Origin of the sequence: Candidatus Amarolinea dominans (assembly GCA_016719785.1) — a bacterium.
GTDB lineage: Bacteria > Chloroflexota > Anaerolineae > SSC4 > Amarolineaceae > Amarolinea > Amarolinea dominans.
Map to the genome: position 1 here is coordinate 230685 of JADJYJ010000001.1, position 55278 is coordinate 285962.

Genomic DNA, 55278 nt, shown 5'->3' on the forward strand with positions numbered 1-55278 from the left:
TGTTTTTGTGTCATTCGTGGTGAGAGAATCCGTGTGGATCCGTGTGGATCCGTGACCTACGCTCGATGGCGGGGGGCGGCAGCGCTTGCTCGACCCGGAAGCGGTCGTCGTGCTGCCACGATGTCCAGATGACGGCTTTGACGATGCGGCCCAGGTAGTAGAGGGGGAGCAGGCCGCGCCAGGGGATGTGGTAGCGGGGGAGCATGTACGCGGCCGGCGGGAAGAGCATGGCGCGCCAGTAGGCCAGACGCGCCGGCCGGCTGCTCAGGGCTTGCGCACGGCCCCGCGCCAGCCCCAGGCTGTTGTGGCGCTGACGGTCGAGGTCGCGAAACGCGGCCGCTTCTTCAGGCGCGGGAGACAGGGCCGCCAACGCGGCCAGCGCGCCGTCTGGCAGCGGGGTGTCGAACCAGGTGTGCGCCAGGCGCAGGCTCGCCTGCAGCGGCAAGAGGGTGCGCAGGGCCTGGGCGCGGGCAGCCAGGGCGGTCCAATCCCAGGCCGCGCCGTGGTTGCGCAGCAGCAGGTCCACATCGCTCAGCCAGCCCAGGTGCCAGGTGCCCAGGTGGTGCCAGAAGAGATGAATGGCGGCATGGAGCAGGGCATCTGCAGGACAGAGCACGCGCACCGGCACGCCGGCAATGCGCGCGGGCACGCTGCGCGGCAGCCAATCTTCGGCCGCCAGGTGGAACATGACGGCCGGATGCTGCGCCAGCCGCCAATGCACATCCACGCCAAAACGCAGCTCGCCGGCCAGCAGGGACGCATGCAACGCCACTTCACCGCGCAGGTGCGGCTGCTCCTCCGCGGCCAGCCCCTGGTCTTCGAAGCCCAGGGCCAGCAGAGCCGCCTTCACCTTGCTCACGTCCGCGTGCGGCACCAGCAGATCAAGATCGGTGGTGGGCCGCAGCGCCAGGTTGTGATAGTGTACCTCGCCCATGGCCATGCCCTTGAGCACCGCCGGCTCGATGCCGGCCGCGGTTAGCGTGCTCAACACCTGCCCGGCCGCGGTGGCCAGGGCGACACCCCACAACGCGTGCTGGCGGTACTCTGCCTGCAGCGCATCGGTCAGCGTCGCGGGCAGCGCCGCCGCCACTGGCGCCAGGCGCACGTGCAGCAGCGGCCCCACGCGGTGCCAGCGCGCGGCCGCGATGAACGCCGCCCACGCGGCCGGGCTGATGCCCGCCGGCGGCGGCGCCGGGCGCTGCGCCAGGGCCTGGCGCAAGAAATCGAGCAGTTCGTCAGGAAAATTCATACTCTCCTCCGAATGAATTCGGGGCGAAGGGGCGTTCCGCCGCGAGGTCGGCCTGCGCCGACCCGGATTGCGTCCACGCAGGTGGACGCCCGGCGGTACGCCCGTCAGGCGCGATTTCAATCGCTCTCCTCTCTCCGCCGGAATTCGGGGCGAAGGGGCTGCGCCTGACCGACCCGGATTGCGTCCACGCAGGTGGACGCCCGGCGGTACGCCCTTTAGGCGCGATTTCAATCGCTCTCTCTCGGTCGTCGCAGGCTGATTCGATTATGGTATCCCGATGCGCCGCACCCATTGATAGCCGCCGGCGTACAGGAAATCTACCCATTGGACTTCGGGCGGCGGCGCGGTGAAAAAGAGCGCGCCGCTGACGCTGCTGCCTGGCGCCACCGGGTGTTCGCCGCCAAAGGTGATGGTCAGATCACGGCGCAGGGGATAGGCGCGGCCGTTTTCATCCAGCAGCATGGGGTCGGCGGCAAAGGAGACGCCCTCCCGGGCGGTGTTGTTGTGGATGCTGATATTCAGGCGCAGCAGGCCGTCTGCGGTGATCTCGATGCTGTTGACCCAGGCGGCCCAGGAGGCGCAGCAGTAGGGCGCCTGCTGGTTGACCGGCCGCCGGCGGCCAGCAGCGCCGATCATGGCGGTGGGGCCAGGGGTAGGGGTCAGGGGGGCTGAGGGGAGCGGTGTTGCCAGCAGCAGCGGCGCGGCGATGGTGGGCGTGGGGCTGGCCGTGACCGGAGGCGTGACCGATCCGCGTTCATAGACCGGCGGCGCGGGCATGGGCAAGAGGAGAAAAATCAGCGCGCCGAGGGCTGTGCCCACCAGCAGCAGCCAGACGATGCGGCGCAGCATGTCGGCGAGGTCAGGTCTCATGATGAATCAATCCCTCAGACGACCGGCTTGATGCGCCACCACAGGCGGCGGCGCGCAGGCGAGGTCAGCGCAGGCGCAGCCGCCTCCGCGTAGACTGGCGAGTCATAGCCGCGCTGCGACGTGTCACGGTTCAGCACCGCGCCCAGCAGGCGTGCCCGCACCGCAACCAGGCGCGCGAGCGCCTGCTGCGCGAGCACCCGCCGCGTGCGTCCCTGATCGGTGACCAAAATCGTGCCGTCCATCTGCGCGGCCAGGATCAGGGCATCGGCCGCGACCAGGGTCGGCGGCGTGTCGAAGATCACCACGTCGGCCGCGGCGGCCAGGTCGGCGACGATCTGCTGCATGCGCCGGGAAGCGAGCAGTTCGGCCGGGTTGGGCGGCAGCGGCCCGGCGAGCAGCAGACCCAGGCCGCTGACCCCGCTTTCGCACACGAAGTCCGGCAGCGGCCGCGTGGGATGCAGCAGGGCCGCGCTCAAGCCCAGGTTGTTCGGCTTGCCGAACAGGCGATGCTGGCTGGGCCGGCGCAGGTCCGCGTCCACCAGGATGACGCGGCGCCCGGCCTGCGCCAGCGCCAGCGCCAGGTTGGCCGCGGTCGTGCTCTTGCCTTCGGCCGGCCCCGCGCTGGTGATCAGCAGGGTGTGCAGCGGCCGCACGACCGTCGCGAACTGCAGATTGGTGCGCAGCACTCGGTAACCCTCGGCGGCCGGCGACAACGGCGCGTGAAGCATCACCACTCGCTGCGCGGGCGACTCCCCATCCAGCGCGGCCAGCGCGGCCAGCGCCGGGACATCCAACGCGGCCTGCAGGTCATCGAGCCGGCGAATGGTGTCATCCAGTTGGTGCAGCAGGAGAACCACGGCCAGCGCCAGGAGCAGGCCGGCGGTCATGCCGATCAGGCCGGCGAGCGCCGGGCTGAGCGTGGGCAGCGGCGCGTGCGGCCGCCGCGGCGGGGAGATCACCATCAGGCCGGCGGGCGTCAGCAGGGCGACCCGCGCCTGCTCCCGGCTGCGCAGCAGGAGATCGAAGGTCAGCCGGTCGCGCTGCAATGCCTGCTGCAGACGCCGCGCCTCGGCGCTGTCCGCGGCGCTTGGGGCGACCTGCGCCAGGCTGCGCTGAGTCGCGGCCACATCGTCGGCCGCGGCCTGCATCTGCGCGTCGAAGCTGCGCTGCAGGGCCGCACTGCGCTGCGCCTGCGCCTGCGCCTGCAATCGGGCAAACGCCTCCGGCAGGGTGCGGGCAATGTCCCAGGCCAGGTTGGGATCGTAGCTGTCCACGCTCAGGCGCAGCAGGGAGGTGTCGCGTACCGGCTCCACACGGATGCGCACGCCGAAATCGGCCCAGGCGTCGCGGCCGGCCAGCCCCAGGCTGTGCGCGGCGTCCTCGGCGGTCGGCCAGTCGCTGAGCAGTTGCGCGTAGGTGGCCGCCAGGTGCTGGCGCTGTAACAGCATGGCGTAATCCTCACTCAGCGCCGCGCCCGCGCCGGACTGCAGCAGCAGCGTCGCCTCAGCCCGGTAGCGCGGCCATTGCCGCTGCTGCCAGGCCAGTCCAAGCAACGCGCCGGCCAGCAGGGCCGCGACCAACAACCAACGCTGTGCGGCCAGGGTGCGGAGGTAATCACGTAGATGGGGCAAGGGAGAGTCTCCTGATTAGTGCAAAGGGCAAAGTGCAAAGTGCAGAACGACCGTGAATGAGAATGCCAGTGGACCGGGAGTCCCGAACTTGTTCGGGGCGTTGGCAAAAATCCTGTACATCCTGTTCATCCTGAACAAATCGGCCTGCCTGGCTGAGCAGTTACAGTTAATCACAAGTTGCCAGCGGCGACGGTAACAACAGCCCCCATTGCGCGGCGCGGGGTGGGGGGGGCGTTTCTGGCGGCACGGTCAACGGCTGCAGGCGGCGCTGATAGCGATACTCGCCGATCCCCAACGCCACCTGTGCGGCTTGCAGCTCATAGTCCTGTCCGAAGGCCAGCGGCAGCAGCGCGACCAGGTTGCGGTAACGGCTCTGCGCGCTGATGATCCAGAGCGCGGCGCCCGGCGCGGGCTGCATGGACGGCAGCGCGGGCAGGTCGCGTCCCCGCAGGGGGGTCCAGGCCGGCACGTCCGCGGCGGCTCGGCGGGTGTAATAGGCCCACGCGGGCGCGGCCAGTTCGTCCACCCACACCACCGGCGGGCCGGCTGCGGCCACCTGCGCGGCGGTTTCCCGCCAGGGTTCGCCGTGCGGATGCTGGCCGGCCGCCCAGAGGGTGACGATCAGGCCGAGCAGCGCCCATGCCGCGGGCCAGGCGCGGCGGGGCGCGGCGACCGGCTGCCAGGCGGCCGCCATCCCCAGGGCGATCAGCGGCAGGAGCACCACCAACTGGCGCTTGACGGTGAGCAGGCCGGGGGTCAGGCAGAGCGCCAGCAGGGCCAGCCAGGTCAGGCGACAGGTCCGGCGACTGAAGTCGCTGCAACGGCTGCGAAGCCCACCTTCGTGGGCTATGCTCCGGGATCGAGATGCACTCCGGCGCAGTCCGAAGGCTGCGGCCAGGCTGAGGAGCAGGGCCGCGAGCAGGGCCGCGGTGAGCAGGCGGCCGGCCAGGGTTGGGGTCAGCGCCAGGCCGAGGCGCTGCGCCTGCACGGCGATGAACACGCTGTGGTAGCTGGTCGCCAGCGCCGCGGCCTGCGGTGTGGCGATCCACCAGGCCAGCCAGGGCAGACCGACCCCGGCCTGGGCGGCCCACCAGCGTCGCGGCTGTGGGCTGCCGGCGTGCAGCCAGGCCAGTTGCAGCAGCCACCAGACCGGCAGGGCCGCGTAGTCGGTGAAGAGCGCGGCCAGGGCGCTCAGCAGCCAGGGCAGCCAGACCCGCCAGCCGGGCGGTTGGCCGTCGCCGCGGCGCAGGCGCTGCAAGAGACGCCAGCCGGCCGCGGCCATGAGCAGGCTCAGGAGCTGCACCAGGCTGTACATGCGCACCTCGCCCGCGTACCAGGTCTGCAAGGGGAAGGTCGCCAGGAGCAGGCCGGTCCAGCCCGCGGCGCGGGCGCCGGCCGCGGCCCGCGTCAGGCGGATGAGCAGGGCCACGCTGAGTACGCTGGCGAGCAGGCTGGGGAAACGCAGCCAGAACTCGGCGTCGCCGCCGACCTGCCAGGCGCTCAGCAGGAGGTAATAGGCGGGCGGATGCGGGTCGCACAGGCGCAGCAGCACAGTCATCGGCGGCAGGCGGCTGAACCAGACGCTGCTGGCCTCGTCGCTGCCCAGGGAGCGCGTCAGGGTGAGCAGGGGGAGGGCGAAGGCGGCGAGGAACGCGAGCAGGGGCAGGGCAGAGCGTGGTGCGCGGAGGGTCATGGAGTCCTCACCTCATCCCCCGGCCCCTTCTCCTCTCCGCGGTGCGGAGAGGAGAAGGGGGGGAGAGGAGGGGGAGGAGAAGGGGGGGAGAGGAGAAGGGGGGGAGAGCGGGGTGGCGGCGGCGACGATGAGGCCGAAGAAGGCCCAGACGACGATGGCGGCGCGGGTGGCGTAGGTGATGACTTCGAAACAGCCATGCAGCAGGAAGATGAGCAGGGCGCCGAGCAGGCCGAGCAGGAGGGCCTGGCGCTGGGGGTCGTCTGCGGTGCGGCGAATGGCGGCCAGGAGCAGCGCCAGGAGGGTGAGGTAAAGGGCCAGGTGGGCGATCAGGCCGGGGAAGCCCATCTCCGCGCCGGTTTGCAGGTAGATGTTGTGGGCATGCAGGAATTGGGCGTCCGGCCCGATGGTGAAGAGCGGATAGAGCAGGTTGACGACCGGCTGCACCATGCCCAGGCCGACGCCGGTGAAGGCGAAGTCCTGCAGGATGTAGAGGGCGCGGCTCCAGAGTTCGATGCGGCCCTGCAGGCTGGACGCGCCGAGCACGGCGCTCTGGCCGAGCAGCGTGTCCGGTGAAAGGCTGATGCCGGCGCGCCAGGCCCAGGTCAGGCCGACGGCCAGCAGCAGCAGCCAGACCCACAGCCAGCGCCGCCGGTAGAGCACGGTCATCACCGGCAGGGCGATGGCCGCGCCCAGCAGCGCGCCGCGCGATTGCGCCAGCAGCAGCAGCGCGGTCAAGAGCAGGGTGGTGAACGCGGCCAGCAGGCGCAGGGGCCAGCGCGTGGGCGCCAGGGTCAGCATGACCGCGGGCGCCCAGAAGAGCGCCAGCAGCCCGCCGCTCAGGTTAGGATTGAAGCCGGCCGGGTTCCAGAAGGGCCGCCAGCCGCCGGGCAGCAGGCTGTAGAAGTCGGCCTGGATGAAGGGGAGCTTGTTGCCGCCGAAGTTGGTGCCGAGCAACAAGGCGGCCGCCAATCCCAGGCCGGCCAGCAGCAGCCCCCAGGGCGCGTGACGCAGCCAGCGGCTGTGGGCCTGGGCGGCCAGCGCCCAGAAGAGGGCCAGATTCGCCACGAAGGCCCAGACGCGGGGCAGGCTGACCCCGCGGTCCGCGCTGGCCCACAGGCCCACCGGCAGGGTCAGCGCCAGGAGGAGCAGCGCGGCGTCGGCCGGCGTGTGGCCGTGCCAGCGGCGCAGCGCCAGCGAGCGGCCCAAAAAGAGCAAAAAAAGCCCGCCCAGCGCGATCCAGGGCGCTGGGCGGGGCAGGTAAGTCGAAAAGAGCCAGAGGGGGGTCAGCAGGCCGACCAGGGCCAGCAGCAGTTCCGCATGGCGCAGGGGGTTGCCGCGCCAGAAAGGCGCGGGCGAGAGGCGCGTGGGCAGTTCAACGGCAGGCATGGGGCGTGCGCCGGCTCAACTCTTTGGCTCGGCCGCGGGTCGTGGGCGTTCGAGCCAGGCGGAAACCCGGCGCACCAGCCGCCGCGGCAGCCAGCGCGGGTAGGCGCTCCGTGAGCGGCGCTCGCTCTTGCCATCACGGCTGTAATAATAGTAGTAGTACGAGTAGTAACCGCTGCTGCGCTCGCCCAGCTTGTTGAGAACCACGCCCAGCAGGCGGCCGCCCACCTTGGCCAACGTCTCCTGCGCGCGCAGCGCCTCCGCGCGCCGCGTGCTATCGGCGTCAATCACCAGCAGGGTGCCGTCCACCAGGGTCGAAAGAATGGCGGCGTCGGCCGCAGCCATCACCGGCGGCGAGTCGAAGATCAGCACATCGCACTGGCTGCGCAGCCGCTCCACCAGGTGACGCATGCGCTCGCTGCCCAACAGCTCCGACGGGTTGGGCGGCAGCGGGCCGGAGGTCAACACACGCAGCCCGCTGACCGCTGTGTCTTGCAGCACCGCGTCCGCCGCCTCGTCCGCGCGCTGCATCAGCGCGCTGGTGATGCCCACATTGTTGCTCAAATTGAACAGCTTGTGCGCGGTGGGCCGACGCAGGTCGGTGTCCACCAGGATGACGCGCTGATCGGCCTGCGCCAGGGTGACGGCCAGGTTAGCGGTCGTGGTGCTCTTGCCCTCCTGCGGGCTGGCCGAGGTGATCAACAGCGCGCGCACCGGCTCATCCACACCGCTGAACTGAATGTTGGTGCGCAGGACGCGGTAGCCCTCCGCGATGGGCGAATGTTTCTTGTCGAGCGTGACCAGCGCGGCCTCGGGGTTGTCCCGCGGCCGCACACGCAGAATGGCGCCCAGGGTGGCCAGGCCCAGCAGATCGCGCACCTGCTCCGAGTCATGGATGGTATCGTCCAGGTACTCGACCAGGAAGGCCAGGCCGAGCGCCAGCATGGCGCCGACGATGGCCGCCAGCAGGGTGTTGGTGAGCGTGCGCGGGCGAATCGGGGCAATGGGCGTCAGCGCCGGCGTGGTGACCGCGATGTTGTCCACGGTCTGCGCTTCGGTCAGGCGCAGCTGCTCCAGGGAGTTGAGCAAGGAGGCGTAGGTCGTCTCGAACTGGCGCAACATCGTCTGCTGGCGCGAGAGATCCAGGCGCTGTTCATCGGTCAGCGTCTGCTGACCCTGCAGGCTGTTGATGCGCTCCTGCGTCTGCTGGATGTCGGTCTCTACTTTGGCGCGCTCCGTCTGCAAATCGGCGCGGGTCTGGGCATAGCGGCCCTTCTGATAGGTCTGCGTTTGTTCGATGAAGATCAACGGCAGGTTGTTGGCAATCTCCCTGGCCAGGACCGGGTCGTAACTCTCGACCTTCAACTGGATGAGCTGCGTATCACGCACCGGCGACGCGCTGATCTTCACGCCCAGGCGTTTGAGTCCATCCAGGTCTTGCAGGCCCAGGCGGCGGGCGGTCTCCTCACGCACCGGATATTCGGTGAGTAACTGCGAATAGGTGCGCGCCACCTGCTGGCTGTAGAGCAGGTCGCTGTAGCTCAAGCCGCTGGTCGGTGAGTTGGCCTGGCTGACCAGCAGGGTGGAACCGGCCTCATAGACCGGCGTGGTGCGCCGACTGACGACAAAGGAGGTCAGGGCAGCCACCAGGGTGCAGAGGGCGACCAACCAAAACCATTTGAGAGCCAGGTTGGCGTACTGACGTAATTCCATGATGAATCAAAATCCTTCTATATCGTTGGCGGTAAAGGCCATGGTCAATCCCTGTTCTGGCTCGCCAGGTGGAGACAGTCTTATTGTACCTGAATGGGGGGATTTAGACAAGAGACCGTGGGCCTCACCTCACCTCATCCCCCGGCCCCTTCTCCTCTCCGCGGGGCGGAGAGGAGAAGGGGGGGAGAGGGGAAGAGAGTGCGGAGAGGAGAAGGGGGGAGAAGGGGGGAAGAGGACGGCTGTCGTGGGCCTCACCTCATCCCCCGGCCCCTTCTCCTCTCCGCGGGGCGGAGAGGAGAAGGGGGGGAAGAGGGGAAGAGGGAAGAGAGTGCGGAGAGGAGCAGGGGGGAAGAGGAGAAGGGGGGAAGAGAGTCGGCTGTCGTGGGCCTCACCTCATCCCCCGGCCCCTTCTCCTCTCCGCGGGGCGGAGAGGAGAAGGGGGGAAGAGAGTCGGCGGCCAGAGCTGTGTTCGGCGGGCGGGGGGTGCAGCGGCGGCGCGACGGCAGGGGGCGCATCGTCCTGGTTGTCTGTGGGGGTGTACTCCGGCACCAGGTGCAGCAGGCCGACCCGGATGGCATTGGCATCGTTGGCGCGCGCCGCGGCGACCAGGGCGTCTACAGCGGCGGACAGGCGCGGCGCGCGGCGCTGACTGGCCCGGGCCGCGATCATGATTTTTTCGTGCGCAGTGGGCTGATAGGTTTCGCCGGGCACGAACAGCTCCTCGAACAGCTTCTCGCCCGGGCGCATGCCGGTGACGACGATGTCTATGTCGCGCCCCTCCTGCAGGCCCGACAGTTCGATCAGGTCGCGCGCCAGGTCAAGGATTCTGACCGGCTCGCCCATGTCGAGCATGAAGACTTCGCCCCCATTCCCCAGCACCGCGGCCTGCAAGACCAACTGCACCGCCTCCGGAATGGTCATGAAGAAGCGGGTCATCTCCGGATCGGTGATGGTGACCGGGCCGCCGGCCGCAATCTGCTGCTTGAAGGTGAGCACCACGCTGCCCCGGCTGCCCAGCACGTTGCCAAAGCGGACCGCGACGTAGGGTCGTCCGCTGACTGCGGCCGCCTCGCGCACCTGCAGCTCGGCCGCCCGTTTGGACGCGCCCATGATGCTGGTGGGGTTGACGGCCTTGTCGGTGGAGATCATGACGAAGCGTTCGACGCCCACGGCCTGCGCCGCGGCCAGGACGTTGCGTGTACCCAGGACATTGTTGGTGATGGCTTCAGCCGGATTGGCCTCCATCAGTGGGACATGCTTGTGCGCCGCGGCATGAAAGACGATCTGCGGCTTGACCTCGTCGAAGATGGCCTGCAGGCGCTCTGGAAAACGGACGTCGGCGATCACGCTGCGCACCAGAGGCCGCGGCGCGACGGCGCGCGGCGTTTTCGCCAGGGTGCGCTGCAGTTCGTTGCCGATCTCGAAGACGGAGTTTTCACCGTGGCCCAGAATGACCAGTTCGGCCGGGTTGCAGCGCAAGATCTGGCGGCACAGTTCGGAACCGATGGAGCCGCCGCCGCCGGTGACGAGCACGCGCTTGCCACGCAGGAGGGCCTGCACCGCCGCGCCATCAATCTGCACCGACTCCCGCCGCAGCAGGTCTTCGATCTGCACGGTGCGCAGTTGGTTGACGCTGACGGTGCCATCGAGCAGTTCGTACAGGCCGGGGATGATCTTGACCGGCGCCTGGGCCTGCTCGCAGGTGGCGATGATCTCACGAATCACCTTGCCGGGCGCGGTGGGCATGGCGATGACCACGAGGCCAACGCTCGTCTCTTTGAGCAACTGACGCAGTTCGGTGCGCGCGCCCAGGACGCGCACGCCGCGGATGACGGCGCCGAGCTTGTCTGGCTCGTCATCCACGAAGCCGACCGGCAGCAGGTTGGCAAGCGGGTTGCTCTGAATCTCGCGCACGATCATCAGGCCGGCCGCGCCCGCGCCCACGATCAAGGTGCGCGTGGCGTTGGCGCGACCGTGATAGACCTGGTCAAGGCGCTCGGCGATCCGCGTGCTGTAGCGCGTAACGCCCACCAGCGCCAGGGTCAGCAGGCCGTCGAGCAGCGGCAGCGAGCGCGGAAAGCCAGGGCCGATCAAGCCCAGAGGGCGCAGGATGACGAAGAAGATCAGAGTCTGCAGCAGCGTGGACTGAATGACGCCCGCGGCGATCAACGTCAGCTCGTCAATGCTGGCGTAGCGCCAGTAGCGCCGGTAGAAGCCGTTGGGGAAGAAGACGGCCAGCTTGACGCAGAGGAAGGCCGCGGTGATGATTATTAGGGGGAGGGCGTCGGCCGTGAGGGAGAGTCTGTCGGTGCGCAGGCAGAGGAGCGCCAGGGTCGGCGTCAGCAGCGCGATCAGGATGTCGAGGGCGAGGAAGTGACGATTACGCAGTTTCAACAACAGACGCAGCAGTCTGTTCATCCAGGGATGGCCTGGGGTTACGGGTGTTGGCATGGCGATGAACCTCGTGGGAATTTCAGATTGGACATTACGACGACGGGGCTTGTCTTCTGGATGCTCCCAAATCTAAGCCTGAACGATTACCATCACCCGTCCGATCATAACGCACGCGTATCAATTGTCTGAAGTCCGGATCGCTGGCCATAGCTGTGCTCCTCTTGCGTAGACCGTCCGGCTCAAGTGTGTGGGGAGTGTTCTGCAACTCAAGAAACGCGCCGCGCCCAGATACGCACGCGCAACTCCTCGCCAATCATCTCAAACTCCGGCTCCCGACCGGCCAACTGGCGAGACAGGCGGACGATCAACCGCGGCACCCCGGTGCCGATCGCACTCATGTAGCCCAATTGCGTGAGCAGGGTCGCGATCGCCCGGTTGCGCTCGGCATGGACCCCCAACTTGATGTTGTCCAGCGTAACCGAATTGGGCAGCCGACCAGGGCTGCGCACTTCGATACGATCGCTGAACAGAAAGACCCGGATTTGCGACCCACTCAGGCTATAATCACGATGGGCGACCGCATTGACCACTGCCTCGCCCAACGCCTTGCGATCATACAGCACGATGTCCTCGCGGCCGAAGCCGTGTTCGCGCGCGGGCATCCGAATGTTGCGCTCCAAGAAGACGCGGGTATCCTCGATGATGTTCGGCAGCCGGCCCATGATCTCGCGCCGATCCAGGATGTCCGCATCCTCATCGCTGCCGGCAAAAGCCACGGCCGACAGGCGGCTTTGCGGCAGCCAACGCTGCGGCGTCTGGCCGAAGATCAACAGCGCGGCGATGCTGAGCATCTGCTCGCCGTCGAGGTCGTGCAACAGCCGCAGGTTGCGCAACAACTGCGGGAGATCCAGGCCGCTCTGCGCCAGTTGTTCCTCCAACGTCAGGCCGAACTGGACGCGGTGATAGGCCTCGAAGGCCGGCAGGGAAAGCTCGGCCAACGTGGCGCCGAGCACCGGGCTTTCATCGTAGTGCAACTCGCCGGCTGCCTGGGCGATGCGCATTAATTCGCGACCTGTGGCGTCTTTCTTATCCCGCCCCACGCGCACGTAGAAACGGCCGCCGGCCGTTCGGTAGGGCTTCAGTCGGTTGAGCGCCGGCTTGACGGTCAACGCAAGCACGGTCCGGCCGGCCAGGACGAGCTGCTCGATGATCGGGCTAACGGGGGGAATGCAACGATCGCGACAGAGGTTGGTCAGGGTCTGAAAGACCACGTCGGGATCAGCCACGCCCACGATGCTGCCGTCGTCCTCGACGCCAATATAGAGCACGCCACCGTCGCTGTTGGCGAACGCCACGATCTCGCCTGCCACGCTTTCCTGGTTGTCAATCAGGCGCTTGAATTCCTGCTTCTGGCCCTCGCCCTCTGCGATCATGCGGAGCAGATCAACTTCGTCCAGTATGGTAGTCATTTCATCCACCTCCGTGGCGCAATCGCACCGTGAGTCCACCCACTGAGACACATCATACACCCGCAGGCCTGGCGACTGCAAGTCGCTGCAACGACTGCGAAGCCCACCTGCGTGGGCTGTGCCCCAGGACTGAAATGCACCCGCCGCGGCCCTGCACCAGCCCGCTTGCGGCCGACCCTGGAACCCCAAGAGCGGTGGCGTGACAGATGCGCGCTCAGCGCACGTCCTCGGCCACGTGGCGCATGACCTGGTCGGCCCACTGTTTTGCTTGCACGGCCAGGAGGCTGCGCAGGAGTGGGATCTGCTGCGCTTCGGGCCAGGCCCGGCGCCAGAGCGCCAGCAGTGCCTGCAGGTCCACCAATTCCGCCGCCAGTTCAATCGGCGCTGCGGCCGCGGTCCATTCGATCAAATACTGGCTCTCCTCCAGCATGGCAGCGGCCACCGCGCCCCCCGTCTCATGCCGGGCCGAAGACGCCACCCGGCCCAGGTCGGCTGCCAGGCCGGCTAAACGCAAGGGCAACGCATCGCTGAGGTAGCGCGCCTGAATCCGCTCGCGATTCTTCACTGAACACCTCCCAACAGTTCACGGGTGATCGCTGCGACCTGCTGCCGGACATCTTCGTTCTGGATGATAACGCTGCGATTGCCCAGTCGCGGACGGATGTTGATCAACGACTCGAACTCGATGCGCTGCTCGGCCGGATACCAGTTGGCGCCCCACAGGTCATCCTGTTCGCTGCCTTCTGCCAGCAACAACGCCTCGCAATCGGCATGCATCTCGCCGCCGCCGGCCAACAGTCGTCGCCGAATATCCACCACGATCTTGACCAGGATCGGGTAGACCTCCAACATCTCCTGGACCTGGCGCGGCGTCGCTGGGCGGTCAAGCAGGTGGATCATCGTTTCATCTATCTCCTATCTCCATGGCTCCAATCTCACCAGAAGGCTACCTATGGAACGATCACTGTGGCATAAGGAAGTCCCCATGCATAAAGTTACGCGTTCAGCAAGGCCTCGATCACGCGCCGGCGGGGCAGAGCCAGTTGCGGCAGGCGCCGCCGCAGAACCGGTCGCGATCGTGTTGTGATCCGGCGTGCCTCTGGCGGATAATCCCACAACAAACCGGCAACGATCTGCTCAGTTTCCTGTGCCGCTGTTTGTTCTTTTTTTTTTATCTCTGCTTCGGTTGCCAGGCGCAGCTGCGTCAAAAACGCGCCTACGGCCTGGTCGGACAGGGGTTTTGTCAGCAAAGCGCTGCCAGATATTCCTTGCTGGTTGATTGTCAACAGATGTTCGTAGGCAACGGGCACACGTTTCTGATCGGCCAGGGCGAACAAGGAAGGCAGGTCGTAGTCCTGACAGATATAGTAGAGATCAACGATGTCCTTGATCGCGGCGCGATCCTCAAAGGCCGTGATCTTATTGGCGCCAATATCTGTCAATGAATTCGTGTAAATGCCCTGCGGCAGTCGGGTCAGTTCTCCGGTTAGGTGCGTGTCGCGTACCATGTCAACCTTGAGGCGGATCCCTTGATCGGCAACGAAGAAACGGACAAACCATGCCGACAACTGTTCCACCGCAACCGTCAGTGTGCGCTGCTGCAAACGCGCAATCAATTCATTGGCGATATACTGCAACTGGGATCCTTGTGTGAAGAAATCCAGATCTTCTGACAGCCGATGATCGAAGTGGAAACGCGCCAGGGCAGTACCGCCTGTCAGGTAGATCGTGTCTTGGAAGATGGAGGCCACTTCAAAGACGATGTCCTGCAAGGGGTAGAGTTGGTGATGATAAGCGGCAATTTCTTCAGGTGTTGCCTGGCGGCAGAACTGGTTGATCATGGTAAGGTTTTGCTGCCCCAACGAAGAGTGAACTGGTTCCTCATTACATTCTTCCTCGTATTATACTCGCTGGCCACAACCGGTCAATCTTGGGCAACCAAGTGTTACCACGACGCTGGGACATCACCGGATCCCTGTGGATACAAGCCCCGACCGGCAAGTCCCTCCACTGTAGCAGAGCCTCAATCTTGCGGTGGATGCCACCCTGCACGTGCCCAATGACGCCGCGTCTCCACAGCGAAGGGATTGTTCAAGTTCAGAGCCGCTACGGTGACGCGACCACAAGCCGCGCGCTTCGATTCGCAATTGCGTCCGCATGGCGCCGGAAATGAAGCCGGGAGTCATGCGTTACGCTGCGCCCGTAGGCCGCGCCGCACGGCTTCCGCCAGGGCTTCGGCTTTACGCAATTGTCCTGCCTCGTAGACGCGCATCAAGGCCCATAACTCAGGTTTTTCATCTACCGTCAACTGGCCGCTTTGCTGGCGGTCCAGGAGTTCGCTCAGCCGTTCGCTCTGCCTGAGCGACATTTGCGCGTCGCATTGGCTGAGGACGCGCTGATCGGACCAGTGTTCGATGGCATCCTCTTTGACGTCCCACGCATCCAGGGCCGAAGAAAGAACGTCGGTTAGTACCGCGCGAACCGGACGCTTGACGCCCGCCGCCAAACGGGTCGCCGAACGATAAAGCCGGTCAGAAAGTCGTAAAGTCACCTGTGTTTGCATCTGAGTCTCCACCACAACGATCATTCTGATGGGAGGAAGTATAGCACAGCCGAGAGGCCTTGCCAAGCGATTTGCGGGCGGCAGAGGGCAGAGATCGGAGACCGGAGATCGGAGATCGGAGACCGGAGACCGGAGATCGGAGATCGGAGACCGGAGATCGGAGATCGGAGACCGGAGACCGGAGACCGGAGATCGGAGATCGAAGACCGGAGATCGGAGATCGGAGACCGGAGACCGGAGACCGGAGATCGGAGACCGGAGATCGGAGATCGGAGACCGGAGATCGGAGATCGGAGATCGGAGATCGGAGATCGGAGATCGGAGATCGGAGATCGGAGATCGGAGATCGGAGATCGGAGATCGGAGACCGGAGATCGGAGATCGGAGATCGGAGACCGGAGATTGGAGATCGGAGATCGGAGATCGGAGATCGGAGACCGGAGATTGGAGATCGGAGATCGGAGATCGGAGACCGGAGATCGGAGACCGGAGATCGGAGACCGGAGATCGGAGATTGGAGACCGGAGATCGGAGATCGGAGATCGGAGACCGGAGACCGGAGATCGAAGATCGGAGATTGGAGATCGGAGATTGGAGACCGGAGATCGGAGACCGGAGATCGAAGATCGGAGATTGGAGACCGGAGATCGGAGATCGAAGATCGGAGGCCGGAGACCGGGGGCGGAGCGTAGGGGGGAGGTTGGTTGAGTGAGGGGAAGAAGTGTTCTGCTCACGATACCCACACGACCAAACCTTGACTACCAAGAGGCGTTCCAACGTTGCATTCTCGAACCAAAGAGCATGGTAGCCCATGCTCTCCAGGCCGGTGATCGCGCTTTCTGGATTTGTGCCCAGGCCGCGTACTGTGCCCAAAGCCTGCACCAATTCCTGCTCATCGTGCTTGCGACCTCGATAGGCAAGCACCATGCGCACACAGGCTGGCAAACACGCATCGGGGGACTTCTGTCTGCAATGAGGAACGTTGAGCACGAGTTCTATTGATCTCCCATGACCTCAACCGCGCGACGACGCATGGTCTCCAGCGGAGTCGAAGGCTTCTCAAGGAAATCGCCAGCCAAATCGTAGATCAGTTCGCCGATCGGCCTCAAACTGTCCGACGCGAAAACGGTCACTCGCCATGCGTCTTCACGTTGTCGCGCTTCAATGGTCACCGCATCGCCCAGATGGCGCAGCAGATGGCGCAGTGCTCTGCTCTCTATCTTCGCACGATGAGCCAGGGCCGGCAGAACACGAATACCTTCAACCCCCAATTCCAACACAACTTGAGCCCCTGGCTGCAACCCATAGCGTTGCATCAAGGGGAGAGGAATCTGCAATCCATCACCACTGATCGTCTGATGAGCTCGCTCCATTGGACCACCTCCATCAATTGCTACGCACTCGATTCGTTCCATCTCACCCCATTATACCCACTTCGCCCAGCCGGTCAATCGCACCAGGCCAACCATGGATCCGATTTCCTCAGCGACCGGATCACTGCTGCCACACGCATCAGATCGGCCGCGGTCAGCCTCGACCCCGACGGCAGACACAGCCCATCCCGGAACAACGCCTCGGCCCCCCCAACCCCCCAATCCTGGGGGGGAGGAAGAGCGAGTCCCCCCCGATTTCGGGGGGAGGAGGAGCGAGTCCCTCCCGATTTCGGGGAGAGGAAGAGCGAGTCCCCCCCGATTTCGGGGAGAGGAAGAGCGAGTCCCTCCCGATTTCGGGGAGAGGAAGAGCGAGTCCCTCCCGATTTCGGGGAGAGGAAGAGCGAGTCCCCCCCGATTTCGGGGGTTAGGGGGGCGGGTAGGTTCATAACCTTCCTCTCATCGCGTTGAAGGTGTGCCGTGCCCGCACACGGAGTCCGCCGGTTCCGTAGCGCGCTGCCAGCCATGCCTCTTCGGGCCAGACTGCCCGGCCCAGCAGCCGGCCCGCATCGAGCGGGCGGTCCACCATGGCCAACAGGAACAGAAACCGGAGGGGGCCGGTGGTGATGTTGCGGCGCTGAAGCAGCGTGCCCGGGTTGACGAACAGGTGCAGCACCCAGCGGCGCAGCGGGGATGGGGCCAGACGGGCAAGCGCAGGTCGCGCCTCGCTCAACCCCACGATGGACAGGGCCAGGTCCAGGGCCAGCCAGGTGGGAGTAGCCACGCGCCAGGCTCGCGCCCGTTCAGCCGCGAGAACCCAGTCAACCGGCTGCTGCCGCGCCAGCAGGGCAATGTCCACCAGGCCGCGCACCCAGGGGTAGGAGAACTGATGGTTGACGGCCAGGTGCAGGGCCAACTGCAAGAGGGCGTCCTCAGGCGAGAGCATCTTCGCCGGCTGGCCGGCAATTACAACCGGCGCCAGGCGTTCGCACGTTTCGCTCGACCTGGCGCGGGTGGTGCGATGCAGCCACTGGCCGGCAAAAACCCCTCGATGCAGTTCGATCAGCCCGGTATCCGGCGTGGGGCCGTAGAACTTGAACTCGCCCTCATGCAGCGCCTGCAGGGCCGCGGGACGAGCAGGCTTGACGCGTTGAACATAGCCGATCTGCGCCAGGACATGGACAGCGACCTCGATCTCTGCATCCGAAAGCCACAGGTCCAGGTCGCTCATCGGCCGGCAGGCGTAGTTGGGGTAGACCGTGTGGGCCAGGACTGCACCCTTGAAAAGCACCGGCACGACGCCATGCGCGGCCAGGGCCTGAAGCACGGTGGTCAACTCACGGGCGCGCAGCGCCGCACGCGACGCAGCGAGGTAATAGGCGTGCTGCAACTGGGCCAGGACGGCGGACGAGACGGCCGCCTGGAGCTGATCCTGGCGCAGGCGGTAGAAAACGAAGGGCGCCATTCCCTGACCGTGCAGCCAGGCCGCCAGGGCCGCGTCCAACCGGTTGGCCGCCAGCCATTCGCCCAGGGCCTGTGGACGTGAGGAAACCAATGCCTGCACGAACGAGACGATTGCCTGGGGCGCTGCCGCCGATCCGGTATGTTGTGCGATGTGCGTCATGCTTGCCAATGATTCAATGTTCACCTGCCCAGGCCGCGCATCGCCGGGTATTCAGCGACGTGGGCGCGGCGCAACAGCAAACGTAACTGCGTTTTTACCGCAAAGATCGCAGAGAGCGCAGAGGAATCGCGCCTGGCAGTGTGGCCGCGCGCCTTACGATTAGATGTGCGGGTGTAGGGGAAGGGGGGAGGTTGGTTGAGGGGGGGGGCGTGGAGCGAGGGGGAGGGTGGGTCAAGGGTCAGGTCGGGGGGTGGGTTGAATGGAGCGACCGCACCCAGCACCAGCGCGATGACGATCCAGAGGCCGCCAGCGCCTGCCCTGCGGCGATGCCGTCAATGCCGTCTATAAAGTTGTAGGCGTAGTATCAGTAGTCCGCATCACCGCTTTGTGCTACAATCAGCAGTAGGCCACAATTGGCCTGGCATCACTTTCGACGTGCCCAACCATGACGGCGCCGATTCGACTTTCGCCGCGTCATAGATCCTGGTGACAAACAGTATACTCGTGATGTCTATCACGAGCCTTTGGCCGAAGAATTCGGCCGTAAAGAGATGAATGCCTTCATTGCGTATTTCTATGGTTTCCTGAAGGGTTATTTCAGTGTGGCAGGGAAGGAGCAGACCCAGTTTTTCTATCGGTCCATCGAGGCTTGTTGGGCCGTATATGGGTGCAGAGACGGTCAATTCTTTGAACGAGCCTACGAAGATGAAGAAGAATACCGGAAGGCAATTAAGGAACTGCAACAACACGAGTAATCGCCCTGTAGTTTTGACCAGGCGAGGGCTACAATTCGCGCAAAATTGTGCTGAGTATAGCACAGAACCGCTCCCGCTCCCGCTCCCGACCCCCACCAACAACAGCAATTCCAAGTGGGGCAGGCAAAGGTAGCAGCGAGTTATGGTTGTGTGGATACCTCTTCCGTGATGACATCCACCACATCCACAATACCCAGGGGACGTCCTGGTTCGACATGTGTTTCTCCACCGATGTGGATGTGATGAGGATGGTTCGGAAGATCTGGATAGTGCCTGGCGTTGTCCCATCGCTTACGTAGGATCTGTTGGGACGAATCCATCCATTGGTGACGATACTCTACGAGCCTTGCTTGGCCGCCAACGATGGTGAAGAACTCCGATACCTCAACAAAGTCGCCGTTGGTCAAAACAAGCCGGGCACGAAAGAAGCCTCGATCTTGTAGGGCATATTCTTGAACTACTGTAATCTGAGCGATTGTGGTCGCGCCTGCCAACTTGGACTTGATTTTTTCCAAGTGAGACTGCGCGTTCATCCGCTGGCCTCACTGCCTAGCGTCGCCAGCTGCTCTTCAACTGACTGCCACATCTGGTAGAAGGCACTCCATTCGAACATATCGGCAGCATCACCGAGGGCGCCGGCTTGAAATCTGCGATAGAACTCCTCGGATGGGAGGCGGTATTGTGCCTCGAACGCGTGAAGGTGCTGCTCGATCCGTACCAATTCGCGACGTGCATGATCCCGCTCCAGTGATAGAAGTTTATCAATCGTGGTATCCACTGTCTTGCTGCGGTATCCGCGTCGGTATAGCCGTTCAAGGGACTGAATCCTGCTCAATGTTTGTCCGCCCAGACTCATTTCAATATGCCTCCTCTCATCAAGTCTTTCCGATTCTACCTCATTTCGCTCGTTGTTACCAATCCACTTATGAAGCTTCCCTGGGTCTCTGCGGCCGATCTGGCATGGTGTGCGGTGTGCGTCATGCTTGCCAATGATTCAATGTTCACCTGCCCAGGCCGCGCATCGCCGGGTATTCAGCGACATGGGCGCGGCGCAACAGCAAACGTAACTACATTTTCACCGCAGAGGTCGCAAAGGGCGCAGAGGAATCGCACCTGGCAGTGTGGCCGCGCGCCTTATGATTAGAGGTGCGGGTGCAGGGGAAGGGGGGAGGTTGGTTGAGGGGAGGCATCGCGCAGGGGGAGGGTGGGTCAAGGGTCAGGTCGGGGAGGGGGTTGAATGGAGCGACCGCACCACCTCCACCACCCGCGCCAGGTCAGCCTCGCTCATGGCGGCGCCGGAGGGCAGGCAGAGGCCATCGCGGAACAACGCCTCGGCCACACTTCTCCCCTCCCTCGCAGGGAGGGGCCGGGGGAGGGTCACCTCGCAGGGAGGGGCCGGGGGAGGGTCACCTCGCAGGGCGGGGCCGGGGGAGGGGGACCTCGCAGGGAGGGGCCGGGGGAGGGTCACCTCGCAGGGAGGGGCCGGGGGAGGGTCACCTCGCAGCCCTGAAAGACGGGCTGCAGGTGCATGGGCTTCCAGAGGGGACGGGACTCGATATTCTGCGCTTCCAGGGCCAGGCGGATGGTTTCCCGGCCGGCGGCCCCCCTACCCCCCAATCCTGGGGGAAACACATCCCTCTCCCCCAAAATTGGGGGCCGGGGGGGCGTGATGACGGTCAGCCAGGGCATGGCGGTAGAACGCGAAGATTTCCCGTTTGCGCTGCACTCTTTGATCCAGCACGCGCAACTGCCCGCGGCCGATGGCGGCCAGGACGTTGCTCAGGCGATAGTTGTAGCCGATCTCCGAGTGCTTACACCACGAGAACCTCTTGCCGGCGACGCAATGCGGGTGGTAAGAGCGATGCGCTAGCTTCGGCCGCGGCCTGCGTTTGCAATTGCGCATCATCGCTCATGTTGGTCAATAGCGCCATCGGTTGACCGCGACGCTTCGGGATGCGGCGCCGGCTGCGCCATTGCTCTATTGACCGCGGCCTGCAAAGAATCGTCGCTAACAGCCCCAGCCAAAAACGCCAGGCGATCCAGGAATCCGTCTTCCTACAGGACGACCACGTTGCGTGCTTGTACTTCGCGCAAGAAGCGGTTGTACGACACCCCCGCCAGCGCCGCCCCGCTACGCAAGTCCACCTCACGCTGCATGTAACGGCGGATAGCCAACTCGATTCTCACCCTCTCACCCTCTCCACTTCCTTACCTCTAGCCAGCAGGGGCAAAAGCGCGGGCCAGCCATTGCCCCGGTTCACCGACCACTCTCGGAGACGCCTTGAGTTGGTCAAGATACCACCACCAATGTGAACGGGGGCTTTGGCGTTGGAGCCGGGCATGACGCAGCTCGCGTCCGCCAATCACTTGTAAGAAGACATCTCTTTCCCGCCAGAATACGTCATCCAACTGATACACCTGGTTGTACAAGCGCTGCGACAACACACTTTCGGGCGTACTTTGCTCCAAGAGAAGCTGAATCTGATCCCGAATGGCGAGGAGATCCAGGATCTCAACCCCCGCTCCTTCCAGATCGGCAACATAGCCATAGTATTTGCGCAACAAGCGCTCAAGTTGCTCTGTTGTACTCATATTGCCCACTCCTGACGGTCAACCCGGTACGCGGAAAGTTGTCCCGCAAAGAAACGCGTCCCCTCGACCGGCTTGAAGACCGTAGCAATCAGATCCGCTTCGTCATCGTACACCACCGCGATGCCCATCGAAGAATTGAAGAAACCCCATTGCAGGCGCGGCGGGTCGATGCGATAATACCCGTAACACCAGATTTCTGTGTCGCCCGCCTGAATCGTGGCCCTGGCATCGGCGTTCAATTGATCCAGTGTCGTATCGGCCGGCCAATCCTGGTCAACATAGATGCGTTTCAGCAGATGCCAGAGTGCTGTCGCAACGAGCGTGCCGCGGTGATACGCCCTGCCGGCATGGGTGACATCGAAGTAACGCCAACGCAGAAAATGAGCGCCCCAATTGACCGCGCTGGCCTTCTGGATCACCTGACGAACGATCTCCGGCGTAATCAGGCGACCAAGCAACTCGACGGCGTTACGATCTCCACCGCTCTGAGCGTCTAACACATCAGCACTCACTCTCATGTTGGCTATGATACACCACCAGATCACAAAACACAAGCCGCGACTCGCCTCGGACCCGCGCCAGCCCGCAAAAACTGAGATGGGGAGATGGGGTCAGAGATCAGAGATCGGGGGCGGAGCGTAGGGGGGAGGTTGGTTGAGCGGGGGGCGTGGCGCGAGGGGGAGGGTGAGTCAAGGGCCAGGTCGGGGGGTGGGTTGAATGGAGCGACCGCACCACCTCCACCACCCGCGCCAGGTCAGCCTCGCTCATGGCGGCGCCGGAGGGCAGGCAGAGGCCATCGCGGAACAACGCCTCGGCCACACTTCTCCCCTCCCTCGCAGGGAGGGGCCGGGGGAGGATCGCCTCGTAACCCCGGAACACAGGCTGCAGATGCATCGGCTTCCAGAGAGGGCGCGATTTGATGTCCTCCCGCTCCAGCGCCAGGCGGATGCCCTCACCGTCATCTGGCAGGCATCAGGCAAACGCCAGGTAATCGGGAGGGGCATACAAGTGGCGGCGACGCAAAGGCTCAGGCGCAGCATCCCGGCACAGGTCGCGCAAGCGACGCATGTGAATCGCTGATTTTAGTAAATAGCGCGGCTGTTCCATCGGCCCGACTTGCCGCGTCCATGTTGGCGCTGATTGCTGCGTACGCAACGCGAAGAGTTCCAGAAGGGCCGCCGCCGCCACCAAGGTCGGGTTATCTGTCTCGGGCCGCGGGATATCCGCTAACACAGGCTGGTTGCGCAAAAACTCTTGAACCAGCGCGCGCGTCAACAAGCTGTCGTCACGCAGGATTGCCGCAGAAATCTGCTCAATTGTTGCCATAGATGGACTCCCAAAGATCAAGAAATGCATAGCGCGCCTTCAGTGCCTGGCTGGGTACCACGAACGGCTCTATCATAGCCCAGGACACTTCCTGATCGCCGCTGCGCCCACGAGTAGCCCAGTCCCCCCAGCGTTGGGGGCAGGGGGCCAGGTGCATGGGCTTCCAGAGGGGACGCGACTCGATGTCCTCCCGGCCGGCGACCCCCCTACCCCCAATCTTGGGGGAAACACATCCCTCTCCCCCAAAATTGGGGGCCGGGGGGGCAAGCGCCAGCCAGGGCATGGCGGTAGAACGCGAAGGTTTCCCGTTTGCGCTGCACTCTTTGCTCCAGGACGCGCAACTGGCCGCGGCCGATGGCGGCCAAGACATTGCTCAGGCGGTAGTTTTCGAGGCGAAGGTTTCCTGGACGAACTGCTGCTCCAGGCCGGACATGTGGGGAAGGGAGAGGGAGATACACGTCAGAGGTCAGATTGGCTCTGTCGCCAAGTTCTAATCAGGTCCTGTAACGTACGCGCCATCTGAACTAGTCGCTGCGCCGACTGCAGCGCATCTTCGGCAGTCTGCCTGGTAAACAAGTCCCAGGGCAGCGTGTAACTCGCTTCATCACCATAGTCCGTGAGGAAATGCGCCTCTGTGCCAAGAATGAGCAGATCGGGCAGCATCGCGCGCAAAAGTTCGCTCACCTCGGCCGGCAAAGCCTGCTGGCGCAGTATGGATGCAATCTGACGGGCGGGGTCGTGCGTCTTCGGCGCGATTCCAAACAAGGCCAGCGCAGCTTTGCCGGCATTTTCCACCGTCAGTTGTGCGTTATCAACGCAGGAGCGCCAGCGTTCGAGCAACAAGTCTTGCTCCGCCTCAACGAGAAAACCTGCGGCAAGAGCAATCCGATACGCTACATCTCTAGACGCGCTCACGATAGCCCTCCCAAGTGATGACCCATTCCTTCTTAGGAAGTGCGGGAAACATCCACATCCAAGTACCAGCAAGGCGTCGGCGTTGCATGCCGGCATCGTGTAATGCTTGTCTCACTTTGACCTGCAAAGTTTCGAAATACGTTTGCCCATAGAGACCAATCCCATCCATGCAGACGTCCATCACCAAAGGCGAGAGATTGCCCAATAATTCGTGCGGTGTTTTGGCAATCACCGACAGACGCTCAGGCAGATGGATCAGGACAGGCAGCAAAGGCGTCATGATTTCTCGCTGACGCACCAGGGGATCATGAGAGAGATCTTCCACAACCATGAAGATATCATGGTCGCTGTCTCGACGCTCTTCTCCGCGGCTCTGCGAACCGAATAGGACGAGCATTTTTAGGCGCTCGCCGAAGTGTTCAGCCAATTTCTGGACTAGAATGTCGTAGAGCTGCGTTTTGGCCTCATGCACGTTCACGGTCATCACTGTCATTTCTACCTCCCTTGCCAGAATGTATACTGCAAGCAGACACGAATTGCGCCTGTTTCCGCAGGCAGAAGAGTGAAGTCTATTCCCGCTTACAAGTATACGATTCGATCTCCCTGGCAAGATCCTATTCTAGCTAAGTTCTTGGCTAAGTCAAGGATGCGAGACTGCTGGTTCCGAATAGAAGATGGAGGGTCAGGCGAAGACGGCGGCGAGGGTGCGCAGGATGAGGGCGAGGTCGCCTGCCCAGGCGGCGCACCGCCGCAGGCGAGCGATTGAAATCACGCCTGGTGAGCGTACCGCCGGGCGCTCAGCGGCGTGGGCGCAATGCCGGTCGGCGAGCGCCGACCTGGCGGCGGAGCGCCCTTGCGGCCCGAATTCATTCGGCGGCTTGCAGTCGGCGCCGGATGCCTGAGCAGTTACCCTATCTGCGAAGCGATTGAATCACCGCCGCGACCCGTTCGAGATCCGTTTCGCTCATGGCTGTGCCGGAGGGCAGGCACAGCCCGTGCTGAAACAGCGCGGCAGCTACGTCGCCGCCCACGACTTCGCAGCCGGCGAAGACTGGCTGCAGGTGCATGGGCTTCCAGAGGGGACGGGACTCGATGTCCTCCCGCTCCAGCGCCAGGCGAATGGCCGCGCGCGTGGCGCCGAACTGCGCGGGATCCACGGTGATGCGGGTGAATCTGCCGAGCAGGTGGTCTCGGCCACAGCGATTGCGGACCAGAAGCTGAGGCAGGGCGGTTATGTGTGGTATTCTGTCGGGGGTTCGGCCACCAGCACATTTGCGGCCTGAACGCGGGATCGTTGGTGAGTGCGCACACTCAAGAAACGTGCAAAGTCCAGCACCTCAGCACCGGCAGGCGCCGGAAGCCGAGCAATTAGGGCGGCGACACGATCGGCCATTGAAAGCCACTGTTTTTCTTGGGCGCGCCAAACTAAAACAATTTGTTCTGGAGGTAGTGCCAGGAAGCTCAATGTCTGCCCCTGTTCATCACTGAACTCGATCTCGAATGCCTTGCCGTCGCCATGCACTTCCAGGACGGTGCCTTGCATGCCAGCGTAGAGCTTGTGTTGGGGCAGATCCACGATTAGTTCTACTACGTCAAATAGATTTGCAACCTGCATCTGACTATTCCTCGACCCACAACGTCACGAGGCGTACCGCATCCTCTTCTGTGCGAACGATCCAGCCGGTACGGACAGTGGCTTGTCGGCCGTTGATACCGGTGATCAGAAAATCGGCCATATAGCGGTACCCATAGCGGTCAGCACCAAGCAAGCGCGCTTCTTCTTGAGGCGCCAACGTTTCGAGCTGACTGAGCAAATGCTGCCAGTTGTCCAGAGTATACCCCAGAGCACGCTCAAAGACAAGCGCCTTGTGTCTTCCACGTGGCGCGTCAGGGTTGAGTGCATACTCCACTAGTTTGCGGGAATCCATGATAAGACGGCCGGCAAGTTCAGATAACAGCATCTTCGGAACTCACAGATTGTCGCCCTTCCGGGGGTGCTCCATGCATGCCCCGCACCACCGTCGCCACTCGCGCCAGATCCGTATCGCTCATGGCCGTCCCCGAGGGCAGACACAGCCCATCCCGAAAGAGTGCCTCGGCCCCCCTACCCCCCAATCCTGGGGGAAACACATCCCTCTCCCCCAAAATTGGGGGCCGGGGGGGCAAGCGGATGTCCTGCCGGCCGCCCCCCCCCTACCCCCCGATCCTGGGGGAAACACATCCCTCTCCCCCAAAATTGGGGGCCGGGGGGGGCGTGATGGCGGCCAGGACGTTGCTCAGGCGATAGTTGTAGCCGATCTCCGAGTGCTGGTAGTGCGGCGCGGGATCGCGCGCCTGGGTGGGCAGCTTGCGCGCGTGCTCGATCAAGTCTCTGTCCGCCGAGACCAACATGCCGCCGCCGGAGGTGGTGATGATCTTGTTGCCATTGAAGGAGAAGATGCCGGCCTTGCCAAAGACACCCGGCGACCGGCCCTTGTAGGTGGCGCCCAGGGCCTCGGCCGCGTCCTCGATGACGGGAATGTCACAGCGTGCGCAGACCTCCAGAATGGGGTCGAGATCGGCGCTTTGGCCGTAGAGATGCACGGGAATGACCGCTTTGGGGCGCTTGCCCTGCCGCACCTTGCGCTCGATGGTTTCGATCACCAGGGCCGGGTCGAGGTTCCAGGAGAGGCGCTCACTGTCAATGAAGACCGACTGCAAATGCATAGGTTTCCACACCGGGCAGATGTTGATCTTCTGTGGCTCAAGGGCCAGGTAGAACGTCTCGTTGACTGCACTTCGGGCTTCTCGTTAGCGATTCCAATCCTCGATGGTTAACCCTGGTACCTTCTCGAAATCTCTGCGGTTGCTTGTGACCAACGTCCCCCCAACCGCCAACACGATGGCAGCAATACGCAGGTCTTGAGTGCCAATACGTATCCGCTGATCACGCAGCTTCTGTAACGTCGCCGCCGCTGCCGGTGAAAAAGACAACACATTGACATGCGCAAAATAGCGCACCGTAGCCAGCAGGCGATCATAGGCCAGCAGTAAGTCATCTCCTTCGCTTGCCTGATCGACAGCGGCCAACCGGCCTCTCACTTGTTCGCGCAAGGTGACAACGGTCGTGAAGACCAGATCAGGTGACACGGAAGTAAGTCGCCGCAATACGGACTCTCGCCCCATTTGTTGATGCGTCACCGTATCCGTATCGAGGATATACTGCGGCGTAGTCACTCCACCAGCCTCTCAGCGGCACGCTCAGCATAGATTTCTCGCAACATTGGTTGCAGTGTTGCATCATCGGCAAATAAACCCGCTGTATCCAGCCACGGATTTATTTGCGCGCCTGGAGCCGTCGAGGGGGTAGACACCTCAACGGAAGTCACCTCGATCCCGCGCAGCCAATCTTCGAGCGTTAGTCGCAAACGTTCTAAGGCTTCGTGTCGCGTTCTACCCACCCCCCGACAGTCGGGGACGGCAGGCGCCACAGCAATGTACCTTCCCGTTGAGTTCTGTCGTAACATGACCGTGTATCTCATGGCAAACCTCCAGTTCACGCACCACCAAAAACTGAGTACTCATCCCATTATACGTACCCTAACCCAGCCGGTCAACCGCAGCGAGGCTGTTGCTCTATCTTCTCAGTAACCGCACCGCCGCCGCCACCCGGGTCAGATCGGCCTCGCTCAGGTTGGAGCCGGAGGGGAGACAGAGACCGTGTCCAAACAGGGTTTCCGCCACGCGCGCCCCTACCCCCCAATCCTGGGGGAAACACATCCCTCTCCCCCAAAATTGGGGGCCGGGGGGGCAAGCGCCAGCCAGGGCATGGCGGTAGAACGCGAAGACCTCTCGTTTGCGCTGCACTCTTTGCTCCAGGACGCGCAACTGGCCGCGGCCGATGGCGGCCAGGACATTGCTCAGGCGGTAGTTTTCGAGGCGAAGGTTTCCTGGACGAACTGCTGCTCCAGGCCGGACATGTGGGGAAGGGAGAGGGAGATACACGTCAGAGGTCAGAGGTCAGATTGGCTCTGTCGCCAAGTTCTAATCAGGTCCTGTAACGTACGCGCCATCTGAACTAGTCGCTGCGCCGACTGCAGCGCATCTTCGGCAGTCTGCCTGGTAAACAAGTCCCAGGGCAGCGTGTAACTCGCTTCATCACCATAGTCCGTGAGGAAATGCGCCTCTGTGCCAAGAATGTATACTGCAAGCAGACACGAATTGCGCCTGTTTCCGCAGGCAGAAGAGTGAAGTCTATTCCCGCTTACAAGTGTACGATTCGATCTCCCTGGCAAGATCCTATTCTAGCTAAGTTCTTGGCCAAGTCAAGGATGCGAGACTGCTGGTTCCGAATAGAAGATGGAGGGTCAGGCGAAGACGGCGGCGAGGGTGCGCAGGATGAGGGCGAGGTCGCTGAGCAGGGTGCGCCGGGCAAAGTAGGCCAGGTCGAGGGCCAGGTCGAGGGCCAGGTCGAGGGCCAGGTCGAGGGCCAGTTTGTCGGGGAGGACGCGGGTGCGGTAGTGAGTCTCCCAATCCCCGCCGGCCAGCAACTGTTCCTCGTGACGGTAGGCCAGGGAGGCGGGGCTGGTGATGCCGGGGCGCACGGACAGGACGCGGCGCTGTTCGGGGGTCAGGAGAGTGTCACGCATGGATGACAGTATCAATCGTGTTGACGCTACGCTGCAGTTCGGCTTTCACAGCAGGCGTTCAACTTCTGCAAGCAAAAATGGCAGGTTAGGGCGGTGAAAGCCGAGCTGCAAAGCTGGTATCCGGTGGTGCTTGATATCCGGCGGCACATGTTGGTGATATGGTTTGACTATAAGCTTCGACAGACGACAGCATCGTCATGCGCCCGTGGAAAGGGGAACCGGGCGCCAGGCGCGCTTCAGATCAGGCAGCGAAATACCGGTCTGCTTCTGCGCCTTCTTAAGTGTTTCGCGGACAGCGACTTCGTATAGCTGCTCGCGATGCTGCTTGATCTCGTAGCAGGCAGCCCAGTCACTATAATCCCGCGTCTGCAGTGAATCCTCGTCATGCAATTGACCCGCCTCATACAATTCGAGAAAATAGCGAGTCCGCAGACCATAACGTGATTCATAGTGCCAGAGCTCTTCATCCATTGCATGAATGTCTTGAACAACCTCTGTCAACGTCATCTGTTCCATCGGCATGCCTCCCATCATCGTGCGTGACAGTTGCTATTATACGCGCAGTAGCTTGTCACGTCAACCGAACGGCCGATTCCAGCACGATCCGGCCGAAAACCCGCTTCCCCGATCTTGACCAGGATCGGGTAGACCTCCAGCATTTCCTGGACCTGGCGCGGCGTCGCTGGGCGGTCAAGCAGGTGGATCATCGTTTCATCTATCTCCTGTCTCCATGGCCCAATCTCACCATAAGGCTACCCACTGACTTTTCAGGTCAGCGATTGAGGAGAGTGTCATGCGACGGCCGTTACCGTCGCACGCCCCGCACCACCTCCACCACCCGCGCCAGATCGGCCTCGCTCATGGCGGCGCCGGAGGGCAGGCACAGCCCATCGCGGAACAACGCCTCGGCCACACTTCTCCCCTCCCTCGCAGGGAGGGGCCGGGGGAGGGTCACCTCGCAATCCCGGAACACCGGCATGCAGGTGCATGGGCTTCCACAGACCGCCCGCCACCAGCGCCTGCCCCGCCGCCAGGCCATCCATATGAATCTTGCCATTGCCCCACGTCAGGCATATAATAAGGAATGAGAATTAAATAAGTGTCTGCTTTGGTGCTGTCTGTATGCTCAGAATTTGCTCGGAACTGGACAGTTAAAAAATTCTCATTCCTAAGTCCGCAAAGAAAATTCGGCATGAGCGAGAGAAAAAAGTGATCCATCGAACTCTGTACCTGAAAGGTGGTGTTGCCCAATGCCTGTAATGATCGCCATTCCTGATGAACTGGTTGTGCAAGTCAAATCCGCTGCCCATGCGAAGGAGTTGGACAAGTTCGTCATCAACGCCGCACGCAAGGAAGTGCGGCACATTCGCGCACGCCAATTGCGCGAAGAATACGAGCGGACTCACCGCCATCGTGTACCGCGCCAAGTCTACGAAACAACCCTGACCCAAGTCGTTGCGTTTGAAACCAAGTACGGGCTATCGTCCGAACAATTTCTCCAAGACTTTGAGGCGGGGATTATTGACGAAGACCCCACGGACTGGGTCGCCTTTTATCGTTGGCGGACAATGGCTTACGGGTTGCAACACATGGAAAAAGAATACGGCTTCCAGCGTGAGGCGAAAGCCAGTGGCATCTGAAAAACTTGCCGACTACTATTGGGACATCTACGCCCTCGTCTTCGAGAGCAACGACATCCTGGTGCTTGATGACCCCGAATTTGCAATTTCGGACAGCGACACCGTCATTATCGAGCAGTCCATCCATGCCGTCTTGCCTTTTCGAGATCGCTCTCGGCTATTTGCCGAAATCCGGTTGGCTGCGAACGGTGAGACTTTTGAGGAGCGGTATGCCTATATCTACTACGACGCTGGAGGCAAGCGAATCTTGCAATACGACAACCGCGACCATCACCCGGAAATCTCAACTCATCCACATCATATGCATAAAGGACCAATTCCCATTACTGGCGGGAAAGACCGTGCATGGCCGACGGATATTAATTTTGTAGGTTTCGAGACGGTGTTACAACAAATACGAGAGCGTTTCTTTTCCCGATGAGAGTTTTTCAGGTGCAGACTCACCTGTCCGTGAGAATATCCCCGCCTGACCAGGCGCTGGTCGAGATGAGAACGATGCGCCTGCAAGATGTTCTGGCGCCGGATCGCCCGCCGCCGCAGCGTCATGGTTTCGACAAGCTCAACCCAAGTCAACCTACCAGCTATAGCTATTCAGATAATCATTCGGGTGTGTTCAAATCCAGTTGGTCCGACCCCCCAGAATTGGGGGTCGGGGGGCAAGCGCCAGCCAGCGCGTGCCGCGGCCCCAGGGCGCCTCGGGCATGAAGGCGATACCGGGCAGGTCAGCCAGGGCGTGACGGTAGAAGCAGTTACGGCTAAGTCAAGGATGCGAGACTGCTGGTTCCGAATAGAAGATGGAGGGTCAGGCGAAGACGGCGGCGAGGGTGCGCAGGATGAGGGCGAGGTCGCTGAGCAGGGTGCGCCGCGTAAGATAGGCCAGGTCAAGGGCCAGTTTGTCGGGGAGGACGCGGGTGCGGTAGTGGGTCTCCCAGTCCTCGCCGGCCAGCAACTGTTCCTCGTGACGGTAGGCCAGGGAGGCCGGGCTGGTGATGCCGGGGCGCACGGACAGGACGCGGCGCTGTTCGGGGGTGTAGAAGGCGACGTAGCGTGGATCCTCCGGCCGCGGACCGACCAGGCTCATGTCGCCGACCAGGACGTTGATCAACTGCGGCAGTTCGTCCAGTTTGGCCCGGCGCAGGAAACGCCCCACGCGGGTGATGCGTGGATCGCCAGTGGCGGTGATGCCCGGCCCCTGGCGGTCCGTGCCGACAATCATGCTGCGGAATTTGTAGAGGCGGAAGGGCCGGCCATCCTGGCCGACGCGCACGGCCCGATAGAACACGGGACCGGGTGAGGTCAGCTTGATCCAGAGAGCGATCCAACAAAACAGCGGCGAGAGGAGCATCAACCCCACCGCCGCTGCGACAACGCTCACCTATCTTCCGCCGCGCGACCGGGGGAGGGCAACGCAACGGCCGCTACCGTCTCCCCACCCGGAATTGCAGGTGCATCAATCATCTCACAGGGGCCTGCTTAAGCTCTCCCGGCGCCACACCAAGACGCATAGCCCGAGGCACAGCAAGGGTATACTCAGAACGCTGGCCAGACCGTTCCCCGCCGCATCGAGCGTCCAGAGCAAGGCCAGGATCGCGCCCGCGGCGGCCAGCCCGATGTAGAGCAGCGTGACCGTGCGATGGCGATACCCGGCGATGACCAGCCGTTGGTAGAGGTGAGATCGGTGGGCGGCGAAGACGTTTTCGCGATGGCGGAGACGCCGGAGAAAGGTGAACGCGGCGTCGAAGACGAAAGGCCAGACGAGCAGCACGCCGGCTACGGCCAGCAAGCAGAAGTCGCTGACGAGCAGGTAGCGGTTGCGCAGTGGACGGGCCAAGAGCAGCTTTATTACGAATGCGCCACGGATCGGATCACGGAAACAACGCGTTCTAACTCGGCCGCGGTCAGGCTCGACCCCGAGGGCAAGCACAACCCATCCCAGAACAGCGCCTTAGCCACGCGGCGGCCGACGTGCTCACAACTCGCGAAGACCGGCTGCACATGCATGGGCTTCCAAACGGGGCGGGATTCGATGTCTTCGGCTTCCAGGGCCAAGCGAATGGCCCCTCGGTCAAACGCCGAACTGGGCCGGACCAACGGTGATGCAGGTGAGCCAGCGGGTGCAGTGTCTCCGAGGTCCTCTGCGGACACAAGATGGATGCGGCGCAAGGTCTGAAGATAGGAAAGAGACGCAGGTCACTTACCTTATGCCGAAGGTCGGCGCCCTGTTGCCTGCGCTGTCAGTAGCGCCAAATACCTTTCCTGAGCAGCGATCGTTTTTTGGAGTTCAGCATTTTGCTGCTCAAGAAGACGGATTTTCTCCTCGAAGACCCTCTGAAGACGCTGCGCCAGGCGATGCGTCACCAACTGAGACCGGTTGAGCCGCAACAGTGCGATGTGAAAGACGCCCGTAGGAGTCAACCCATGAAGATAGCCGGTGTTCTCATCCGTGACCACGTGGCCAGCGATATCGTCAACGCCAGGATGCAAGATGCGCCGCCCGTCAGCCAAATCAGTGCTGTCTGGCCAGAAATCCCCCTTGTACTGATTGCACCGAACACAAGCATAGACCAGGTTGTCCCAGTCGTCACTGCCACCTGCCGCGCGCGGTCGATAGTGGTCGAGGGTAAGCTCGCCGCCCACAGTAATCTCGATTACACCGCAGTAGCCGCAAGCTCTTTGAAAGCGCTCTCTAACAGCTTCAAATAGGGGATAGCGCATAACCCTGGCCGCTCAATTCACGCCCTGTCAATGCCATATAGGCGCCTTCCAGTGTCCAAATCTGGCGATCCAGGCGACGGCTTTTGGCCTGAAGCTGGGCATGGGTCGTTTCCAAACTTTCCACTTCAGTTCTGAGCCTACGCAACAGCGTCAGATTGCTATTCTCCCCCGGCGTCTGTCCCTCTTCGGCATCCAAATCCGTCACCCCTGCCGTATAGATAGCCTGCTCGGCTGCGCCCAACTCCTCTCCTTTGGCAACTCGCAAATGCAGTTGCCACCATCGCTCATATGTCGTCTGATCCATTTTACAAGCTCCTGGGTACATGCTCCTTTTTGACCGTTGCGGCAGGCTGACGCATACGTTTTGCCTATCAACTTGCACTACAGCACGCAACAGAGGGTTATGCTCATATTGCTGTGCGCTAACATAACTCCTCCATCGCATCCATTATACCCGCTCTGGCCCAGCCGGTCAATCACACCGGGCCAGCCATGGATCCTATTCCCTCAGCGACCTGACGACCGCCGCCACACGAGCCAAATCGGCTTCGCTCATCGCCGTCCCCGACGGCCGGCACAGCTCGGAGCCGATGGAGCCGCTTGCGCCGGTGACGAGCACGCGCTTGCCCCGCAACATGCCGCTCACCGCGCTGACGTCGGTGCGCACCGGTTCGCGGCGCCTGGATCACGAAGCCACGAAGCGCGAAGCACGCGAAGCCTGAACGCGCCAGCTTCGTGGTTTTCGCGCTTCGTGATCTTCGCCCTATTTCGTGCCTTCGTGATCCGAATACCTCGGATGATGCGCGCCTGTACGCCCGCCTCGTCGCAGATGCGCACGATGTCGCGAATCTCCACCCCCCGCGCGGTGGGCATGGCGATGATCACCTGCCTGACCTGGTACTTCTTGACCGCGTCGGGGAGCGCATGGCGGTCGCCCAACACTGGTACGCCGTGGATCTTCACGTCGTGCTTGCCCAGGTCGTCGTCCAGGAAGCCGACCGGCTCCAGGCCCAGGTGCGGGTTGCTCTTAAGCTCGCGCACGATCATGGCGCCCGCGTCGCCCGCACCCATGATGAGCACCGGCTGGGGAGGATGCTCGGTTCCCCGTCCGTTGGAACGCTTACGGCCGATGGCACGGGCCGCCAGCCGCGCGGCAAAGCGCGGGCCGGCCGTGGCGACCAGCGCCAGGAGCAGAAAGATGAGGGGAATCGAACGCGGCAGGGGCGGATCACCGGGCAGGAATTGGACAACCGCCAGGCTGATGGCCCCCACCAACAGAACGGCGATCGTGACCGCGCCGGCCAACAAGAGCAGTTCCTCGACCGAGGCATAGCGCCAGTAACGCGAGTAGACCCCGGCGCGGCGAAAAACCAACGGTGTGATGACCAGCGCCAGGGCGGTGAAGAGCAGGAAGCCCGGCCAATGCGCGCCCAAGTCGAGCGTCTCCAGCCGCAGCACGTAGCTGGCGTAAGCAACTACGGCCAGCAAGCAGAAGTCGCTGGCGAGCAGGTAGCGGTTGCGCAGTGGACGGGCCACGAGCAGCTTCATTACGGATACGCCACGGATCGAATCACTGAGACGATACGGTCAAGCTCTGCGTCAGTCAGCGCCGTGCCAGAGGGCAGGCACAGACCATCGCGGAACAGCGCCTCGGCCACGGCGCCCCAACCCCCAATCCTGGGGGAGAAACCAAGCTGCTGGCGAGAATTCCCCCCAGAGTTGGGGGGTAGGGGGGCGGTGCATCGGCTTCCAAACGGGACGGGCCTCGATGTTTTCCGCTTCCAGGGCCAAACGAATCGCCTCTCGGTCAGCGCCGAACTGAGCCGGATCAACGGTAATCACCGTCAGCCAGCGGTTGCAACGGCCCCACGGCGCCTCGGGCATGAAGGCGATGCCGGGCAGGTCGCCCAGAGCCTGGTGGTGTAGACTCGCCCCGGCGCCCGGAACCGCGAGGCATGCCATTACAAGGCGCGTAGGGCCGGCCCCGCCAGTCTAGCGCGCCAGGCTCTTGTAAACGCCCCCTCTGGGGCCGATCTCCACGACCAAAACGATGAGCCTATCATCTTCCAACCGGTAAATAATGCGCCAGTCCCCCACACGCAGCCGGTATAGATCATAGCCGGTTAGCCGTTCGCTGCCCGGGGGATGCGGGTCGGTTTCCAGCCGGTCAATGGCCTTGCCAAGCCGTTGGCGCAAGTCTTTCGGCAACTTGGCCAAGAGCTTTTCAGGATCGCGGAGGACGATCACGTGCCAGGTTTCAGGCATCGAGTAACCCGTCGCGAATCATTTCGGCCTTGATTTCGGCCCAGGGGCGCCCCAGGCTGGGATCACGCTGCCAGGCCGCATAGGCCGCCTGGCAGCGCCGAGCCGCCCGCAACTCGTCCAACTCTTCCTGTAGCGCCAGAAAGTCGGCATAAGGGATCACCGCTGCAATGGGGCGCCCGTTGCGCTCTATAACGGTATCCCCGCCCCCCGTATGCGCGGCGTCGAGCAGGTCGCGCCAGTTCTGACGGGCAGTCTTGCTGTTGATCGTTTGAGTTACCAGCATGTCATCACCTCAAAGGGTACACTATGCACACTTTACTCTCATTTGAGTCGGCTGTCAAATCCTGGAATACGCTCAATGGGTCTACGGTGCTAACCTTTCAAGGCAGCGCTGGGGGAAGGGTCACGTGACGACGGCTACCGTCGCACGCCCCGTATGACCGCCGCCACCCGGTCGAGGTCCGCAGCGGTGAGCGCCGTGCCCGAGGGCAGACAGAGGCCAGCGCGGAACAGCGCCTCGGCCACGCTGCCGCCGACGACTTCGCAGCCATGGAACACCGGTTGTAGGTGCATGGGCTTCCACAGGGGGCGGGATTCGATGTTCTCGGCCTCCAGCGCCAGGCGGATATCCTCACGGGTTGCGCCGAAGCGAACCGGGTCCACGGTGATGCAGGTGAGCCAGCGCGTGTTGCGGCCCCACGGCGCTTCAGGCATCAGGCAAACGCCAGATAATCGGGCGGGGCATATAAGTGGCGGCGACGCAAAGGCTCAGGTGCAGCATCCCGACACAAGTCGCGCAAGCGCCGCATATGAGTCGCTGATTTCAATAAATAGCGCGGCGGTTCCATTGGCCCGACTTGCCGCGTCCAGGTTGGCGCTGATTGCTGCGTGCGCAACGCGAAAAGTTCCAAAAGGGCCGCTGCCACCACCAAGGTCGGTTCATCTGCCTCTGGCCGCGCGATCTCCGCTAACACAGGCCGGTTACGCAAAAACTCCTGAACCAGCGCGCGCGTCAACAAGTTGTCGTCGCGGAGGATTGCCTCAGCAATCTGTTCAATCGTTATCATAGACGGACTCCCAGAGGTCGAGAAATGCATAGCGAGCCTACATATCCAGGGAATTACAAATCGCCTGCTCGATCAGTCGCAGGAAACGGGGTGACAGAATGCCAATCCTGGTTGTCAATCGCTGTTTGTCCATCGCTCGAATTTGCTCTGCAAGCGCCTTCGAGTCTTCTGTCAAACCACCTTCGCCCCACGGAATCAACACATGACTTGGCGACAGGCGAATCACATTGGTCGTTAGCGGCACCACGATGACCAGTTGACTACGTTGATTGATCACATCATTGGACATAACGACGACAGGTCTCGTCTTTTGGATTTCAACACCGATCGTTGGGTCCAGATTGGCCCAGAAGACATCACCACGTTGGACAAGCGAGGTCATGAGACACCGTCAGCCGCTGCTTCAGCATCCGCAAATGCGAAATCGGTCAGTATAGCAAGCTCCTCATCCTCGTCCTCCACCGCGCGCATGGCATAATAGCTTTCGTATGCCTGTTGGCGTTGGGATCGTTCCAGACTCTGGGCATAGGTCTCCAGCAAAAAAGTCACCAATTCTCGCGCCGGAACCGGCGCAAGAACACGCGCCCGACGCAAGAGGGCAACAGGAAGATCAATCTGTATACTTGCCTGCATTGTCATTCGATCTATCTCCATGACGCAATCTCACTATGAATCCACCTAATTGCCGAACGATAAAGCCGGTCGGGAAGTTGTAAAGTCACCTGATGCCGGAGAGAAAGCAATTCGTCAGTCATCAAGCCCGCGCAATTCTTGCAGTTGTCGTTCCATGGTTACCATGCCCCCGACCGCAGTTTCCCAAGCCATGGCATCCTGCTCCACTTCCCAACTGTAATCTCGTTGGCGTGGGATACGGCGAGTCAGGAATTCGTCAAAAGTCATGCCGTACTTGCGCGCCAGGGCCAGGTCGGTACGCCGGTACTGCGCCGATCGTCGCAGGTGTTCAGCCTCGATAAGTTGCCGCACCTTAGCATCCAGGCTCTGGCTGCCCGGAATAGTTGCGCGCAAGAATTCCTGTGTTTGCTCCATCAACTCAGCGACACCCATCTGTCACCTCTCAAATTTCTCCAGGCTGCATAGGCCGATCATGGTCCAGATCTATGCGGTAAGGAATGAGAATTTTTTAACTGTCCAGTTCCAAGCAAATTCTGAGCATACAGACAGTATCAAATCGGACAGTTGTTTAATTCTCATTCCTAACCGCGCCGGCAAAGCCGTTCAAGGGATTGCATCCTGCTCAATGTTTGTCCGCCCAGACTCATTTCGGCGCGCCTCCGCTCATCAAGCTTGTCTGATTCTACATCATTCCGCCCAGTGTTGCCAATCTGTTACGCGGTTTCGCGGTTTCAGCGTCCACTCCCCTGGCGGGGACTTACGCTGCCGGACCCAGCGGCGCGATCGGGTTGGAGGCGAGGACCTCCTGGACGAATAGCCATGAGGCTCGAACTTCAATCGGGAGTCAATTGTTGCTGTGCAGCCCGCTCGCAGCCGACTACGCCGCGCCACAGGCCGACGCAAAGCAGCGGCAACGCGAGGATCACCGCCCCAGCGCTGACCAGGCTGCCAACGCGCCACAGGACCGCCCAGAGAAGGCCCACAGCGGCCAGACCGATGTAGCGCAGGGAACAGCCTCGCCTATCTCCCTATCCCCGCGTCCCCGCGTCACCCCCACCCCGCGTCCCGCACCACTCGCGCCAGGTCGGCTTCGTTCAGGGCGGCGCCGGAGGGGAGGCAGAAGCCATGCTGAAACAGGGCGGCAGCCACGTCGCCGCCCACGACCTGGCGGCAGAACGGCGAGATTCAAAAGAGTTATGAGGCACAGAAACCAGACCACGATGCCTAATCACGCGCCTGAAGCATCCCGAATATTTCCAAAGCCTCCAAACGTTGCGGATCTGCGCGCTCGACATAGGTCAATTGCGATCCAAAGGTCGCATGCACCCGTGCCGAGAAATTCAGAATGTCCACAGTGACCACACGCCGCGTATCGGTCTGATAACGCACCCAAATCTCATCAGCCGCCTCTTCCGCTACAGCCGGTTGCGACTTTCTGGTAAACGAAAAAGTCAGAATATCACCTTCCCGGTCATAGCGAACAGCGATCAACTCCCTCAAGTCTCCGTTTCCGGCCATAGCTGCTCTCCTCTGGCATAGACGGTGCGGCTCAAATATAGCGTACTCACGTACCCCTTGATGCCTTTCGGTTCATTCACATATTTTACTACAACTACCAGATGCTTACCAGCGAAAGCGTCCCGTCCTGCAGACAAACGATAGAACAGCCGAGAACGCTGATCGCGAGTACTCTGGAACACGTAGTCAGGTCTTTCGATAGCCTGACGCACATCTTCAAGATAGTCCTGAATCTCTGGATGTTCCCCAGGCTCGCTATTGCCGGCCTTGGCTTGCCAGGTGGCGCGACTTAGGGCTACAGCCGTATTGCTGTAGTCGATAACTTCAAAAACACAGTCACTGTCGGGAAGTACCGCCATAGAATTCTCAATTACCCCGAGGGCAGAGGACAGAGATCGGAAACCGGAGACCGGAGATCGGAGACCGGAGACCAGAGACCGGAGACCGGAGATCGGAGACCGGAGATCGGAGATTGGAGACCGGAGACCGGAGACCGGAGACCGGAGACCGGAGACCGGAGACCGGAGACCGGAGACCGGAGACCGGAGACCGGAGACCGGAGACCGGAGACCGGAGATCGGAGACCGGAGACCGGAGACCGGAGACCGGAGACCGGAGACCGGAGACCGGAGATCGGAGATTGGAGACCGGAGACCGGAGACCGGAGATCAGAGGTCGGAGATTGGAGATCGGGGGCGGAGCGTAGGGGGGAGGTTGGTTGAGGGGGAGGGCGTGGCGCGAGGGGGAGGGTAGGTCAAGGGTCAGGTCGGGGGGTGGGTTGAATGGAGCGACCGCACCACCTCCACCACCCGCGCCAGATCGGCCTCGCTCATGGCCGTCCCCGACGGCAGGCACAGCCCGTCCCGGAACAACGCCTCGGCCACACTTCTCCCCTCCCTCGCAGGGAGGGGCCGGGGGAGGGTCACCTCGCACCCCTGAAAGACCGGCTGCAGGTGCATCGGCTTCCACAGCGGCCTCGACTCGATGTCCTGCCGCTCCAGCGCCAGGCGGATGTCTTCGCGTGTGGCGGCCCCCCTACCCCCCAATCCTGGGGGAAACACATCCCTCTCCCCCAAAATTGGGGGCCGGGGGGCGTGATGACGGTCAGCCAGGGCATGGCGGTAGAACGCGAAGATTTCCCGTTTGCGCTGCACTCTTTGATCCAACACGCGCATTTGCCCGCGGCCGATGGCGACCAGGACGTTGTTGAGGCGGTAGTTTTCGAGGCGAAGGTTTCCTGGACGAACTGCTGTTCCAGGCCGGACATGTGGGGAAGGGAGAGGTAGATACACGGTTGGGACGATAACCGAGATCACGCAGCGACCATCAATCTTTCACCCGGCGTGCGCAGCGTGCTCTTGAACAGTTCAGCAAGGAATTCGCTGGCGTCCAGGATTTCCAATACGAGCAGCCGGCCATTCTGACTGAAATGGGCGATGAAGTCACCTACCTGTTCGGCGTGGTCAATGATGCCAGTCTCCGCCGTCTCAATCATTAGGATGTCCTCGAATCGATCGTAGCTAAGTTTCATACCGCTATCCAGTAATTCAGACATTGAAGGCACCCATGAACTCTTCCGCAATAGCCTGCCCCGGCTGGCTGATCCCTTCACGCTTGAGAATCTTCCACACGGTCAAAGCGATGATCTTCAGGTCGAGCCACAGAGACAGGTTATTCACATACCACATATCCAGTTCGAACCTTTGCTCCCAGGTCAGCGCGTTGCGGCCGTTGACCTGCGCCCAGACGATGACGCCGGGGCGCACTTCGTGACGACGGGCCTGCTCGGGGGTGTAACGGTTCAGGTACCGAATCAGCAGCGGCCGGGGCCCAATCAGGCTCATGTCCCCGCGCAGCACGTTCCACAGTTCTGGCAGCTCGTCGAGGCTGGTGGAGCGCAGGAAGCGGCCGAAGGGGGGCAGGCGCTCGGCGTCGGGCAGCAGGTTGCCCTGGCTGTCCCGGGCGTCGGTCATGGTGCGGAATTTGTAGAGAGTGAAGGGCGCGCCGTGCAGACCGGGCCGCTGCTGGCGAAAAAGCACGGGGGACCCCAGTTTGAAACGTACCAGCACACCCAGCACAGCCAACGCCGGGCTGAGCAGTATCAACTTCGCGCCATTTGTGGCTGCTTTTCCCTTACAGGGCAAAAACACGAAAGCCCTGATTGCCAAAGCAGTAGATGACAAAGAGGGCAACCTGCGCCTCGGGGTACTCCTGGCGCAGACCCTGGGCATAGCCCTCGATCTGCGCGCTGTCCCCGGCTGGCAGGACAAAGCTCTCGATGCTGACCTTCTCCGCTTGCAGCCTGCTGTTGGAGATGTACTTGAACTCGATCACCCAGCGCAACCCGGCAAACTTCTCGTGATACTTGCCGACAAATTCCAAATCACTCTTACCTTGTGGATAAGAGCGTTCCACATTCCAGGTGAACCAACGCGAGAGGTAACGGCTGCACAATTCAAAGAAGGTTGTCCGGTAGAAGTTCTCATTCACCTGTTGGAAGATCGCTTCCGGCAGTTGGGAAATATAGTGGGTCCAGTACCCGGCGAACAGGCGCTCCAGATTCGGCTCGTTGACAAAAGTCTGCATCACCTCGGCATAGCGGGTGGAGACATCAATCTGGTGCAACTCGTTGAAATACTCCACAAAGATCTGGCGCAAGTTGAGGTTGGGCAAACGCAGGTTGAAGTCATCCTCTTTGGTCAGCATGCCCAGGTAGAAAAAGGAGATGGGGAAAAAACTGGGGTTGAAGAACTGCGAGACATCAAACTTCTCAATCAGAAAGACCTCGTCATAGCGGATGCGATTGCGCAGGGTGAGCTGATCGACAAAGGCTGCGGTCAATTGCGGGTTCGAGGCTGTCAGACGGCGCACCCACGCCAGATCCACCTTCAAATTGAGATCGATCAGACGCTTGGGAAACTCTCTGTACTGGACAAAATAGCGCAGGAAGTAGATGAGAATCGTGGAGTTGTAGAGCGCCTCGCCCTCGGGATCCACAAAGTGATAGCCGTTGTAGTTGCTCTTGATCAGCGCATCCACTTCCTTGCGCGTGGCCGGGTCCAGTTCGTGTTCCCGGTAAATCTCATCGAGTAGCTGGTCGACTTCAGCCTGGGTGAAGCCCAGCATACATTCAAAGGCTGGCTCCAAAGTCAGAAAGGTGGCGATGTTGAAGGCCGAGGCCAACTCGTCGATGGTGATGGGCAGAACGCCAGTGATAAAGAGGTTGGCAATCGCCCCCCGCTCCCGCCCCGCCTTCAGTGTCTTGAAAAAGGTCTTGAGAAAACCATCGGCGGCCGTCAACTCCTGGTAGTGCAGATCCCGGTTGCCCGTAATCAACTGATTGGCAAAGTTGTCATACTCGTCAATGATCACATAGACCGGCGGCAGGCGGTTGCTGTGGATGTATGTCAACAGTTTTTCCAGATTGTCGGAGACCGCATCTGCCATACCCAGCGCCGGCATTTCACCCAACAGGCTGGGATAGAGCGTGCGCAGCGCGTCCAGGGTAGTGTTGCAATGGTTCTTGAAGCTATGTTCGATCTCTCCCACCGTCCTACCCACGTGTACCACCGAAAAATTGAAAAAGAGCAGGATGTATTGGTTGTGGCTGGGCGTGGGGTGCTGGCCGATCCAGGTCTGTCCGAAGAGTTCGTCAAAGTGGGCGGCCTCGTTCCGATCGTAGTAGTAGCGCAGGAGGGAGCAGAAGAGGGATTTGCCGATGCGCCGGGGACGCAGAAAGACCGGGTTTTCGATCCCCTCCAGTTTGGCAATGTAGGCGGTCTTGTCGACAAAATAGCCATCTTTGCGCACAATGGCCGCATAGTTCGATTCGCCGTAGATCACCCGTCGCTTCATCGTCCCTCCTCTGTCATGTGTCGTAGCCACCCGCCCCCTGACCCCCCAATTCTGGGGGAAATACATCCTTCTCCCCCAAAATTGGGGGGGCCAGGGGGGCAAGCGGATGTCCTCCCGGCCGGGGGCCCCCCTACCCCCCAATCCTGGGGGAAACACATCCCTCTCCCCCAAAATTGGGGGCCGGGGGGGCAAGCGTCAGCCAGGGCGCCGCGGTAGAACGCGAAGATTTCCCGTTTGCGCTGCACCCTTTGCTCCAGCACGCGCAACTGCCCGCGACCGATGCAGATCTTCTGCTGTTATTTGTGACACAGGGATGTCGTATTCAGGGCACAAATCCAAGAACATCAGGAGCGGCACACCGGCCATGTCAGCGGCCGCGCCGGAAGAAAGCTTTCCCAAACGGAAGAGCATCAATCCCGCGTAAAGTCGCAAATCGCGCGCCATTTCTTCTGGTGTCCGATTGAGCATCTGACGGACATCCCCCGGCAGTTGAATGGCTAATGTGTCGTACATTCTCGCCTCCTGTCTGTGTTCGCTATGGTTCTCATGTCCACTACGTCAGGAAGTATAGCATAGCCGAGAGGTCCTGCCAAGCGATTTTCGGAGACCGGAGAGCGGGGGCGGCGGCGAGGGTCAGGCGAAGACGGCGGCGAGGGTGCGCAGGATGAGGGCGAGGTCGCTGAGCAGGGTGCGCCGCGTAAGATAGGCCAGATCAAGGGCCAGTTTGGCGGGCAGGACGCGAGTGCGGTAGTGAGTCTCCCAATCCTCGCCGGCCAGCAACTGTTCCTCGTGACGGTAGGCCAGGGAGGCCGGGCTGGTGATGCCGGGGCGCACGGACAGGACGCGGCGCTGTTCGGGGGTGTAGAAGGCGACGTAGCGTGGATCCTCCGGCCGCGGACCGACCAGGCTCATGTCGCCGAGCAGGACGTTGATCAACTGCGGCAGCTCATCCAGTTTGGCGCGGCGCAGGAAACGCCCTACGCGGGTGATCCGCGCATCGCCGGCGGCGGTGATGCCTGGGCCTTGCCTGTCCGCGCCAACGGTCATGGAACGGAATTTGTAGAGGCGGAACAGGCGGCCATGCCGGCCGACGCGCTGACCGCGGTAGAAGACCGGGCCAGGCGAGTCGCGGGCGATCAGGAGGGCGATCAAAACAAAAAGCGGGCTGAGCAGTGTCAGACCCGCCAGCGACGCGATAAGATCGAGCAGCCGCCGCAAGCCGTCAGCAGCCATAGATTTCGACGATGTCCAACACGGCTTCGATCACGTCCTGCACATCCTGATCGCTCATTTTGCTGTAGATGGGCAGGGAGATTTCGCGCTGGTATTCCCGATAGGCCACCGGGAAATCCTCCGGCCGATAGCCATAGGTCTGACGATAGTAGGGATGGAGATGGAGGGGGATGAAATGGACGCTGACGCCGATGTGACGCTGCTTCAACTCCTCGATGAAGCGGGCGCGGACCTCACCCCCGGCCCCTCTGATTTTAACCTCACCCCCGGCCCCTCTCCTTGCAGGAGAGGGGAGGTTGGCCAAACCGGGCAGTCTTTCTTCGTTGAGGCGGAGCATGTAGAGGTGCCAGGCGTGCTGGCAGTCGCTGCGGTCGTGGGGGATCTGCAGGTGGGGCAGGCTGGCGAAGGCCTGGTTGTAGCGCCCGGCAATCTCGCGCCGGCGCTGGGCCATGCGCTCGGCCTTGGCCAGTTGGGCCAGGCCCATGCCCGCGGCGATGTCGGTCATGTTGTACTTGTAACCGGGTGCGATGATCTCGTAATACCAGGAGCCTTCGGCTGTGTAGCGCTTCCAGGCATCCTTGCTGATGCCGTGCAGGGCCATGATGCGGCAGCGCTCGGCCAGGGCGTCGTCGTCGGTGCAGATCATGCCGCCTTCGCCGGTGGTGAGGGTTTTGGTGGCGTAGAAGGAGAAGCAAACGAAATGCGGAATGATGGGTGATGAATGATGAATGGCCGGAGCGGAGATCGGAGAGCCAATCATGCGGCCTTTGTATCTGGTGGGGAAGGCGTGGGCGGCGTCTTCGATGACGGCAAGGCCATGCCGGGCGGCGATGGCGGCGATGGCGTCCAGCTCGGCCGGCAGACCGGCGATATGCACGGGGATGATGGCCCTGGTGCGCGGGGTGACGGCAGCCTCGATGCGGGCGGGATCGAGATTCAGATCGCGGCTATCTACGTCCACCAGGACGGGCCTGGCGTCGAAGTAGCGGACGACCTCGGCCGTGGCCGCGAAGGTGTAGGGCGTGGTGATGACCTCGTCGCCGGCCTGCAGACCGATGGCTTCCAGGGCCAGGTGCATGGCCGCGGTGCAGGAGTTGACCGCAACTGCGTGTTTGGCGCCCACAGCGGCGGCGAACTCGGCCTCGAACTGCTTGGTCTTGGGGCCGGTGGTCACCCAGCCCGAGTCCAGCGCTTCTTTGATCTGCTGCAGCTCGGCGGAGTCGACGTCGGGAAGGGCGAAGGGAAGGAAAGTGGTTCGCATGAAGTGGTTTCCTGAACAACGACCCATCAGTTGATCCGATGAGCTGGCTCCCATCCTGCAAGATCGATTACATACTCATTCATGGCCCGACCTTCAGGAGTCGTGAAGGTGCGCTCACAGACAAAGCCCAGCTTCTGGTAGAAGCAATTGGTTGCTTCATTGTTGTCTCGATCTGTGGTCAAATCGACTTGTAGCAATCCCCGTCGAGCAGCTTCTTCCAAGAAGGCTCGCACTAATGCCTGTCCTATTCTTTTGCCTTGCGCCTCGGGTAAGACACCAATGGACATCAACGTGCCACGTCCTGGCTGTCTCGTTACCTGCTCAGGCATCGAAATCGCTCGTAACAAGCGAGGGATGATCGTCGGTTGTCGAAGCGCCGGTAACGCAGCAGCACCTGCAAATCGCCACCAACGCTGCCGAAGTAGGCGACGATAGAAGCCTGCTGGTTGCGCTGTACCCGTTACGAAGCCGCAGACATCTTTTTCATTCTCAGCCACGAAGCCGATTCCATCTCGATCTGCCAATGTGGCCATGTACAATTCACGCAGAAAGGGCGCCCCCAGAACAGTAAGAAAGAAGCCAGAGAAACTATGCATATGAACCTGAACCACCGCGGGAACGTCAGCAGATGTCTTTCTTCTGATGACAGGTAGGGTTGCTGGCAGCGGTGTGACTTGGAGCACCATCATTGACCTGCTTCTTCAAGAATTCTGAGCAATCTCGGCAGACAGGCATCCTTTGCAAAGTGCTGTAGGACATACCTTCGTCCATTGGCGCCTCGCCGCTGCCGTTCACCGGGTTCAAGCTGCACAATCTCTCTGATCTGGGCCGACAGCAAGTCGGGACGATCGGTTTCTACGACCCAACCACACTGCGCGTGGGTTACAAGATCCGCCAAATCGGAACCAGACACGGCTGTGGCAAGCACTGGGCGCCCGGCCAACATGTAGGAAAGCAATTTCGACGGCACGGAGGCTAACGACTGTTCGTGCTGCGTGGGCAGGACCAGTAAATCAGCCGCACGCAAAACTTGAGATGTCTCTTCAGCAGCCCACGGCGAATGAAACAGCACACGCTCGCCTGGTAGCGTGCTCGCCAATTGCTGGCAAACTGCCAGTTGGCTACCCGAGCCGGCGATCAGCAAGCAAATAGCCGGTGTGTCAACTAATAAGCGCATGGCCTCGATCACCGTCTCAACGCCAGCGGCAACGCCCACGTTGCCGCCATAGACCACAAGGAAGTCTTGATCGGCAATCCCGATGCTACGGCGGTATTCCTGACCAGTGACGTTGATATCGATTTGATTGCTATCAATCCAATTAGGAATCAGGCTGAGACGTTCTGCGGGTACACGCCGCTGCTCACGATAGATGTCGGCAAACCGTTCGGAGATTACGATCACGTGCGCGCTGTTTCGGGCAATCACGCCGTCGATCCAGCTCACCAGGCGGGCAAGGACGCTGTTCTGCTTGATGCGACCTTGCGCAATCAACGCCTCTGGGTAGATATCCTGCACCGAAATGACCAGCGGGATGCGTCGTAACCGCGCCACCATGAACAGGATACCGGTTGCGACGATGGGCCAGGTGTTGGCATAGATTGCATCCGGCCTGGGCATGGTCAGGACCTGCCACCCACCGGTCAAACCAAAGGAGAGATTCTCCAGCAATCGACTGAACATGCGCGATTCGGGCGACAACGTCGAAAAACAACGAACAATTTCGACACCTGACTCTGAACGTTCACGCTGCACGAGCTTCCTGAAAAAACCAGGGAAGATCTTGCCGGCGGGCCGGCTGGGGAAGCTGGTAATAACCGTAACAGTATGATTGGTGTATGCGAGCGTTTTGGCAATCTGCGCGCTGGTCTGGGCAGAGACTACTGGTTCGGGCGGAAAAACAGAAGACACGATAAGTATATTCATATACTATTGGCAGATTACAGTTATAGACTCTTATTCCTTGGCCGAAAACGCAACCCACCAAAGAGAAATCTCTCATCTTTGGTCATTCGACTATTTGGCGAAATGGTCATTTAGGTCTGCAGCCAGTCTTTCCGTAATGCTCTGCCAGCTGAACTTCTGTTCAACTAGACACCGAGCATTCATACCGATCGCAGATCTTGTTTCCGGCTTCTGCACTAGACCAAGAATCGCTGAAACGAACATATGGACATCTTTCGCCACGAGCGCGGTCAGGCCGTCAACTAGTCCGTCAATTCCCTCGAACGCTAGCGGAGTTCCGACGATGGGCAAACCGGTAGCCATAGCTTCAAGAGTCCGAAGTTTCGTTCCAGCTCCCTCCCTGAGCGGAAGCACGAGAACGTCGACTTGTTCCAAGAACGGCCGTACGTCTTCCACGGTCCCCGTTACGCGAATCGAGGGGTCATTCGCAGCGAGCCTTTGAATCGATGCGGGTGGATTTCGGCCTATCAAAAGCACGGAGAAGTCATGGTCTGGTGATTGCGCGCGAACCAAAGGTAATATATCACAACAGAGTATCCGGGCCGCATCCTGGTTAAGCGCTAGATCCAGCGATCCAAAGAATCCTAGTACTATATGCCTTCCATTAGCATGGGAGAACCGCTGCCTATGGTATTGACAATCAACTCCATTTGGAGCTACTAGAAAGTATGGCACGCGAGAAGAAGCATACACCATGGTTTTTTTTCTGTCCAACTCCGAAACAGATACATATCCTGATACGCGATGTAGTATCCTATTCTCAAACCAAATCGTTTTGTACAGGTTTAGCCCAGCCGCTAACCTCCAAGCAATTCGACCACCTGGCGAACTTGCTTTGCGCATCCAATATACCCGGTCAACATTTTGTTGATCAACTACCACCGGAATTTGCACAGCACGCGGGATATAAGATAGGGTATAGAGAAAATGCAGGTATATAAGGGAGTACTGCTCTGTCTCCAAGAGGCGAGAAACTATGCTAGCTATCTTTGGCTCATTATACAATGATACATGATAGGGATATATGGACAATACAGACCGAAACTTGCGTATTGCAGTGGGACGAGCAGTCGGGACTAGCACAGCGTTACCAGGTAATTGCTGCGTCAATTCCTGTAGAGAGTACTTTTCACTTGGCTCAAAGGGGGCGACAAAGGTAATACTGTGATATTGTGCCAAACCGCTGAGGATTCGCTCAATTCTAACAAGTCCTCCTGTTTGAGCTGGAATGGGGCATGCCGGTGACATCATTAGAATGCGCATAAGCTAACCTCGTCCAAAGAAACGCTGGCCTCGATTGAGGTGCGGTGCAAAAATGAACTGATTTAGAAGTTTTCCCAGTCCATAGCAGGAGCGGATTGACAGTCAGCACGTAGGGTTTGGTAGCACAAGACCGTTGCCAGCCCAACTGCAAGTACCAGCCAAGGCACCTTCTCAAACTCAATTCCTATGGCTGACCCCACGATCAGTAAACTTATGATCGCAGCAACGTTGCTGAGTGCTAGCGTACCAGAAGTATTCAGTCTCCTTCTAGATAAATCCAGGTTGGCAAATATAGCGCGAAGAAACACAGCCAGAAAACTGATGAGGGCGGGAATACCGGCAAAAGACAGTAAATCTATATAGGTGTTATGATAAGTCAACTCAGGATCACCAACCCCCAACCAGATGTCTCCATGCATTAACCGCGTGATGCCGACTTCAACCTCGGCCAATCTAGCAACATTCGATGGGTCGTTAAGAAGGAAGTCCGGAGCAGACCTGGCGAAGATTCCTATCACAAGATCATTTGCAAAAAAACGACTTGCCCACCACACGACAACAAAGACAAGAGGCACAGCCAATAGGGCGCGCTTTCGCCCCGAAGTCGGCATCGCCAAGAAAAGGAAATTGACAACGGCAAGCGCCAGCAAGCCACCGCGCGAAGCCGTCAGAACGACTCCTATTGCCAGGAGAACTGCACCGGAAGAGAGAACCGTCGCGCGAAGCCGTTTGCCGGATTTAGATTGCCCCAATGCAAGACCCAACGCGTAACTATAGCCTATATTCATTAGCAAGGCCGCGTAGTTCGGATCGCGCGCCAATCCAGCGACCCGCAGATACTCACCATGCTGGAGACTGGTAGTCAACATGTCAAGCGTATCACTCCAAAACAAGGCCATGATCTGACCGACACTCATCACCAGGCTAACCACAATGATGCTGACGATGACTCCATAGACCCGATTAGGGTTTCTGAGAAGTGCAAGATACGAAATAGCCACCAGAATCTGGCCACCGAAGGTCAGAATCACCCTCAAATCGCTGCCAGCGACCAAGAACCTGCCCAGAAGGAGCAATGGGAAAAAACATAGTAAGGCAAGCCACGTTCTAGGAATGTCCCGCAAGATCACCTTGTGCTGGATTACCTGGGAAAGAAACACGATGAATACCAAAATCCCCAAATAAATGCCCGGGGTGACTCCGCCGACCATCAGTCGGTCCTGAAATGCGTCTATAAAAGATAGGGGATAAACGCACATAATCACCATAGGAGATTTAAGGCTGGTCAAGAACAATCCAAAAAAAATGACGCCCCCAAGGATGGGACCAACGGCATAGCCTCGGCTCACTATGTAGCCGGAGATTATTGCAGATCCAACGCAACCAAGAAGAACCATCCATTTAGCTGAGAAGTTACGCACAGATGAAATATGCATAGGAACTCTTGTATCCTTGCCGACAAACCCAAGAAAGTGACCGAAGCAACGCGATTTGCTGCTGAACTCATCGCGACTTCTGGGGCAGAACCTCAGCAAAGAGGTGATCCAGAACATCGGTCAAGGCCGCCTGCGAATATCGAGCTGCCCAAGTTCTGCCCCTAAGCTTTATCCATTCTCGGTACTCAGAATTCCCAACCACATAGACCAACCTTTGCACCCACTCATCGACGTTTCGCGGATCAGCGTACAGTGCATGTTCCCCCATGATCTCAGGAATTGCCGCTGCATTTGACGCTACTACGGGTGTACCCACAGCTATCGCTTCTAGCGGAGGCAGGCCGAAGCCCTCGTAAAGAGAGGGATAGAGCAGTGCCTCCGCTCCTGCGACCAAATGCTGAAGATGGTCTTCGTTCACCCACCCGATCAGGCGCACCTGGCTTTGAAAGGGATGCGCTGAGATTTTATCAAAGAACTGCTTGTTCTTCCATCCCTTGCCGCCAGCGATAACTAGTTGCAGATTGACGGTATGATTCATTTGGTGATACCGCTCAAAAACGTCGAGGAGAAAAAGCAGATTCTTCCGAGGTTCGAGACTCCCCAAGATAAGTAGGTAGGGTTTGGAAACCTGCAATTCTGCGAGAATTGAACTGGACCCTGCAGCGCAGAAGTCCAAATAACGGTCATCAATAGATACGTGGACAATCCGCATTGACTTGTACTTTCCAAATCGAAATGATCTCAACTCGTCCATAGTGAATTGGCTGTCAGTAGCTACAATGCGGGATCGTCTTATAGCCACAGGAAGCAAAACCCGCCAGTAGAGTCGCGCACCAGCGGTCATGGTATCACCGTACCGCCAAGGGACCATGTCGTGAACTTGCTGGATGGTCATTTGGCTTCTCACCAGGGGCGAGAGGGGATACCCAGGAGAATAGAATAAGTCAAATGTGGGCAAGTTGCGTGTCGCATGAGGTAAATACACCTGCTCCTTGAGTCCCCCCCTGCCACCGTCATCTGTGACATTATGGATCCGCAGCCGATCAGTGCCCGCTGATTGCAGAGCCCCTCTGATCACAGCCGTACCATCATCTGTAGCAAACAGGTGAAACTCCCAATCCGCATGGTCACGGGTCAACGCCGAGAGCGCTTTTACCACCGAGAGCGCGAAATTCTCAATGCCCGTACGCTGCTTTCCGATTCGGCAGACGTCAATTCCTATGCGTTGTACCATCGTCTAACCTTTTCATACATATGGCGTTATAGTTCTCGCCTCGTTCCCAAGGCAAGAACACAATCGTGGTGCGAACGAGGATCGTTATAAGATTGCTCACAGGCTTTTGCAGGACCTTGGGGACGATAATCGGATACGGCACGTCCCATGGTGTGTCGGTACCATCGCGCAAAATGCAAAATCCGGATGTCTTAAGGATCTCACGCCAGGTCGGCACGTCGAGCAGATTTACATGCGTAGAATCGGAATAGGCGAACCACTCTTGGCCCTTCAACCGGTTCCCAAAAGAGCCTGCGTTAGGGACCGACAAGATAAAGTAGCCTCCGGGCTTCAGAACTCGATAGGCTTCAGCAAGTGCTTTCTGTGGCGAATGGAGATGCTCCAGTACATCAAGGGCCAGAATACTATCCCAACTCGCATCTCTAAAAGGCAGATTGCAGAAATCCCCCTGATATAGCTTAAGCCCTCTCCACTTTTCCGATCTTCGGATACCATCAATAGAGACATCGCCGCCGACCAACGCAAAATCACTCGCCAAAGAATGCACATAAAAGCCGTCGCCACATGCCACATCAAGTATCGCTGCCGACTTGCGGTTATAGGAACGCAACAGCCTCCGCAATCCTCGCACACGGTATTCGCGATAGTCCCTGCCGGTCAGTCTGCTGTATCCAACCAGCCGCTGGAAATACACTTCATCATACAAGTTGGACGTTGGGTTCATGTTTCAAATCACCGTAGAGATCAGCTTATCGAGCCTGGGGACAATCGCCGATGCCATAAACGATCGCCCCACCTCAGTGGCATTTTGAGACAACTGTTCCTGGTTCAGCCTGAGCTCAGCTAGTTTCAGCGCGATTTCGACTGCTGTGGCAGAGGCGGGCAAGACATAGCCGCAGTTGCGATCAGACAGAATGCGACGATGATCTGCAATGTCACGAGCAACTACGGGGGTGCCCGCCGCCAGGCTTTCTAGCACGAAGAGAGAAGTACCTGAATTCAGACATAGGATGGATGCGTTAGAAGCCGCCAGGAATTGAACGGTGCGCGAGTGTTCGCAATCGCCGACAAAACGGACCTTGCGCCCAATGCCCAACTGCATCGCAAGATCCTTCAGGGAATGCTCAAGAGGCCCTGAACCCAAAATCAGAAAGAAGGAGTCAGGTACCAGGCGCAGGAATTCCGCAAATGCAGTAAGCCCCAGATCAACGCGCTTTTCTTGGGACAACCGGCCGGCATATGACACGACGAATGTCCCGCTGTCTATGCCAAATTCCTGTTTCAATATGTCCCTAGCAAGTCCTTTGTCAATTCTCTCAAACAGGCGATCATCCACAAAGGTCGGCAAATAGACCATCTTCGCCGCGTGGAAGGGGAACCTCTGAGTGAAGACGCTGTGGGCTTGCGCACTAACCAAAATAACTAGACATGCACTGGAGACCGCCAGGTAATCAAAGAATCTGACTAAGATGTAGTTGCGAGTCCCCATCGCCTTGATTGCAGAAATGTGATTGGAACCATGTGAGACAAATATCGTGGGACAACTCTTTGCAAAGACGGAAATGGCGACCTGATGTTCATTGACGTTCGTGATAATCGGGGCTCCACCTTCTCCAATCCTGGGGGCGCATCGCGCCATCGAAGCCATGGTTACGAAACGGGAAGGAATTTTGGTGATCTGAACTTTAGGTATGTTACGTAGGATGACCTCGTTACGCCCCAAGAGCACTGTTAGATCCGAAGCTGCGGTACTCCAATATTGCAGATCCTCCAGGCGCGAATGTTTGAGGAAGGTCCGAATATATGAGATGATTCCGTTTGGCGTGGCTGAAAGCAGATCGTGATGATAAACAACGCGCATCAAAGCAATCCCTTCCGTACTTGTCCGACTGCCGTCGCTCTATCAATTACGCCGGAGCGAACCGAGACCACAAGGTTCCGACCAGACATACTCAATGCCCGACTCTCTCACATTCAAGAATTGGAGCTGTCACGCCTATCTGCTCTCTTGCTAAACGACAAGCCCGCTGTGCCTCTTGTTTGCGCTCCATCCTATAATAGGTTAGAGACAGGAGGTCTACATACAGGTAATAACCGTCCCTTTGCGTGGCCTCCTCCAATAACAGCGAGGCTTCTTGCAGGCGATCCTGGGAGAATAACAACACGCCCAGGCTGTAGAGATGCCAGGGCCGTCGCCAGTTGATTTGCATCGGTGTGTCCAGGGCTTGGCGATACGCATTTTCAGCCTCCGCAAGATTCCCGATGCTTTGAGCAGCATACCCTGTCAAGTACCAGGTTTCAGCGTCGGTGGAGCCGAGCGTAGTCGCTTGCGATAGTTGTGCATACGCACCAGCAAAGTCACCAATGAGCAAAAAATCCTGCCCCCTCAGACGATGTCCTATTGCCGTCGTTTCACCGAAGTATGCCGCGAGTTGCCGCAAACGTGTTCGCAACTCTTCAAGACCGATCTGCCCGCGTAAGTCCTCGATGTATGCCGTAATGGATTCGGCCAGCATCTGCTGGGACTGCGACGCTTTGATGGCTGCTTCATACCAGTGCATCGCCTCTACCACGTTCCGATCCTTGGATTGACGCGCACGCGAAAGCAGAAGCTTATCAATGCCTCGACCCTGGCGCCACAAACTAATTGCACGCGCTATATCGCCTTGCAACCACGCAATCTGTCCTTGTTGGTAAGCGAGAAGATGACTGCGTTTCCGATTGGGCTCGAACGAAGGAGTAACAGCAATAGCCAAATCCACACAACCAAGAGAACTTAACCTCGCACCAATCGTCTCTCTTTGTCCGATGGTTAGATCCGTCAGACTTACCGTTGCCACACCCCTGCACAGTTCCTGCCCAGCGACCTGCTCTGAATCATCAAGACGCAATAGAGGCAAAATCACAGAAATGAAACGCCAGTCCTGTTGCAGGCGCGAAAACAAGGCTACTGCCACGAGTGTGAATAGGGTGACCAATGCAAGATCACGTACGGTTACCAATGAAACTCGGCCCATCACTTTTCCTACAAAGCCGATAGAACCTCTGCTAGGCCACGGGCAAGACTGCGACGGTCATGCGCGGAATCATATTGTTCAAGATCCTCGCGGGCCTGCCTAACCGAGACACCTTCCAGATGTTTGTCCAGCCACTCAAAGAACTGAGCAAACCCGCCGGAGGTAGGATCGCCCCCTAGCCAGAATACCCGTTCAAGCACTTGGGTGATCTGACGGACTGTTTTTGATTCACCACCCACCAGAATGGGGCGACCGCTGGCAATATACTCGAAAATCTTGCTTGTCGTCTCGCCATCTGACTGCGAATGTCTGCCAATGATCAGCAGCAATACGTCTGCCCCTAGTTCCATCGTCAAGGCTGCTCGGCGTTTCACATTTCCAGAACGTTCGATAATCAGTTTGGGTGAACGATCTTCGCCGAAATGAACTGCTTCCTCGGCAACATTACCGACTAGCTGCAATCTAATCACAGGCGCCTCAGGCATGCCGAGAAGATATTCATTTAGAGCCTTCAGAACCAGGAGTAGGCTTGCGGATCGGTGGCCGTAGATTGCTCCCAGGTGCCTGATAACGATTTCCTCATCCCGCGCTTTCCGTGGGAGAAGACGGTCAGGCACCAGACCTTCAAAATCCCGAAAATCGTATCCATTGGGAATACAGATTGCCTTCGGTGAAATATCTCCCCAGTAGACGTTATGTTCGGCGAGAAGGCCTGGCGTTGATAACACAACCTGCGTCGAAGTTCGCAGGACTTTCTCCTCCAACCATCGATCCCATCGTCGGTATAGGCCCGGGCCAACCCGGTATGGCGAAAGAGTCCACTGGTCCCGATAATCCAGCACCAAAGGAAGATGAGTGTTCGCGTGAACCAGATAGCCTGCAAGAAAACTGGCTAGAGGCGGTGATGAAGCCAGTATCACCTCGCAGTTATGATTCTGAGCCAGTTGGGAAGCGATCCTTGCGGCACGTATCGACCAGGGTAGTAATTGACCAGGAGATGGAAGCCACCGCGCAACGCGATCGCGTCCTCGAAACGGTGGAATCGGATCATCTACCCGGGTCACGGATAAATCAACAGATGGCATGAGGCCGTCATCAAGCAACTGATAGGATTGCAGCCCAGTTGATACTACCACCGGGGTCCATCCAAATTCCGGCAGGTATTGGGCAAACTTACCGAGCCGCACAGAAGCAGGAGCGTACGGTCCACCTGCCGGGGGAAAACCATGCGAAATCAGGAGGAGCTTTCTCACTGGGTGTATATCGCCTTGTTGGACAAATACTTCATGCCGTCATGTACCTGAGTCATTAGACCCCATGTTTCCGCGAATGCCGTTGGACGCAAAAAATCGGTCGAGCCACAAGGTAACACTGATGCAACGCCATAGCTCGCTCTCTCCTCCGCCTGGAACATTTTCCTCAAGGGCTGCCAGCCACCGATCAACCTCTGGCCAGTTCAGCACGCCCTGTTGGCGGATGCGCTCTTGCGTCATGATTTCCCGACGCCACTGCCGGCTGCCTTGTTGGAGCCACGCTGCTTCGGGGGTCGGAAAACCCATCTTCTCCCGTCGCAGTCGGATCTCGTCGGGCAGACGACCAGCCATCGCCTTACGAAGAATGGCTTTCGTCCAGCCGCCCTCGATCTTTGCTCCAGCCGGCAGCCTCAGAGCAAACTCGACGACGCGCTGGTCGAGGAACGGCAACCGTGCCTCGATGGAAAAGGCCATCGAGTTGCGGTCTTCATAGCGAAGCAAACACTGAAGGCCCTGCCGCATGACCGCGCGGTACAGCGTTGTCGCCAGCGGATCATCGAGCGAGGCATCCTCGCCTGCGCGGTACGCTGATGCCAATCGGCTCAAATCAGGAGCGACAAATGCAGGGAGGGGGCGAGCGCGGCGCAACCAGGCTTGAGCAATTCGCTGGGGCAGCAGATATGTCAGCGCAGCACGAAAAGTGGCCGGCAGCGTGGCCGGTGGCTGCACCGGGTATGCTCTAACTTCCTT

Annotated in this window: 65 protein-coding genes and 4 pseudogenes (1 of these 69 cut by a window edge); 3 read left to right on the forward strand and 66 right to left on the reverse strand. The window is 60.3% G+C overall.

The window, feature by feature from the left end:
- Positions 1–10: 10 nt before the first annotated feature.
- The 14 genes from IPM84_01005 to IPM84_01070 all read right to left on the reverse strand — a co-directional run bounded on the left by IPM84_01005 (position 11) and on the right by IPM84_01070 (position 17959).
- Positions 11–1249 carry a nucleotidyltransferase family protein gene (locus IPM84_01005; GenBank protein MBK9091365.1) on the reverse strand — a complete coding sequence of 413 codons (1239 nt, stop codon included), beginning with the start codon at positions 1247–1249 and terminating at the stop codon, positions 11–13.
- A gap of 264 nt (positions 1250–1513) precedes the next feature.
- Positions 1514–2119, reverse strand: coding sequence for a hypothetical protein (locus IPM84_01010; GenBank protein MBK9091366.1), 606 nt, complete (start codon positions 2117–2119; stop codon positions 1514–1516).
- A gap of 14 nt (positions 2120–2133) precedes the next feature.
- Positions 2134–3006 carry a CpsD/CapB family tyrosine-protein kinase gene (locus IPM84_01015; GenBank protein ID MBK9091367.1) on the reverse strand — a complete coding sequence of 291 codons (873 nt, stop codon included), beginning with the start codon at positions 3004–3006 and terminating at the stop codon, positions 2134–2136.
- A gap of 910 nt (positions 3007–3916) precedes the next feature.
- Positions 3917–5443, reverse strand: coding sequence for a glycosyltransferase family 39 protein (locus IPM84_01020; GenBank protein MBK9091368.1), 1527 nt, complete (start codon positions 5441–5443; stop codon positions 3917–3919).
- 12 nt (positions 5444–5455) lie between these two features.
- Complete coding sequence (locus tag IPM84_01025; GenBank protein MBK9091369.1) at positions 5456–6829, reverse strand: O-antigen ligase family protein; 1374 nt, start codon at positions 6827–6829, stop codon at positions 5456–5458.
- A gap of 15 nt (positions 6830–6844) precedes the next feature.
- Positions 6845–8539, reverse strand: coding sequence for a polysaccharide biosynthesis tyrosine autokinase (locus tag IPM84_01030; protein MBK9091370.1), 1695 nt, complete (start codon positions 8537–8539; stop codon positions 6845–6847).
- A 393-nt stretch (positions 8540–8932) separates the two neighbouring features.
- Positions 8933–10957: a polysaccharide biosynthesis protein gene (locus IPM84_01035; GenBank protein ID MBK9091371.1), complete on the reverse strand. Its 2025-nt coding sequence runs from the start codon at positions 10955–10957 to the stop codon at positions 8933–8935.
- Between the two features lie 242 nt (positions 10958–11199).
- Entirely contained in the window at positions 11200–12402 is a 1203-nt protein-coding gene (locus IPM84_01040) for a putative DNA binding domain-containing protein (GenBank protein ID MBK9091372.1), read from the reverse strand.
- A 214-nt stretch (positions 12403–12616) separates the two neighbouring features.
- A complete protein-coding gene (locus IPM84_01045; GenBank protein MBK9091373.1) occupies positions 12617–12967 on the reverse strand; it encodes a hypothetical protein in 351 nt (116 codons plus the stop codon).
- Positions 12964–13302: a hypothetical protein gene (locus IPM84_01050; GenBank protein ID MBK9091374.1), complete on the reverse strand. Its 339-nt coding sequence runs from the start codon at positions 13300–13302 to the stop codon at positions 12964–12966. The genes IPM84_01045 and IPM84_01050 overlap by 4 nt, the downstream gene beginning before the upstream one ends.
- Before the next feature lie 95 nt (positions 13303–13397).
- Positions 13398–14243, reverse strand: coding sequence for a nucleotidyl transferase AbiEii/AbiGii toxin family protein (locus IPM84_01055; protein MBK9091375.1), 846 nt, complete (start codon positions 14241–14243; stop codon positions 13398–13400).
- Between the two features lie 341 nt (positions 14244–14584).
- Positions 14585–15955, reverse strand: a complete 1371-nt coding sequence (locus IPM84_01060; protein ID MBK9091376.1) for a C39 family peptidase — start codon at positions 15953–15955, stop codon at positions 14585–14587.
- A gap of 5 nt (positions 15956–15960) precedes the next feature.
- A complete protein-coding gene (locus IPM84_01065) occupies positions 15961–16338 on the reverse strand; it encodes a hypothetical protein (GenBank protein ID MBK9091377.1) in 378 nt (125 codons plus the stop codon).
- 442 nt (positions 16339–16780) lie between these two features.
- Positions 16781–17959, reverse strand: coding sequence for a nucleotidyltransferase family protein (locus IPM84_01070; GenBank protein ID MBK9091378.1), 1179 nt, complete (start codon positions 17957–17959; stop codon positions 16781–16783).
- Positions 17960–18483: 524 nt separating this feature from the next.
- Here IPM84_01070 and IPM84_01075 point away from each other — a divergent pair.
- Positions 18484–18714 carry a hypothetical protein gene (locus tag IPM84_01075; GenBank protein MBK9091379.1) on the forward strand — a complete coding sequence of 77 codons (231 nt, stop codon included), beginning with the start codon at positions 18484–18486 and terminating at the stop codon, positions 18712–18714.
- A 140-nt stretch (positions 18715–18854) separates the two neighbouring features.
- Here the strand turns inward: IPM84_01075 and IPM84_01080 are convergent, their stop codons facing one another.
- From IPM84_01080 to IPM84_01170, 19 genes and pseudogenes are all read right to left on the reverse strand, one after another.
- A complete protein-coding gene (locus IPM84_01080) occupies positions 18855–19247 on the reverse strand; it encodes a hypothetical protein (protein ID MBK9091380.1) in 393 nt (130 codons plus the stop codon).
- Positions 19244–19570 (reverse strand): hypothetical protein, encoded by a 327-nt coding sequence (locus IPM84_01085; protein ID MBK9091381.1) that lies wholly within the window; start codon positions 19568–19570, stop codon positions 19244–19246. The genes IPM84_01080 and IPM84_01085 overlap by 4 nt, the downstream gene beginning before the upstream one ends.
- Before the next feature lie 750 nt (positions 19571–20320).
- Positions 20321–20620 (reverse strand): DegT/DnrJ/EryC1/StrS family aminotransferase, encoded by a 300-nt coding sequence (locus IPM84_01090; protein ID MBK9091382.1) that lies wholly within the window; start codon positions 20618–20620, stop codon positions 20321–20323.
- Between the two features lie 308 nt (positions 20621–20928).
- The gene (locus tag IPM84_01095) at positions 20929–21306 is read right to left on the reverse strand and encodes a hypothetical protein (protein ID MBK9091383.1); all 378 of its coding nucleotides are present in this window, start codon (positions 21304–21306) and stop codon (positions 20929–20931) included.
- The gene (locus IPM84_01100) at positions 21303–21806 is read right to left on the reverse strand and encodes a hypothetical protein (protein MBK9091384.1); all 504 of its coding nucleotides are present in this window, start codon (positions 21804–21806) and stop codon (positions 21303–21305) included. Before IPM84_01100 ends, IPM84_01095 begins: the two co-directional genes overlap by 4 nt.
- A 118-nt stretch (positions 21807–21924) precedes the next feature.
- On the reverse strand, positions 21925–22125 hold the full coding sequence (locus IPM84_01105) for a hypothetical protein (protein ID MBK9091385.1): 201 nt from the start codon (positions 22123–22125) through the stop codon (positions 21925–21927).
- A 153-nt stretch (positions 22126–22278) separates the two neighbouring features.
- Positions 22279–22632, reverse strand: a complete 354-nt coding sequence (locus tag IPM84_01110) for a hypothetical protein (protein ID MBK9091386.1) — start codon at positions 22630–22632, stop codon at positions 22279–22281.
- Between the two features lie 254 nt (positions 22633–22886).
- A pseudogene (locus IPM84_01115) lies at positions 22887–23018 on the reverse strand (DegT/DnrJ/EryC1/StrS family aminotransferase).
- Between the two features lie 73 nt (positions 23019–23091).
- Positions 23092–23547, reverse strand: a complete 456-nt coding sequence (locus IPM84_01120; GenBank protein ID MBK9091387.1) for a HEPN domain-containing protein — start codon at positions 23545–23547, stop codon at positions 23092–23094.
- Complete coding sequence (locus IPM84_01125) at positions 23534–24040, reverse strand: nucleotidyltransferase domain-containing protein (protein ID MBK9091388.1); 507 nt, start codon at positions 24038–24040, stop codon at positions 23534–23536. Before IPM84_01125 ends, IPM84_01120 begins: the two co-directional genes overlap by 14 nt.
- A 418-nt stretch (positions 24041–24458) precedes the next feature.
- A complete protein-coding gene (locus IPM84_01130; GenBank protein ID MBK9091389.1) occupies positions 24459–24839 on the reverse strand; it encodes a DegT/DnrJ/EryC1/StrS family aminotransferase in 381 nt (126 codons plus the stop codon).
- Positions 24779–25162 (reverse strand): DUF4926 domain-containing protein, encoded by a 384-nt coding sequence (locus IPM84_01135; protein ID MBK9091390.1) that lies wholly within the window; start codon positions 25160–25162, stop codon positions 24779–24781. The genes IPM84_01130 and IPM84_01135 overlap by 61 nt, the downstream gene beginning before the upstream one ends.
- Positions 25163–25166: 4 nt before the next feature.
- Positions 25167–25508, reverse strand: a complete 342-nt coding sequence (locus IPM84_01140) for a hypothetical protein (GenBank protein MBK9091391.1) — start codon at positions 25506–25508, stop codon at positions 25167–25169.
- A gap of 232 nt (positions 25509–25740) precedes the next feature.
- Positions 25741–26253: a DegT/DnrJ/EryC1/StrS family aminotransferase gene (locus tag IPM84_01145; protein ID MBK9091392.1), complete on the reverse strand. Its 513-nt coding sequence runs from the start codon at positions 26251–26253 to the stop codon at positions 25741–25743.
- A gap of 84 nt (positions 26254–26337) precedes the next feature.
- Positions 26338–26712, reverse strand: a complete 375-nt coding sequence (locus IPM84_01150; protein MBK9091393.1) for a type II toxin-antitoxin system VapC family toxin — start codon at positions 26710–26712, stop codon at positions 26338–26340.
- A 450-nt stretch (positions 26713–27162) separates the two neighbouring features.
- Positions 27163–27459 (reverse strand): annotated as a pseudogene (locus IPM84_01155) (DegT/DnrJ/EryC1/StrS aminotransferase family protein).
- Positions 27460–27893: 434 nt separating this feature from the next.
- Entirely contained in the window at positions 27894–28175 is a 282-nt protein-coding gene (locus IPM84_01160; GenBank protein ID MBK9091394.1) for a sugar transferase, read from the reverse strand.
- Positions 28176–28370: 195 nt separating this feature from the next.
- On the reverse strand, positions 28371–28691 hold the full coding sequence (locus IPM84_01165) for a hypothetical protein (GenBank protein ID MBK9091395.1): 321 nt from the start codon (positions 28689–28691) through the stop codon (positions 28371–28373).
- 14 nt (positions 28692–28705) lie between these two features.
- Positions 28706–28882 carry a hypothetical protein gene (locus IPM84_01170; GenBank protein MBK9091396.1) on the reverse strand — a complete coding sequence of 59 codons (177 nt, stop codon included), beginning with the start codon at positions 28880–28882 and terminating at the stop codon, positions 28706–28708.
- A gap of 543 nt (positions 28883–29425) precedes the next feature.
- Between IPM84_01170 and IPM84_01175 the strand changes: the two genes are divergently transcribed.
- Both IPM84_01175 and IPM84_01180 read left to right on the forward strand, forming a co-directional pair.
- Positions 29426–29815 carry a hypothetical protein gene (locus tag IPM84_01175; GenBank protein ID MBK9091397.1) on the forward strand — a complete coding sequence of 130 codons (390 nt, stop codon included), beginning with the start codon at positions 29426–29428 and terminating at the stop codon, positions 29813–29815.
- Positions 29805–30236: a hypothetical protein gene (locus IPM84_01180; protein MBK9091398.1), complete on the forward strand. Its 432-nt coding sequence runs from the start codon at positions 29805–29807 to the stop codon at positions 30234–30236. The genes IPM84_01175 and IPM84_01180 overlap by 11 nt, the downstream gene beginning before the upstream one ends.
- Before the next feature lie 381 nt (positions 30237–30617).
- Here the strand turns inward: IPM84_01180 and IPM84_01185 are convergent, their stop codons facing one another.
- The 33 genes and pseudogenes from IPM84_01185 to asnB all read right to left on the reverse strand — a co-directional run.
- Entirely contained in the window at positions 30618–31160 is a 543-nt protein-coding gene (locus IPM84_01185) for a sugar transferase (GenBank protein ID MBK9091399.1), read from the reverse strand.
- A 114-nt stretch (positions 31161–31274) separates the two neighbouring features.
- Positions 31275–31646 carry a hypothetical protein gene (locus IPM84_01190; protein ID MBK9091400.1) on the reverse strand — a complete coding sequence of 124 codons (372 nt, stop codon included), beginning with the start codon at positions 31644–31646 and terminating at the stop codon, positions 31275–31277.
- Between the two features lie 11 nt (positions 31647–31657).
- Positions 31658–32009 (reverse strand): annotated as a pseudogene (locus tag IPM84_01195) (DegT/DnrJ/EryC1/StrS family aminotransferase).
- A 5-nt stretch (positions 32010–32014) separates the two neighbouring features.
- The gene (locus tag IPM84_01200; GenBank protein ID MBK9091401.1) at positions 32015–32530 is read right to left on the reverse strand and encodes an HNH endonuclease; all 516 of its coding nucleotides are present in this window, start codon (positions 32528–32530) and stop codon (positions 32015–32017) included.
- Entirely contained in the window at positions 32511–32834 is a 324-nt protein-coding gene (locus IPM84_01205) for a hypothetical protein (GenBank protein ID MBK9091402.1), read from the reverse strand. The genes IPM84_01200 and IPM84_01205 overlap by 20 nt, the downstream gene beginning before the upstream one ends.
- Before the next feature lie 338 nt (positions 32835–33172).
- Entirely contained in the window at positions 33173–34066 is an 894-nt protein-coding gene (locus IPM84_01210; GenBank protein ID MBK9091403.1) for a hypothetical protein, read from the reverse strand.
- A gap of 456 nt (positions 34067–34522) precedes the next feature.
- Positions 34523–34795 carry a type II toxin-antitoxin system RelE/ParE family toxin gene (locus IPM84_01215; protein MBK9091404.1) on the reverse strand — a complete coding sequence of 91 codons (273 nt, stop codon included), beginning with the start codon at positions 34793–34795 and terminating at the stop codon, positions 34523–34525.
- Positions 34788–35078, reverse strand: coding sequence for a type II toxin-antitoxin system Phd/YefM family antitoxin (locus tag IPM84_01220; protein ID MBK9091405.1), 291 nt, complete (start codon positions 35076–35078; stop codon positions 34788–34790). Before IPM84_01220 ends, IPM84_01215 begins: the two co-directional genes overlap by 8 nt.
- Positions 35079–35212: 134 nt before the next feature.
- Positions 35213–35509: a DegT/DnrJ/EryC1/StrS family aminotransferase gene (locus IPM84_01225; protein ID MBK9091406.1), complete on the reverse strand. Its 297-nt coding sequence runs from the start codon at positions 35507–35509 to the stop codon at positions 35213–35215.
- The gene (locus IPM84_01230; protein ID MBK9091407.1) at positions 35509–35862 is read right to left on the reverse strand and encodes a hypothetical protein; all 354 of its coding nucleotides are present in this window, start codon (positions 35860–35862) and stop codon (positions 35509–35511) included. Before IPM84_01230 ends, IPM84_01225 begins: the two co-directional genes overlap by 1 nt.
- Before the next feature lie 37 nt (positions 35863–35899).
- The gene (locus IPM84_01235) at positions 35900–36244 is read right to left on the reverse strand and encodes a type II toxin-antitoxin system PemK/MazF family toxin (GenBank protein ID MBK9091408.1); all 345 of its coding nucleotides are present in this window, start codon (positions 36242–36244) and stop codon (positions 35900–35902) included.
- Entirely contained in the window at positions 36241–36501 is a 261-nt protein-coding gene (locus IPM84_01240; protein ID MBK9091409.1) for a hypothetical protein, read from the reverse strand. The genes IPM84_01235 and IPM84_01240 overlap by 4 nt, the downstream gene beginning before the upstream one ends.
- 108 nt (positions 36502–36609) lie before the next feature.
- Positions 36610–36927 carry a hypothetical protein gene (locus IPM84_01245; GenBank protein ID MBK9091410.1) on the reverse strand — a complete coding sequence of 106 codons (318 nt, stop codon included), beginning with the start codon at positions 36925–36927 and terminating at the stop codon, positions 36610–36612.
- A 792-nt stretch (positions 36928–37719) separates the two neighbouring features.
- A complete protein-coding gene (locus tag IPM84_01250) occupies positions 37720–38013 on the reverse strand; it encodes a DUF2283 domain-containing protein (GenBank protein MBK9091411.1) in 294 nt (97 codons plus the stop codon).
- A complete protein-coding gene (locus IPM84_01255) occupies positions 37992–38372 on the reverse strand; it encodes a hypothetical protein (protein ID MBK9091412.1) in 381 nt (126 codons plus the stop codon). Before IPM84_01255 ends, IPM84_01250 begins: the two co-directional genes overlap by 22 nt.
- A gap of 11 nt (positions 38373–38383) precedes the next feature.
- Positions 38384–38623, reverse strand: a pseudogene (locus IPM84_01260) (hypothetical protein).
- A 151-nt stretch (positions 38624–38774) separates the two neighbouring features.
- Positions 38775–39329: a DegT/DnrJ/EryC1/StrS family aminotransferase gene (locus IPM84_01265; protein ID MBK9091413.1), complete on the reverse strand. Its 555-nt coding sequence runs from the start codon at positions 39327–39329 to the stop codon at positions 38775–38777.
- Positions 39326–39568: a DUF2283 domain-containing protein gene (locus IPM84_01270; GenBank protein MBK9091414.1), complete on the reverse strand. Its 243-nt coding sequence runs from the start codon at positions 39566–39568 to the stop codon at positions 39326–39328. The genes IPM84_01265 and IPM84_01270 overlap by 4 nt, the downstream gene beginning before the upstream one ends.
- Complete coding sequence (locus IPM84_01275) at positions 39561–40244, reverse strand: sugar transferase (GenBank protein MBK9091415.1); 684 nt, start codon at positions 40242–40244, stop codon at positions 39561–39563. The genes IPM84_01270 and IPM84_01275 overlap by 8 nt, the downstream gene beginning before the upstream one ends.
- Positions 40147–41868, reverse strand: a complete 1722-nt coding sequence (locus IPM84_01280; protein ID MBK9091416.1) for an AAA family ATPase — start codon at positions 41866–41868, stop codon at positions 40147–40149. Before IPM84_01280 ends, IPM84_01275 begins: the two co-directional genes overlap by 98 nt.
- 195 nt (positions 41869–42063) lie before the next feature.
- Positions 42064–42381: a UPF0175 family protein gene (locus IPM84_01285; protein ID MBK9091417.1), complete on the reverse strand. Its 318-nt coding sequence runs from the start codon at positions 42379–42381 to the stop codon at positions 42064–42066.
- A 120-nt stretch (positions 42382–42501) separates the two neighbouring features.
- A complete protein-coding gene (locus tag IPM84_01290; GenBank protein ID MBK9091418.1) occupies positions 42502–43101 on the reverse strand; it encodes a sugar transferase in 600 nt (199 codons plus the stop codon).
- Positions 43091–44362 carry a DegT/DnrJ/EryC1/StrS family aminotransferase gene (locus tag IPM84_01295; protein ID MBK9091419.1) on the reverse strand — a complete coding sequence of 424 codons (1272 nt, stop codon included), beginning with the start codon at positions 44360–44362 and terminating at the stop codon, positions 43091–43093. The genes IPM84_01290 and IPM84_01295 overlap by 11 nt, the downstream gene beginning before the upstream one ends.
- Before the next feature lie 26 nt (positions 44363–44388).
- The gene (locus IPM84_01300; protein MBK9091420.1) at positions 44389–45051 is read right to left on the reverse strand and encodes a GNAT family N-acetyltransferase; all 663 of its coding nucleotides are present in this window, start codon (positions 45049–45051) and stop codon (positions 44389–44391) included.
- Positions 45048–46271, reverse strand: coding sequence for a glycosyltransferase family 4 protein (locus tag IPM84_01305; protein ID MBK9091421.1), 1224 nt, complete (start codon positions 46269–46271; stop codon positions 45048–45050). Before IPM84_01305 ends, IPM84_01300 begins: the two co-directional genes overlap by 4 nt.
- Before the next feature lie 105 nt (positions 46272–46376).
- Positions 46377–47588 carry a glycosyltransferase gene (locus IPM84_01310; GenBank protein MBK9091422.1) on the reverse strand — a complete coding sequence of 404 codons (1212 nt, stop codon included), beginning with the start codon at positions 47586–47588 and terminating at the stop codon, positions 46377–46379.
- Between the two features lie 62 nt (positions 47589–47650).
- The gene (locus IPM84_01315) at positions 47651–49024 is read right to left on the reverse strand and encodes an O-antigen ligase family protein (GenBank protein MBK9091423.1); all 1374 of its coding nucleotides are present in this window, start codon (positions 49022–49024) and stop codon (positions 47651–47653) included.
- 67 nt (positions 49025–49091) lie between these two features.
- Entirely contained in the window at positions 49092–50258 is a 1167-nt protein-coding gene (locus IPM84_01320) for a glycosyltransferase family 4 protein (GenBank protein ID MBK9091424.1), read from the reverse strand.
- A complete protein-coding gene (locus IPM84_01325; protein MBK9091425.1) occupies positions 50236–50982 on the reverse strand; it encodes a class I SAM-dependent methyltransferase in 747 nt (248 codons plus the stop codon). The genes IPM84_01320 and IPM84_01325 overlap by 23 nt, the downstream gene beginning before the upstream one ends.
- Before the next feature lie 3 nt (positions 50983–50985).
- Entirely contained in the window at positions 50986–52119 is a 1134-nt protein-coding gene (locus tag IPM84_01330) for a glycosyltransferase family 4 protein (GenBank protein MBK9091426.1), read from the reverse strand.
- Between the two features lie 91 nt (positions 52120–52210).
- On the reverse strand, positions 52211–53275 hold the full coding sequence (locus tag IPM84_01335; protein ID MBK9091427.1) for a hypothetical protein: 1065 nt from the start codon (positions 53273–53275) through the stop codon (positions 52211–52213).
- An 8-nt stretch (positions 53276–53283) separates the two neighbouring features.
- Entirely contained in the window at positions 53284–54528 is a 1245-nt protein-coding gene (locus IPM84_01340) for a glycosyltransferase (GenBank protein ID MBK9091428.1), read from the reverse strand.
- A gap of 39 nt (positions 54529–54567) precedes the next feature.
- A protein-coding gene (asnB, locus tag IPM84_01345; GenBank protein MBK9091429.1) for an asparagine synthase (glutamine-hydrolyzing) crosses the window boundary here: on the reverse strand, positions 54568–55278 show its 3' end. Its footprint extends 900 nt past the window's final position; the window shows 711 of its 1611 coding nt (coding positions 901–1611); the start codon falls outside the window, past its right edge — the gene reads right to left on this strand; its stop codon occupies positions 54568–54570.

What these genes read in the sequence shown, in the direction of transcription:
- IPM84_01005 (MBK9091365.1), bottom strand. Translation starts at nt 1,249, where the DNA reads ATGAATTTTCCTGACGAACTGCTCGATTTCTTGCGCCAGGCCCTGGCG.
- IPM84_01010 (MBK9091366.1), bottom strand. Translation starts at nt 2,119, where the DNA reads ATGAGACCTGACCTCGCCGACATGCTGCGCCGCATCGTCTGGCTGCTG.
- IPM84_01015 (MBK9091367.1), bottom strand. Translation starts at nt 3,006, where the DNA reads ATGACCGCCGGCCTGCTCCTGGCGCTGGCCGTGGTTCTCCTGCTGCAC.
- IPM84_01020 (MBK9091368.1), bottom strand. Translation starts at nt 5,443, where the DNA reads ATGACCCTCCGCGCACCACGCTCTGCCCTGCCCCTGCTCGCGTTCCTC.
- IPM84_01025 (MBK9091369.1), bottom strand. Translation starts at nt 6,829, where the DNA reads ATGCCTGCCGTTGAACTGCCCACGCGCCTCTCGCCCGCGCCTTTCTGG.
- IPM84_01030 (MBK9091370.1), bottom strand. Translation starts at nt 8,539, where the DNA reads ATGGAATTACGTCAGTACGCCAACCTGGCTCTCAAATGGTTTTGGTTG.
- IPM84_01035 (MBK9091371.1), bottom strand. Translation starts at nt 10,957, where the DNA reads ATGAACAGACTGCTGCGTCTGTTGTTGAAACTGCGTAATCGTCACTTC.
- IPM84_01040 (MBK9091372.1), bottom strand. Translation starts at nt 12,402, where the DNA reads ATGACTACCATACTGGACGAAGTTGATCTGCTCCGCATGATCGCAGAG.
- IPM84_01050 (MBK9091374.1), bottom strand. Translation starts at nt 13,302, where the DNA reads ATGATCCACCTGCTTGACCGCCCAGCGACGCCGCGCCAGGTCCAGGAG.
- IPM84_01055 (MBK9091375.1), bottom strand. Translation starts at nt 14,243, where the DNA reads ATGATCAACCAGTTCTGCCGCCAGGCAACACCTGAAGAAATTGCCGCT.
- IPM84_01065 (MBK9091377.1), bottom strand. Translation starts at nt 16,338, where the DNA reads ATGGAGCGAGCTCATCAGACGATCAGTGGTGATGGATTGCAGATTCCT.
- IPM84_01070 (MBK9091378.1), bottom strand. Translation starts at nt 17,959, where the DNA reads ATGACGCACATCGCACAACATACCGGATCGGCGGCAGCGCCCCAGGCA.
- IPM84_01080 (MBK9091380.1), bottom strand. Translation starts at nt 19,247, where the DNA reads ATGAACGCGCAGTCTCACTTGGAAAAAATCAAGTCCAAGTTGGCAGGC.
- IPM84_01085 (MBK9091381.1), bottom strand. Translation starts at nt 19,570, where the DNA reads ATGAGTCTGGGCGGACAAACATTGAGCAGGATTCAGTCCCTTGAACGG.
- IPM84_01090 (MBK9091382.1), bottom strand. Translation starts at nt 20,620, where the DNA reads ATGATGCGCAATTGCAAACGCAGGCCGCGGCCGAAGCTAGCGCATCGC.
- IPM84_01095 (MBK9091383.1), bottom strand. Translation starts at nt 21,306, where the DNA reads ATGAGTACAACAGAGCAACTTGAGCGCTTGTTGCGCAAATACTATGGC.
- IPM84_01110 (MBK9091386.1), bottom strand. Translation starts at nt 22,632, where the DNA reads ATGGCAACAATTGAGCAGATTTCTGCGGCAATCCTGCGTGACGACAGC.
- IPM84_01125 (MBK9091388.1), bottom strand. Translation starts at nt 24,040, where the DNA reads ATGACAGTGATGACCGTGAACGTGCATGAGGCCAAAACGCAGCTCTAC.
- IPM84_01135 (MBK9091390.1), bottom strand. Translation starts at nt 25,162, where the DNA reads ATGCAGGTTGCAAATCTATTTGACGTAGTAGAACTAATCGTGGATCTG.
- IPM84_01140 (MBK9091391.1), bottom strand. Translation starts at nt 25,508, where the DNA reads ATGCTGTTATCTGAACTTGCCGGCCGTCTTATCATGGATTCCCGCAAA.
- IPM84_01145 (MBK9091392.1), bottom strand. Translation starts at nt 26,253, where the DNA reads ATGCATTTGCAGTCGGTCTTCATTGACAGTGAGCGCCTCTCCTGGAAC.
- IPM84_01150 (MBK9091393.1), bottom strand. Translation starts at nt 26,712, where the DNA reads ATGGGGCGAGAGTCCGTATTGCGGCGACTTACTTCCGTGTCACCTGAT.
- IPM84_01160 (MBK9091394.1), bottom strand. Translation starts at nt 28,175, where the DNA reads ATGCGTGACACTCTCCTGACCCCCGAACAGCGCCGCGTCCTGTCCGTG.
- IPM84_01165 (MBK9091395.1), bottom strand. Translation starts at nt 28,691, where the DNA reads ATGGAACAGATGACGTTGACAGAGGTTGTTCAAGACATTCATGCAATG.
- IPM84_01170 (MBK9091396.1), bottom strand. Translation starts at nt 28,882, where the DNA reads ATGATCCACCTGCTTGACCGCCCAGCGACGCCGCGCCAGGTCCAGGAA.
- IPM84_01175 (MBK9091397.1), top strand. Translation starts at nt 29,426, where the DNA reads ATGCCTGTAATGATCGCCATTCCTGATGAACTGGTTGTGCAAGTCAAA.
- IPM84_01185 (MBK9091399.1), bottom strand. Translation starts at nt 31,160, where the DNA reads ATGCTCCTCTCGCCGCTGTTTTGTTGGATCGCTCTCTGGATCAAGCTG.
- IPM84_01200 (MBK9091401.1), bottom strand. Translation starts at nt 32,530, where the DNA reads ATGCGCTATCCCCTATTTGAAGCTGTTAGAGAGCGCTTTCAAAGAGCT.
- IPM84_01205 (MBK9091402.1), bottom strand. Translation starts at nt 32,834, where the DNA reads ATGGATCAGACGACATATGAGCGATGGTGGCAACTGCATTTGCGAGTT.
- IPM84_01215 (MBK9091404.1), bottom strand. Translation starts at nt 34,795, where the DNA reads ATGCCTGAAACCTGGCACGTGATCGTCCTCCGCGATCCTGAAAAGCTC.
- IPM84_01220 (MBK9091405.1), bottom strand. Translation starts at nt 35,078, where the DNA reads ATGCTGGTAACTCAAACGATCAACAGCAAGACTGCCCGTCAGAACTGG.
- IPM84_01225 (MBK9091406.1), bottom strand. Translation starts at nt 35,509, where the DNA reads ATGCCTGAAGCGCCGTGGGGCCGCAACACGCGCTGGCTCACCTGCATC.
- IPM84_01230 (MBK9091407.1), bottom strand. Translation starts at nt 35,862, where the DNA reads ATGATAACGATTGAACAGATTGCTGAGGCAATCCTCCGCGACGACAAC.
- IPM84_01235 (MBK9091408.1), bottom strand. Translation starts at nt 36,244, where the DNA reads ATGACCTCGCTTGTCCAACGTGGTGATGTCTTCTGGGCCAATCTGGAC.
- IPM84_01240 (MBK9091409.1), bottom strand. Translation starts at nt 36,501, where the DNA reads ATGACAATGCAGGCAAGTATACAGATTGATCTTCCTGTTGCCCTCTTG.
- IPM84_01245 (MBK9091410.1), bottom strand. Translation starts at nt 36,927, where the DNA reads ATGGGTGTCGCTGAGTTGATGGAGCAAACACAGGAATTCTTGCGCGCA.
- IPM84_01250 (MBK9091411.1), bottom strand. Translation starts at nt 38,013, where the DNA reads ATGGCCGGAAACGGAGACTTGAGGGAGTTGATCGCTGTTCGCTATGAC.
- IPM84_01255 (MBK9091412.1), bottom strand. Translation starts at nt 38,372, where the DNA reads ATGGCGGTACTTCCCGACAGTGACTGTGTTTTTGAAGTTATCGACTAC.
- IPM84_01270 (MBK9091414.1), bottom strand. Translation starts at nt 39,568, where the DNA reads ATGTCTGAATTACTGGATAGCGGTATGAAACTTAGCTACGATCGATTC.
- IPM84_01275 (MBK9091415.1), bottom strand. Translation starts at nt 40,244, where the DNA reads ATGCCCAGGGTCTGCGCCAGGAGTACCCCGAGGCGCAGGTTGCCCTCT.
- IPM84_01280 (MBK9091416.1), bottom strand. Translation starts at nt 41,868, where the DNA reads ATGAAGCGACGGGTGATCTACGGCGAATCGAACTATGCGGCCATTGTG.
- IPM84_01285 (MBK9091417.1), bottom strand. Translation starts at nt 42,381, where the DNA reads ATGTACGACACATTAGCCATTCAACTGCCGGGGGATGTCCGTCAGATG.
- IPM84_01290 (MBK9091418.1), bottom strand. Translation starts at nt 43,101, where the DNA reads ATGGCTGCTGACGGCTTGCGGCGGCTGCTCGATCTTATCGCGTCGCTG.
- IPM84_01295 (MBK9091419.1), bottom strand. Translation starts at nt 44,362, where the DNA reads ATGCGAACCACTTTCCTTCCCTTCGCCCTTCCCGACGTCGACTCCGCC.
- IPM84_01300 (MBK9091420.1), bottom strand. Translation starts at nt 45,051, where the DNA reads ATGATGGTGCTCCAAGTCACACCGCTGCCAGCAACCCTACCTGTCATC.
- IPM84_01310 (MBK9091422.1), bottom strand. Translation starts at nt 47,588, where the DNA reads ATGCGCATTCTAATGATGTCACCGGCATGCCCCATTCCAGCTCAAACA.
- IPM84_01315 (MBK9091423.1), bottom strand. Translation starts at nt 49,024, where the DNA reads ATGCATATTTCATCTGTGCGTAACTTCTCAGCTAAATGGATGGTTCTT.
- IPM84_01320 (MBK9091424.1), bottom strand. Translation starts at nt 50,258, where the DNA reads ATGGTACAACGCATAGGAATTGACGTCTGCCGAATCGGAAAGCAGCGT.
- IPM84_01325 (MBK9091425.1), bottom strand. Translation starts at nt 50,982, where the DNA reads ATGAACCCAACGTCCAACTTGTATGATGAAGTGTATTTCCAGCGGCTG.
- IPM84_01330 (MBK9091426.1), bottom strand. Translation starts at nt 52,119, where the DNA reads ATGCGCGTTGTTTATCATCACGATCTGCTTTCAGCCACGCCAAACGGA.
- IPM84_01335 (MBK9091427.1), bottom strand. Translation starts at nt 53,275, where the DNA reads ATGGGCCGAGTTTCATTGGTAACCGTACGTGATCTTGCATTGGTCACC.